The sequence below is a fragment of the Shewanella sp. 10N.261.52.F9 genome, from assembly GCF_041471165.1.
Classification (GTDB): Bacteria; Pseudomonadota; Gammaproteobacteria; order Enterobacterales; family Shewanellaceae; genus Shewanella; species Shewanella marinintestina.
Map to the genome: position 1 here is coordinate 152,690 of NZ_JBFRNX010000014.1, position 57,376 is coordinate 210,065.

Below are 57,376 nucleotides of genomic sequence, written 5' to 3' on the forward strand. Positions count from 1 at the left end.
AACTGAATAACTGAATAACTTAATTGTTAAATCATTATTTTTCCATGCGACTTTTAGTGTATTCGATGAAATGTGTTGAATATATCATTACCGTTTATACATAACGTTATTTCTATTGAGCGGACGCAGTTTATTTTGTCGTTTCCACAATAAACACTTGCTGCGTCATATCTTGTTGCAAGCTGGTATTAAGCTAACTGCATAAAAGTTATTGAGAAACTGTAGATGCAAGCAAATAACCAGCGCCAAATTGTTATGTTAGAGCTAATCCCTACTGCGCCAAGGCGTGTAACTGCCAATATGTTAACTGACATGCTGCATAACCGTGGCTACGAAGTCGGCCTGCGTACCGTGCAGCGGGAGGTTAAGGCGATGTGTGATATGGGCGTTATTTGGTTTAGCTATAGATGAGCGCTGTAAACCTTTTGGTTGGTCAATTACAGCCTATTGGCGTGGCCTTAATTTGACCTTAATGGATCAGTATATGGCAGCTGGGGCTGCATATGTTAAAACGCAATGCACAGCAGTTGTTACCGCCAGAAAGTATCGAGCAACTAACGCCTTATTTTGATTGTGCAGATCAAGTTTTAGCAAATGACCCTAATAATCCTTGGCTTTATTGGGCCTGTCGTGTGGCGCATTTGTGATTATCGGTTTGACCATAGTCCCGGAGCTTGATTGTGAGCTAGAGCTAATGGTTATTGAAACTGGGATCCAAGCGCAAGCAAACATGGCTGCTAATAACTTAAACACTCTTGAAGTGGCTAGTGAAGCTGGAGTTATTGATGAAACAAAAGAAAGTATGGCTAAGCCAAGGTTTATTAGTTCAGAGTTGGTTAATGTGCATGACTTTTTAAAACAAAAGGCTGTCTCAAATCCTGCGCCAAATACTTTGCCGGGTAATGCAGACGAACATTCGACATCGGTGTTAGAGATCCCAACTTATACACTAAGACTGCAAGTGAATGAGCATTAGTGCAACAAAATAAAAAGCCCCTATCGTTAAGAAAGAGGCTTTATTTTGTTCTTACTCTAAGTTACTAGCAATGGGAGCTAGAACTTGGCGTTCGTTGATGCAATTGATTCCGGTTTCACGTCTGGAATAGCAAGCTCTAGTGAACGAACATAGCTTGTTCCTTGAGTTGTGATCCCGCCTTCGTAATCACGACTGCCATCAGGTGTAATGACTGACACTTCGCTTGGGTTCCATGCTTCAAAGAAGCTAGTTAGATCATAACCAGATACTTGAGATGCGCAGGCCATTAGCAAATTACCTTCACGTAGATCTAAAGAGTTTTGTGCTGAACAAGCTTGGTTTTCGATGTTACGCGCTTCACGATGCATCATCTTAATCATGTTCCAGCCTTCATCAGCGCCGAAATACGATGGTACTTCTCCAGTATTAAAGTGCTCTGCAACCTTAAAGTGGCTTTCGCCCCAGATTTTTAATTGCGCAAACATCACTAAGCGTGAACCAGCATCACCGTGACTCCACACATGGCCGTGCTCGCGGTTAATCATCATAGGCGCTTTTTGAATATCAGTCTTAATTCTATCCATTTCGCCCATACCGTTATCACGTTGTTCCTGCATATAAAGTGCAAGGATATTGTTAGCAACTTCAGTAGCACCTTTTACGTTAAAAGGAGCAGCAGCTAGATTGTGACCCACTTCATGCCATAACAACCAGTCATTCACTGGATTAGTAGGAATAGTGTCGTGGTTACGGTTGTAGGTGGTGCTCATTACTGGATAACCAGAATGGGCTGCACCAATTGAAATCTGCGCGTCATTAACAAAACGGTGGCTGTGCTCAGGCAATAAATCTCCAGTAAAGCGCATATTACCGATTGTGTTGTCGCGTGCGTGGAAGTCACTGGCTTTTTCTGCAAAGTCATTCATGCCTTGGCTAAATGTCACCATATCAGTGTTACTTACGTTGTTAACCGGGGTTGTATAAACAAAGTGTCCAGTTATGATTTCTGCAAGTGGTACACCTGTATTCACCTGGTTTACCCACTGACCAGCTTTCCACATTGATGCCTCTAAAACGCCATTAAAGCTAAACTCAACAGTATTTAAGCTATTAGTTTTAGCTGGTTTGATATAAATCAGACCACCATATGGTGCAAGAATTTCAGTGCTTGTTCCGGCTTTATGAGTCCACGATTTTTGCACGCGAGAAGGACGCTTTAACGCGAGTTCATGCTGGTGCTTACCTGTAACATCATCAACAAGAGCAATGGTTATCGTGGCATCATGATCACCCGTTACCGTTACTGGCGTGCGCTTGATAGCCCATAAACCCGTTGATTGCATGTTGTTAGCTGTGCCAACTACTGCATTATTAAAGGTTTCAATTTTAACGCTAGCGTTACTGCCAGTTGCAGCTGTATTACCAGGGTAGATACTGGTATCGACGCTAATGTCATTATCCCAGTATGAGCGACCAAGCATAATACGAGTAAGCGGCTTTTCTTGGTAGTTCAACGGATAACTTGGGTTTAGTTCTCCGGTTTCTGTCAGCATGTTATAACTTTGCATTTTTGCAAAAGTGTCTGCTGCACAAGCATTGTCAGGTTGATGTGCATCAGAGGTATAACAGTTCAAAAACTCGGTGGCTTTTTTAAAGCCTAACTCGTCTTGTACATCAGCGTTATAGCTATATTGCTCGTCATTCCAGAACCAGATTGATAAGTTGTCGTAGGTTTGGTTTAGCTCATTAAGTGATAAACGGCTACCTTCTTTGCCTTTACTGCGGTAATAGATTTCGTGTTGATAAAGCTTTTCAACATTCGCGCCTAAATTAGCGGCCTTAACCATAGTTGCAACAACATCTGGGCTCATTTCATAACGCGTAAATCTAGGACGGTAATATCTTTGTCCAGTGGTAAAACCATGGCCTTTACGCGTTTCAATACAGCCAATTTCATAATCGTAGTTAGGATCAGTACACTCTTTAACCTTCGGGAAAGCAGACTTAATTTTGGCTATGGCTTCTAAGCGTTCAGTTTCTGTTTTGGCGCTAAAAAAGGCAAAATTATTTTGCTCAATACCTTCAGAATTAGTCGTTTTGTATTGGGCTACACCAAACTCAGGCTTATCGATAGGGGATGGAAAAGTCACTGTGCCATCTTGGTTCACTATGAACTTAGACATATCATCGAACTTTTCATAGGTCACTAGCATATCGGTAAAGCTAGAGCGTGCATTAGGATAAGGTGCCTGGCAATAATAACTTTCACCGCAGTATGCTTGGCGGGTACGAGCAAGGTTTGCACCACCCAATGATATACCAGCTGTATCGGCTAAACGTGCAATAGGCTCAGGGTTTAGCTGCTCAATACCATCCATGAATAAAACATTACCACCGGCGTTAATGTACTTTATTAATGCTGTGATATCTGTTTCTGTCAGTAATGGCTTAGTTATATCGGCAAGCACCTTAACACTCATGCCGTCGCCAAAAAGGCCTGTTTCATAAGCTTGTAGAATTAAGATTGGGGTTGTTTTTGGATCGATGGCATCGTAACTACCAGACGCAATAGCTTCCATATTGAGTTGGTATGACTCATCAATATAAAAGTCATATTGTTTGTTTGAGTTAACGTTAGACTGCCAAACTTTACCAATATTTGAACCAACATTTATGCTGGTTTTACCGTTAGCATATTCAGGTGTAAACCAAGTAAACATATTGCTAAAGAATCGCGGCATACTGCCGTTGTCTTTGCCTGCATCTTCCTTACCAGCCCAGTAGCTTTCAGGTGTGCTTAAAATGTTAGGGTACATGCTGTTACCCATAAACACTACGTTACCTTGACCAATTTCACCTGTTGTCACCACGGGTAAATTATATGTGGCGGTGTCTTTACCTACTTTCTCAGGTCGCTTAAGTGTAACGTCAGACTCTGCATCAATAATTGTTGCGTCGGTTACATGCGGGAAGCCGTCATCACGTCGGTAAGCTTGCTCTGAGCCAAATGGTAACCAATAGTTCACGTCATTACGCGGCATCAATAGCGGGAATGCGGTGTTTGATGTATTCATTGAACGCATAAAACGTGCATAACCCACTTCACCGTAGAATGCTGAGTTGTCATGGAATACATGGAATTGGTCAACGTCAGTATAAAGTTGAGTCAGAGTGTTGGTTACATATTGCCCCTTTTGCAGTAGTGGCGATGCTTGTAGACGCGCTGCATTAGGGTTCTGGTTTAATTCGCTATCGACAATTTGTGCTAAACCTGTAGCAAACTGGGCGTTAAATTCGTTAGGTACGAAATAGCCACTGTTTTCAATCTCTGCACCATTTGGCAAATTAAGATTAATGATCTCGTTAATAACGTTAGGGTATTGAGCAAAAACACTGTGTACGTTGTCACTAAAAGTCACAGAGTCACTTGTAGTGTTAGCATAACGAGCGGTTAGTGCATCAACGTTTTGTTTAACGATTTCATTTTCAGAAACATCAGATAGCTTGTATTCAACTTGATTACCTTTGACCGAACCAAAGGTAAAAGTGTCTAGGCCAAATGTAATAGTCTCTCCCCATACATAAGATATTGTGCCGGTAGAGTCAGTGATCCCCCGCGAGGATTTGGTGTAGTAGTTGATACCCGCAATAGGTTTGCCGTTTACGTCGCTCAATACGCTTTCGGTTAAGACTTGAGCATCTGCACTCGGTTTATAGGTATAAGCGTCTTCTGCTGATGCTGAGACAAAGTCGGCATTAATATCTGGCTTAGCACCTGGTGTAACTTCAGGAGTTAATGCGCTATCGACATGGGAACTCGGCGCTTTATCGACTTCGTCTGTTTCTTCTGCCGCTGGTGGATTTAAAAATGCATCAATGTCTTGGTTATTTCCGCTAGAGAACAGCGGTGCAACATCAAAACTATCTAATTCGTCTAAACAGAGCTCTGTTGTGATAGCTGGGCAGGTGCTGATTTTTGACAGGACTTTTGCACCATCAGATATGCTGATGGCGTGTGACCATTCATCTTTCATGTCTAACGCCATTGCGTTATGGGTATCGCGAGTCCAGCCTTCAGGTAATGGAATATCCTGGTCTAACAATTCTAATGAACCGTAAGAGCAGCTAACGTTATCACCATCTTTAAAAGTAAAATGGCCAGTATTACCTAAGATTTGGTCATTACAGGTAATGTGACCAGATAAGGTTTTACCATTAAGTAATAAGCTGCCTTGATAGGTCTTTATTGCAGGTAAAATGTCTGTCGGTGGAATGGTTTCAATCGTTCCACTAAAGCATTGCTTGTTGGTATAAGTGTCTTGTTCCGTAACTAAGTTGGTGAGCGCAGCTTGGCAAGCTTCGATACTTGGGTAAGCGTTCGCTTTTAGTGCATTACTGTCACTAATTTGCTCTTTTGATTCAGTGCTACAGAAAAAGTGTTCACTGGTGGATAGTGTCTGCTTAAAAGTATCTTCGCAAAGTTTGTCATTAATGATGTCAAAAGAAGGGAGAGAAGGGCTTATTGCCCCATCTGAGCCGTCTCCACAAGCAGTCAATAGATTGCCTATAACTACAGCAAGTATTAGTTTTTTCATTCTATATTCTCATTACCAAAAGCAAAGGTGCTTTCTTTAAAACCTATCCGCAATTAGGTCTTAGAGAACATGGCTTTTAATTTGGAACGGTAAATTTGGATCTAAAAATTTAATAAGTGTTAACAGTCAGTTTGTAGCGTTAATAAATAGCAATGTGGATTATGAATAAAGGCGACAGGAAGGTTTCAAAATGAAGTCTTTAGCTGAAAAATATACAAATAAGTGGTTCTATTATCTCAATAAAAATACTAAAAATATAATTTTTTATTAAGTATGTTTCTTGACCATTAAGTGAGTTGTTAGTCGTACTTTGGTTGAGCACTTAAACTTACTGTATTTGTTTAAGCGTGATGATAAGTCTGCTCAATTAGCTTGGTATTTAACGCATATTTGGGTGAGTGGTAGCATCGAGACTTGAAATTTGCGCTGAGGATATAAAAGAAGTCGAGGCTGCATATCAATATTATTAAGCAGCCTCTTGATAATAGATTATTTACCGGCGTAAACCTTAGTGACCTCTTCACTGATTATGGCTATACCCGCACGCATTTTTGCTTCATCTTGAACATAGTTCATGCGCAAACATTGGCTTGCATGCTCCCAATCATTTTCGAGTCCAAAGAAGAAATACTCACCTGGCACAATTAATACCCCGCGCTCTTTTAAACGTTGATAAAGCTCCATGGTGGTAATCGGTAATTCATCAAACCATAGCCAAAGGAACATGGCGCCTTCAGGCTTGTGGATCTTAAAGCGGTTATCACTAATCGATTGCTGTAGCAGCTCAATGGCAAAAGCAGATTTTTGCTGGTAAAACGGCTTAATGACGGTTTCGCTTAATTTAAGTAAGTCACCGGACTCAATCATATGTTTGGCAATGGCAGGGCCAAATCCGCCAGGGGCTAAACTGATAATCGCATTGAGGTTAGATAGTGCTGCGGTGATTTCTTCGCTGGCAATCACAATGCCGCAGCGCACGCCCGGCAAACCAAGTTTCGACAGGCTCATACATAAAATCGTATTGCTGTTCCAAAACGGCGTGACTTCTTCAAAAATGATATTAGGAAACGGCGTACCATAAGCGTTATCAATGATAAGCGGTATGTTGTTGGCGCGAGCGAGTTCATCCAGCTTGGCTACCTCGGCGTCGGTCAGCACATTCCCTGTTGGGTTTGTCGGCCGAGACACACAAATTGCCGCCACGGAGTCATCAATAGCTAATTTGTCAAAGTCCACATGATATTTAAACATGCGGTTATCGAGCATCTCAATTTCAGGACGATAAGAGACAAAAATATCATCATCAAGACCAGCGTCGTTATAACCGATATATTCAGGTGCTAATGGCAGCAATATTTTCTTGTGACTACCATCAGTTTGTTTACCAGCTAACAAGTTAAACAGATAAAAAAAGGCGCTTTGGCTGCCGTTGGTTAAACTGATATTTTTTTCGCTGATATCCCAGCCATAGGTTTGTTTGAGCAAGTTAGCCAAGGCGCTTAAAAAACTGTCTTTGCCTTGAGGCCCATCATAGTTGCCGAGTGCTGCGACTAACTCGCCTTTAGCAAGCATATCCGCAGCGGCTTGGTGAAAATAATCCTGCATTGCTGGAATGGCTGCAGGGTTACCACCACCAAGCATGATAGCGCCAGGAGTGTTCAAGCCATCATTAAGATCATCCATTAATTGGGTAATGCCGGAGTAACGATTAAATTTTTCACCAAACTTTGAAAACTGCATCTATCTCGTACCACTATTGCCTAAGTATGCTTGTAGTAACAAGAGTCAGAATAAAGTGCACTCATTTTTTTAATTTTTAGTGACTAATTTGGCATTCATCATGTTTTGCTGAATAAATCGTAAATTTTTTGTTCAATTACGTAGTTTTAATCAACAGGGTGCCGTTGAACATAGGTTTGATTGCTGATGGATAATACAGTCGATTTCGCTGCACCGAATGACCTATTGTGTAATAGGCTGAGTTTTCTTACTATTTACCTTACTAAAATGAACAGTTCAAACGGAAAGTTAGGCGCTAAGCCTTAACTAACGCACTGCCATATCTCCTCATTGTAAAACGAGACAACATGAAATTTATCCATACCTCTGACTGGCATATTGGCAGGCAGCTGCATAATCAAAGCTTGCTTGATGATCAGCGCTTTGTTTTAGATCAAATCGTTGAACTTGCAACCCAGCATGATGTTGATGCCGTGGTGGTTGCCGGTGATATATATGACCGCTCAATTCCGCCCGCTAATGCGGTAGCGCTATTGGATGAGGTAGTTAATCGCTTGGTCAATGAGTTAAACATTGCGCTGATTATGATTGCGGGTAATCACGATGGTCATGAGCGCTTAGGTTTTGCTGCAAGGCAGATGAATGACAGTGGTCTGCATATTATTGGGCCATTGAATAAAGATGTTAGAAGCATTGAGCTAAAAGGCAAACAGGGCGATGCTGTATTTTACGGTTTGCCTTATGCCGACCCCGCGACTGTGCGCCATGTCTTTGACTGTGAAGTGAGTACCCATGAAGAGGCGATGGCGAAGTTGCTAGAGCAAGTGCATGAGCACGATAGTCACGGCTTGCCCAAAATTGTGGTGAGCCATTGTTTCCTCGATGGTGGTAGTGAGTCTGAATCTGAAAGGCCATTGAGTATTGGCGGCACAGATAAGATCTCCCCGACGTTATTTACGCCCTTTAATTACACCGCACTCGGACATTTACATGGGCCGCAATATAAGGGCGCAGAGCATGTGCGTTACAGCGGCTCAATGCTCAAGTACTCCTTTAGTGAGCAACACCAAAATAAGTCGGTCACCTTAGTGGACATCGCTGAAGATGGCACCGCCAGTTTTGAACTATTACCGTTAACCGCCATGCGCGATGTGCGCATTATCGAGGGGTTAATGGCAGACTTATTAGAGCAGGGTAAAACCGATGCTCACAATCAAGACTATTTGATGGTTAGACTGACCGATAAAAACGCTATTTTAGATGCTATGGGTAAGCTAAGGGATGTATATCCCAATGTCTTGCATTTGGAGCGCACTGGACTGATGAGCGACAACACTAAAGTAGAGCTGAGCCGCGATCATATTAAAAAGGGTGAGCTTGATATGTTCAGCGACTTTTTCGCTCAAGTCTCAGGTGAGCCGATGACAGATGAGCAGCAACAAGCAATGACCGCTGCGATAGAAGAGTTACATAAAGTGGAGCGCACAGCATGAGACCATTAACGCTTGAGATGTGTGCTTTTGGCCCATTTGCCTCAACCCAAGTTACCGACTTTACGGCGCTGGGCTCTAATCCACTATTTTTAATCAATGGTCCAACTGGCGCGGGTAAAACCAGCCTGTTAGATGCCATCTGTTTTGCGCTGTATGGTAAAACCACAGGCGATGAGCGTGAGGGCAGCCAGATGCGCTGCGACTTAGCGCCTGATAGCTTATTAACAGAAGTTACCTTTAGCTTTGCCCTCGGCGATAAACAGTATCGTATTCGCCGCGTCCCTGAGCAGCAACGGGCGAAAAAAAGTGGTGACGGCTACACGGTGCAAAAGCCAGAAGCCCAGTTATATTACATTGATAGCGATGGCACAGAGCATTTGCTGGTGGCGAGTAAAGTCTCAGAAGCGACAGCTGAAATTGAAACATTAACCGGTTTAGATGCCGATCAGTTCCGTCAAGTGATGGTGTTGCCACAAGGCAAATTCCGCGAACTATTAATGGCAGATTCTAAAGACAGAGAAAAGATCTTTAGCCAGCTGTTTCAGACGCAAATTTACCGCAAAATTGAAGATAAACTCAAGTTTCAAGCCTCGGCGATTAAAGCTGAAGTGCGCGACCACCGTAATAAGCGTGACGGCATGCTCGCCAACATAGGTCTTGGATCTGATGAACAACTTGCTCAAGAGCTGACCGAGCTAGAACCTAAGCTTAACGATGCCGCGGCACTAAAGCAGCAAAGTCAGCAGGCGCTAATTGAGGCGAATAAACAGTTTGAGTCAGCTAAGTTACTCAACAGCGACTTTGCAGCCCTAGATACGCTTAAGCAAACCGCCGTATTACTTGATGATAAAAAACCAATCATCACGCAGCAGCAAGCAAAGCTTGCAAGTGGTCAACAGGCGCTGCAACTCAAACCTGTGTTAGATGTGTCGCTTGCCCGCAGCGCAGAAGTTGCACAAGCACAAAGCGCCTGCGTTAATGCACAAGCGGCCAAAGCACAAAGCACGCAGGCGTTAGCCCAGAGCCAAGCAAAAGTCGATGCCTTGCCTGAACAAGAGCAAAAGCTGCAAAGTGCTCAAAATGAATTGCAGCAATTAAATCAATTATTGCCGCAATTACAAGGGTTAGATGCACTGCAACATCAGGTTAATCAAGCCAGTGTGCAGTTAGAGCAAGCTAAACAAAAAGGCATTAACGAAAAAGCTCTGCTACAGGCACTGCAAGCACAAAAGCAGCAAGCTGAACTGCAATTACCGCAATTAGAGTTACTCGCTGCAGAGCAAGTCAACGCGCAGCAAGCATTGAGCACCCAAACCGACTTGATTGAACGTTATCAGCTTTGGCAACAAGCAAGCCTTGATGCAAGTCGCACTGAGCAAGCGTTAGCAGAGGCAAAAGAGAAGGGCGGCCAGCTACGTAATCAGTTTACCGAGGCACAAACTCAGCATAGGCAGTTACAGCTAATTTGGCACCGCGGCCAAGCGGCGAGTCTAGCTTTGCAATTAAGCCCAGGTTCGCCTTGTCCAGTATGTGGTAGTGGAGAGCACCCTCATCCCGCGCAAAGCGCCGAAACGCTGCCAACAGAAGAGCTGCTACAACAGGCGCAGCAGACTGAAGAGTTGGCTAATGAGGCGCTTAACCAAGCAAGGGCGGAATACTCAAGCCTGAATACTAAATATCAAGAGCAGTTAAAGCGTAGCGCTGAACTATTGCAAAAAATTGGCGATGCCAGTCAACAATCGCTTGAAAACCTGCAGTCACAATTGCAGCTGCTGCAACAACAGCTTAAGCAAGCGAATGATGCCGCTAAGCAATTAACCCAAATTAGAGGCCAGCTGCAAGAGTGGCAAACCAAAGAAAGGGCGCTACAAACGCAGCTTGAAACAGAGCGTGAGCATTTTTCTGAGCAACAAAGCAAACTTGCTGAGCTGCAAGGTCAACTTAAACATGCACTCGCGGCGATCCCAGATCAATATCGTAGCGTGGATGCGTTAAATGGCGCGATTACACACGTTAATGCGCAAATAGCTGCTTTGCAAAGTACGATTAATTCGACGCGTCAACATCATAGCCAAGCGGCAGAGTTAGATGCTGCTAATACGTCGGCTTTGACGGCAACTGAAGCGAGTTTGACTCAAGCAACGGCCCACAGCGATGCAGCCTTAACAGAATTAACTCAACAGTTGCTAAGCGCGGGCTTTAGTGACCAACAAGCACTGACTCAAGCTTTGTTATCTCAAGACGAGCTTAAAGCGATAACTGATGAAATTAGTCATTATCAGCAAGCGTGCACCGCAAATGACACCCGATTAACTGCGCTAAATGAAAAATTGGCCGAGCAAGTCAAACCTGAGTTAGCTGGGCTAGAGAGCAAACTTAACAATATCCAAAGCCAGCAACAGGCAGCAGATAATCAATGGCAAACATTACAAGGGCGTGTGACGCAGTTAACTCAAACCCAAAAGCTACTAAAAGAGGCTGATGCTAAAGCTAAAAAGCTTGAAGATGAATACGCCGTTATCGGCACATTATCTGATGTTGCCAATGGGCAAACGGGTAACAAAATCAGCCTACAGCGCTTTGTGCTCAGTGTGCTGCTTGATGATGTGTTACTTGAAGCGAGTCACCGTTTACAGTTAATGAGTAAAGGCCGCTACCGGTTGCAGCGTAAAGAAGAACGCGCGAAGGGCAATAAGGCTTCAGGCTTAGAGTTAGAAGTTGAAGATGCTTACACCTCTAAGGTGCGCCCGGTAGCAACGCTTAGTGGCGGTGAAAGCTTTATGGCGGCGCTGTCGATGGCGCTGGGTTTATCGGATGTGGTGCAGGCTTATGCGGGCGGCATTAAGCTTGATACGCTATTTATCGATGAAGGCTTTGGTAGTCTTGATCAAGACTCGCTAGATCTAGCGGTAAGAACCTTGATGGACTTGCAATCTTCTGGGCGCATGATTGGTGTTATCTCCCATGTGTCAGAGATGAAAGAGCAAATTGGCACCCGTATCGATATTAATAAAACTGCTAATGGCAGTGAAGTAAGCATAACGCTGCCTTAAGTTAGCTTAGTATTGAAAATGGCCAAGGCGAATGTATTGGCTAATTAAGCGAGTCGATACAAGAGGCTTAGCCATTAAAACGGCTTTTTATTTACAAGTATCTGCTTATTTTGTGCCGTAGATCAGTTTGTATATTGCATTATTTTTGATATAACTTGGCATCAAACCTCGTTTTAATGGGGTTTTTAAGTCAAATAGATAATCATAATAATGAAAGTCGAGGCATAGGTTGCGCGCAAGTAAATATTCTTTTTCAAATATGTCGAAAAACCGTTTGGTAGGGTTAACGTCCTTTCATCGAAAAGTGCTTATAGGCTCAGTGTTAATCATTGGTGCTGCAACGCTAATGCCTAACAATCACGAGTTATTATCCCAACGGATCCCGGTTCAGCTCGATATTGACGCCATTCTTTCTCAAAATATCGACATTCCCAGCACTGATATACTCGAACCCGCTGCTGATTTTCAAAAACGAATCGTTAAAGGCGATACGCTCAGCGGCTTATTCGAGCAAGGCGGTGTTGATCAGCAAACCATGTATAAGGTGTTAGAAGCTGACTTAAACGTACTCGCGCTTGATACGCTAAAACCGGGCAATAACATTCAGTTTTGGTTAAACGATGCCGGTGAGCTGCAAAAGCTTAGCCTTTACTTTGATGCGTCTAGGCAAGTGATTTTTAGTCGTTTTGACGATGGCTCGTTTAATGTCGATGAAATCAATATTGAAGGCATATGGCGTGACCGCGCAATATCGGGACAGATCCACGGTTCTTTTTACTTATCAGCGCAAAAAATGGGGCTTAATGCTGCTGAAATCCAACGTGTCGAGTCGTTATTAAAAGAGAAGCTTAACTTTGCCCGTGATCTACGTGCAGGCGACAAATTCTCTGTACTGATGAACGATCAGTATATTGATGGTGAAGCAACAGGTAACAGCCATGTGCTTGGGGTGACTATCGATCGCGGCTCAAGCAGTATTAATGCTTATCAACATTCTGATGGTAACTTTTATGATGAACAAGGTCAGAGTTTAGCAAGGGCGTTTCAGCGTATTCCTTTAGAAAAGAACTACCGTATTAGTTCGCGTTTTAATCCTCATCGTCACCATCCAGTAACAGGCCGAAACTCACCGCATAACGGTACTGATTTTGCTATTCCTATCGGCACAAAAATTGTGGCTCCAGGCGATGGTGTTGTGTCTTTGGTGACCAACCACCGATTTGCCGGCAAGTACATCGTTATTGACCATGGTAATAAGTATCGTACCCGTTACTTGCATTTATCTAAGTTTCTCGTTCACAAAGGACAGCGAGTCTCTCGTGGTCAAGTGATTGGTTTGTCTGGTAATACTGGTCGCGTGACTGGACCTCATTTACATTATGAGTTTCATATTAATGGTCGCCCAGTTGATTCTATGAAGGCTAAGATCCCAATGGCAAGTAAGCTATCTTCAAAAGAGATGAGTGAATTTAGCCAGATAGTTAAAGTCAGAAAAATGATGATGGGGATAGCGTAAACTCACTGACTTAGCGCCGTTTTCTTAGGCGTATTTTGCAGATTTAGGCTGTTTTTAAAATAGATTTAATAAAGCAAACAGCCATCATTTATTGATGGCTTTTGTTTAGGGTTTATCAGGGATTAACTTTTAAGCATCTCCCAAGATTGATCAAGGGCCGCTATCTTGTTGATACCAACCCAGACTCCACCTTGGGGCTTGTCTGCTAGGTAATGACACTCTTTTGGCCGCTGACCATTATTATAAAAACTCTGACATAGCCCTTGGTTAAGACCGCTGTCATCAAAGTTGACTTGCTGCACAATTGCACCATTAAGGGGAATGTTTACGCGATCAATATATTCGCTCTCAGCATATAAACTTTGTTTGTCGTATAAGTGAGCAGGCCCTGTATAGGCTATTTCAAGCTAACCTTTAATCATCCATTTTAGTTTGAGGGCTTCTTTAGAAGTCATTAACCACCAAACTCACGGCTAATAATTTTTTCAGGAATGAAGTTTTCAGGTAATGCTGCAGTCGCATTTTGAGAGAACTCGCCAGCCATACCAAATGCTTTGTCAATGTTAGGTACCTTGACTCCTTTATCGACTGCCAATTCTAAGATCTTCTTACCAATATCATTACAAGTATTAACCCAGTCTTTTGGAAGCTCTCCAACAGGCACTGTAGGCTGGCAAACTAACTTAAAAGTTCGTGTTTCGTCGTTGGCTAGAATTGACACTTCAACAACCTCACTTTTAAACGGGTTAGCTAATGTACTTGCACTAAATATGAGTGTTGCGGCGATAATAAATGTTCTCATGTCATTTCCTTATGATTGATAACAGCTGAAGCTGATCGTTTTTTGTGTGGGTTAACTATCGGGTTTACTACTTCCAGAATAAAGCCAATGGGTAAACATAGATATGAAAAAGTAAAAAGGGATAAATAGAGTTAAGTAAAAGCCTAAATCTAACAAAAATGCTAAATCTTGCAAAATGGCAAGTTCGGTTTCTAAGCGGCTTTTTACAAAATAAGTCAGTATACCGGACAGTATGCTGGCGACGTAATGAGCGAATTGCTTACTTTTCTTTGCTTCTACATCCTTGTTCACGGAAGCCTCTTTGCGTCTGGAGTATTTTGAGTAGCAAGTTGAGCTGACATAACATGACAGACACTCTTTTTGCGAAGGCCATACTAAGAGTTAACTTTAACAGAGTGAGTAGGTATGTAAATAAAAGGATAAAGAATTACCTAGCCTCGATAATTAGGAGAATTAATTGAGACACCCAGAATTGTGAATGCAGGTTTCCTTTACTAGGCTTTAGTTCAGGCTAAATAGAGGAGTTTGTTATGCCAATACCAAGATTGAAAAGGTGTTTGCCATTGATATTTGTGCGTTTGCGGTAATGATTAATCATTTGCATCTTGTATTGCGGATTGATGCAGAATTAGTGAAATCTTGGTCTGATATCGAGGTTGTTGCGCAATGGCAAAAGCTGTTTAAAGGTGACAGCTTGAATCAATACTTTGTTAAAGGCGAGCCACTTGAGTCCTATCAGCAAGCCATCATCAATAAACGAAGAAAAGAGTACCGATTGAGATTGATGGATATATCATGGTTTATGCGGGCGTTGAACGAACCCATAGCCCGAAAGGCTAATATGGAGGATAAGTGTAAAGGTCGGTTTTGGGAAGGTCGGTTTAAGTCTCCAGCATCGCTAGATGAGGCTGCAGTCTTGGCTTGCATGGCCTATGTTGATTATTCTTTACTCGTAGAGAGGTCTATTTGAGCAAAGATGGCTAATTCACCAGAATCCTCAGACTTCACGAGTATTCAATTACGTATAAAAGCAGCGGTTAAGGGGAAGCAACCAGAAGCGTTACTGCCTTTTGTGGAAAATGAACATCAAGACATGCCCAAAGGGCTGATGTTTAATGCTATAGATTATCTTCAACTGATTGATGATACGGGTCGTATTCAACGACATGATAAAAGAGGGGCTATCAGTCTTTTTTCAGAGCAATTGTTAAATCGTTTGAATATTCCCGCTCAAAACTGGCTTAAAATGACTGCAGAGTTCACGACAATATTCAAAGGTCCAGTGGGCAATACACAAGAGTTAACCACTTATTGTGAACACCTTGAACGTAAACGACGACAGGGCGTCGCCAATTGTCACCGATGGCTTGATTGTCGTTAGTCTAATTTAAAACTCTCGCTCACTTTTTTCATTACCTAACAGATGTTTGGTATTTCTGCTGTATGAAATTCCCTTTAGTAACCGACAGCTTCCTCGTCAATCATGTTCAGCTCTTGCTAGCGTGCTTATGCGACATCCATGGGGTGTTTATATGTGATGGAAACGATCAAGTTCAATGATGAGCTTTAGCCTGTATTGAAGTAAATAAAAATGGATGTCACAGTTATTTATAGTTATTTGTTGTTTTTATCCGTTACTCTTTATTGGTTACATCCAAAAAGTTGTATTCAAATTGACCATCTGGATCTTCAACTCGGACGGCTTGGTTAAACTGCGCCGCTTCAAAGTATGGATTTTGCACTAATATGCTCATTAGCTGCTGCGTAACAGTATCGCTCTGAAATGCAGTAGCCAATGCCTGATGTGACTGTCTGATCAGCCGTGAGAATAAATGTTCACCCTCATCGTCTTCTTCAGCATCATCGTTTGCAGTGGCCTCATTCCATTTGGCATAAACAGCTCGCAGCTTTACCGTTGCTTCATCGTTATCAAAATACACGTCTTCAACAATAAACTCATCATGTGAGAGTCTCGGGTGTGGCTCAAACTTGCTGCCGTCTTTATTCCAAATATTCCAGTATAAATCGCCATGCCAAAAGGCTGCAGAGATAGTCATGTGTGAGAAGGCTTCTTGTTTAACATAGAATGTTAAGCCTTCGATATTTTCTTCAATTAATCGGCTTGCCAGCTTTTCATAAAGTCCACTTAACTCTTGAATATCTTGCATATTACAACTCTGATTGAATAGTTTTTATAGGGAAGTGACCATAAGCTTAAACTGCTTTGCTTATCATAAGCAAGTTATTCGGTTGTGGTTTAGTTAGCTTACATTATCGTTATTTGTCAGATTATTGAGTTTGCTCAGTCTTTGAGTATTCACCATCAAAGGAGAGATTTAACCGGCCACATCTATTCTGTTGCTAACAGAAAGGTTATTTTACTAACAGAAAGCCTAGTAGGCACTAATACAATTTGTAGCCTACAACCGTCGATATCGTACTGTATTTGATTACTTTTAAGAGTGACTATTCCCTCAATATTACCCATATTGATTTAACCTGAAGCGGGTCACCGACCCAAGTTGAAAATATTGTAGACGAGGATGAACAATGGCAGCTTATCTATGGCTATTGCAGTGCTAGTATTGTTCTCTAACTCGGTTTTGGAGAGAAATTGGTTAGAGTTAAAGCTCTGAAAATGACTGCTGCTATTAAGGTAACTATGGCAATCAGATATATGGTAACGCCCAAATAATGGGCAAATAACAGTTGGTTAAAATGTTTGGTGAACGAAAAACAGCCAACTGTAAATTTTCCGTTTAATTGCCTTGTTAGCAATATGTTTAATCCTATGAGAACGTTTTTATATGTTTCATGTTTTTTATTGAATCATTAAACTCTTGTAGTGATGAGTCAAGTTTATACATACCAAGTGTTTTAAGGTTATATCCTGCTTCAAATTGTTTAGGGCTAGGAAACTCAAACTCCATCTTAAAAGCATCATCATTTTCTGATATATAAAAAAACTTTAAGTCATCAAAGGAGTAAACAGCATCATCAATAATTAAACTGTTTGAAGTTAAATCAAATACAAATAATTTTGGGTGTTTAATTACCTTATAAATACGATCAACTAGCCAAATTAATAGGAACGGTATACCTCCTATAAGAAAAATAGCTTTTCCCCAGAGATTATCAGGAATACTTTCTCTAAAAAACAAAAATGGAATACATAAAAGAAGACATAAAAGTGGTTCACTCAAGGGACTAATATAATAATGCTTTTTAAATTGATATCTACCCAACTATGCCTCCTGCAATATTGCTAACGCTTAAAACAAAGGTTATTTATAACACCTCGCGAAGCGAAGATAAATAATCCTTTGATTTTCCTAGTTATCTGGCAGTCAGAGCCTTAGCTCGCTTTGACTGCGAATCAAAAAAATACGGAAGAAACGGTACGGATGGGATATTCGCTACCTTAAGATAATCGCTCAACAATAACAGTAAACCAGTGTATCAACAATGAGTTATAACATAGAAAGAACAGATTCTCTGTTTCTTTGCCTGAGTGAAAAAAAGAACCTCCGACATTGCATAAAGTGCAATGCTCACGCAGGAAGAAACGTTACTAGGCTTCGGCTTATATGGTAATTCGGGGGCATTTCTAATTTAGAAATCAAACATCTTAGCCAAAAGGTTCCACCAATTATCCCGTGTAGATACGGCCGTGACCGTCCATGACATGGACGTCATGGCCGAGCTTACAGGGATGTATTCATAGCGTGTCACGGCTGTGTCTGCACATACGCCCGCTGCAGGCGATTGATAACTACATAGCTACAAATTCAAATACGCTATTATGTAGCAACAATACAAAATGTAATTGGCCTTCATTTGAAGGCTAACTCACTTTGGGGCATTTCCTAGTTAGAAACCAAACTCTACAACCAAGTGATTACTCCAATTATCAATTGCAGATACGGCTGAAGCCGTCCATGACAAGGTGAGAGATAACGCAGTGATCAAGCTTTCGAACGAGAGGCTGGATGCCGAACTGGCTCTTTAGCTGGGACGCTATTCGTCATGGCCGAGTTTACAAGGAACCTGTCTTTCACAAAGAGTTATAGCGTGTAACTGAAGTGTCAGTATATGCAGTCGCTGCAGGCGATTGATAGCTATAAAGCTACAAGTTCAAACATTCTACTTGGTAACATCAATTCTAAAATAAATGTAACCAGCCTCCATTTGCAGGCGAAAGTTAAGCTTGTTTACGTTGCTGGACTTTCATCGCACATAAGCAGGCTTTACCGCGTAGGGCGGGGCAACTTTGACAAGCCTTGGTTTTATAAGGCTGGTACAGGTTGATTTGAGCTGAATGCTTAACGGTATAGATACTGCTGTTAGCGTGGCTTGCGCTAGTGGTGTTACTCATATTAGTCATACTAACACCTGCACTAAAGCCATCGTTTGCAGGAATGAGTTTAGTGTACGCCGAGAATTGATTAATCTTTGCTTCAATACGTTTAAGCTTAAGCTGGCGTTTGATTATTTTGAGGCGATATTTACACAGTTTTGCAGCGCGCTTTTTAAGTGAAATATCATTGTTGCTAAGCTCGGTGTAATAGTTGACTTTCTGCTGGTACTTAGCCAGCTTACGGCGTGATTTTTGCTGCTTTTTGACTAACTCATCACTCATCATCAACTACCTAAAATTAAAAGGAAACCAACCTAAAAACAGCAGTGCTAACTTAGCTTATGCTTAAAGCGGTGCTTAAAACTGAGTCGCATTGTTAGCGATTAAAATTTATTAGCTGCACAGTCAGGATTTAGTCACGGTTTAGCCGCGACTGAGTCGCTAGCGGTGCACTAATGGGTGGAGTGTAATGTAAATTAAACCAAATGAAAATCATTATCGTTAAGGTTGGTGTAGATTAGTTATTGCTATTATTCAAACCGTTAAGTGGTCTGTCGTACATCCGTGTTATCAAAGGTTTTAATCTGGTTGATAAGGTAGGGCACTTGAAGAGTAATGCAATAGCGCTTTTATGAAAGCGCCATAGTGTTGCACATTAAAAGGCTTAACTATACGGGTTTTTACCCGCATCAATTAAGGTCAGCAGCAGTCTTAACTCAAACTCAAGCTGGTGATAATCGCCGTCCATATGGCAGCAGAGCTGGTAAAAGGCTTTATTATGATCTTTCTCTTTTAAGTGAGCTAGCTCGTGTACGACCACCATTCTTAATAGTCCTTCAGGGACTTTTTTCAGCCGTGAAGAGATTCGAATTTCATTTTTGGCTTTCAGTTTGGCGCCTTGCTTACGGGCAACATAGGAGTGTAGACCGAGTGCTTGGTGGCTCAGTGAAATTTTATCGTCGAAAATCACTTTTGAGAGTGGTTGGGATTTGCGTAAATACTGGTTTTTAATGTCAATGGTGTAGTCATACAGGGCTTTGTCTGTACGAATCGCATGGATCTCAGGGTGGCGCTTAAGTAAGAACTGCCCGAGCTTATCTTGATCTATCAAGCTTTGAACTTGGTCTTGTATATCGCTTGAGTAACCGGCTAGGTATTTGAGTGGCTGCATGTTTGACTTAAACTTTATGAAGTTGGTTTTAAGGTGTAGATTTTTACATTGGACTAAGAATACTGCTATTAAAATAGATTTTTAAGATATAAAAAGGGCGCAATTTAGTGCGCCCATTCGTCTCTACTTTGTTAGCTGATATGCTTACTCTTCGTCAGTCTTGTAGATAGTCATGTTGTGGAAGGCATAAGCGGCTTCAAATGCGCTCTTTTGGAAACGCTTAAGATCTAGACCTTCAAAATCAACTTGTGGTGGATTACGCTTTAGCTGCTCTTTAATGGCAACTGGCGACACAATTGATACTGCAACAGGTAGGATTTGGATCAATGCTTCTAATTTGAAGCTAGTCACGCTACCAGCGCCTTTGCCTTTTTGCTCACGTTGGATGATAACAATTTCATCAACGCGGTAGTCTTCAATCAACTTACCAAAAGCAAAGTGAAATTCACGCATGGTTTCAGTGCTTTCAGAGTTTGAAATCGCGAACGACTTTTGACGGCAATCCGGCACGTTATACGTTTCGCCTTCATAACTTAATAAACTGATGATGGCTTCGCCACCTTTTAACTCTACGCCACAAACTCTCATGATAAACCTTAAAAAAACAATATTAGCTGTATTGTAACGCTATTTCTTGAAGCGGTCAGCGTTTTAATGCGCTTTCTAATGTATTCAAATCAAATTTTTGTTTTAAGTGATTGTAAGCGGGTTTACCACTGCACATTTAGCTGATGTTTTGTAGAAAATAAGTCGTTGTGATTGACGTAATCACTCTTTGAAGAGCTCATTGAATTAGCTCTTAGAATTAGCCCATTAAAGTAAAAAAGCCGCAATGAGATGGCTCACTGCGGCTTTTAAAATTAAGCGTGTATCAGATAAAAGCTTGTCGCTTAATCTTCTGGTGTGTCTTGTAGCTTAGATTTTGGTTTTCTAAGCATTGGCGCATCGCCAACATCAACACCAGTTGCAAAACGTCTATCACGGTTTGCAGCAGCTTTTGCAGCGGTTCTCTTCTTAGCTGTTGCGGCTTTCTTTTTAGCAACGGCTGCAGGTTTGGCTTTACTCTTAGCTGGCGTTTTGGCTTTAAGGCCGCAGAACTTAGCTTTAAGGCCTTCAAGCTCGCTAAAGCTAAAGGTTTTATTCAAGAAAGTTTGCACTTGAGTAAAGTTGACCCAATCTTTAGGACCAACCAGTGAGATTGCATCGCCTTTAGCACCTGCACGGCCTGTACGGCCAATACGGTGTACATATTCTTCAGCAAACTTTGGCATATCAAAGTTAATGACCAAAGAGACGTTGAGCAAATCTAAACCACGTGAAGCAACATCAGTTGTCACTAGAATTTGCTGCAGACCGCGGCTAAATTCATCCATAATTTGGTTACGCGCATTTTGCTTAAGCTCACCGCTTAGTGATGCGGTTTTAAAACCATCATCTGCTAATTTCTTTGCTAAACGGTCAGTATCTTGGCGAGTTGCAGTGAAGATAATGATTTGCTTTTGCTGCTCTTCTTTTAGAATACGCGTTAATAGCGCCTCTTTATGATCTAAGTGATCACACAAGAAAATACGCTGAGTAATGTCTTTATGCTCTAAGTTACCTGCACCAATTGCTACATGTTCAGGGTGCTTTAATAGCTCGTTAGCGATGTCGTTAACATCACCGTGATCTAAGGTTGCTGAGAACATTAAGGTTTGACGGCGTTTATGGTCAGCGGCAGCGTTAATCTGTTTTAGTTGCTCAGCAAAACCTAAATCAAGCATACGGTCAGCTTCATCTAGAATCAGTAGCTCTAGACCATTAAGGTGCAGGTGATGCTGCTTTAGGTGGTCGGCTAAACGGCCTGGGGTTGCCACTACAAAATGTGGATCACGCGCTAACGCTTTTGCTTGATCGTTAAAGTTTTCACCACCTAAAATCTTAGTAGCTTTAAACTGAGTGTTAGCAACTAATAAACGTAGTTGGCTGTACACTTGAGTCGCAAGTTCACGGGTTGGCAATAAAATTACCACGCGTGGGTCGCGCTTACTCAATGCTTTACACGAAATCAGTCTTTGCATAGCCGGCAATAAAAAGGCTAATGTTTTACCTGAGCCAGTTTTAGAAGACGCCATTAAGTCTTTGCCCGCTAAGGCAACAGGAATGGCTTGCTCTTGGATCTCTGTTGGGGTGTCAATGCCCATGTGCTTTAGACTTTGTAACAGACGTTGATCCAGTGCGAAATCGGTAAATTGCAAAGGTGTACTCCATAAATGATACGACCGCGTATTATAACCTACAGATTTGTGATTGCGCTACGAATACCCATCAACTTTGTTCTTCACTTGGTGATATATCTGCTAAAATGCGCGTCTTTGCAGGTAAGTTTGCTTTAAAAGGTTTAAGCCTGATTGCCTTGTAGCTGAAATTAAGCAATTTTCTTTTGTAAGTTACAGATGATTAAACCCTATACCTGCTGGTTAAATTGAGTTGTGGAGTCATTAAAGAGTGTCGACAAATAAACAAGCTGTACGAATTGGGTTAGCGTTAGGCAGCGGCGCGGCTAAAGGTTGGGCACATATTGGTGTGCTTAACGGCCTAGCAAAGATGGGCGTTTATCCAGATAAAATCGCTGGTTGTTCGATTGGGGCATTAGTCGGCGCTGCTTATGCTAATGATCATCTTGAAGAGCTTGAAGATTGGGTTCGCAGTTTTAGTAGTTGGGACGTATTAGGTTTAATGGATTTAAGCTGGGGACGCGGTGGTTTAATTGGCGGTGAGCGTGTATTTGATGTACTGCAAAAACGGATTGGTGATTTGCAAATTACTGACCTAAAAAGGCCGTTTGCCGCAGTAGCAACGGATCTGTATTCAGGCCAGGAGATTTGGTTTACTGAAGGTGACCTGCGCCACGCCGTTAGAGCATCTTGCTCTATGCCCGGCATTTTGCCACCGGTAAAAGTGGGCAGTCGATGGTTGGTTGACGGTGCAGTGGTTAACCCTGTACCAGTTTCTGTAAGCCGCGCAATGGACGTTGATTTGGTGATTGCAGTCGACTTGCATGGTTTAAAGCGCGGGCGCATGCAAGTATTGCCTGTGAATATGAAAAGCGATAAACCAACGGTTGAAGAAGTAAAAGAAGCCGAAAAGCATCAAGACAAAGGTTTTACTGATCTGTTAGCTAGAGGTCGAGATTACATTAGTGGTTTAACTGAAAAGTTCTCTCTTGGTGGTAAGGCTAATAGCCAACAAAATCCTAATCCGGGTATGTTAGCGGTAATGTCACAATCGATGGATATACTTGAGCAGCGCCATAAACGCGCGCGTTTAATGGGCGATCCGCCTGATATCTGTATCGTTCCGGATTTAGGCGATATTGGTACTATGGAGTTTCATCGTGCTGAAGAGGCAATTGCAGCAGGTGAAGCAGCAGTTGAAAAAGTGGCGCATTTGATTGAAGCGGCGCTTGCACAGCATTCTACTGACATTGCGAAATCGTAGAATCGAACAGTATTCTATTGAAAGGTGATTTTGTAAAATTAAAAAGGCGCAAATAGCGCCTTTTTGTTCTTTAAATTTCCACCGCTAATATTTGATTAGCCTAGTTTAACCACCATCTTGCCACGGTTCTTGCCTTCAAATAGGCCGATAAAGGCATCTGGTGCTTGGCTTAAGCCTTCATAGATGGTTTGCTCAGCATGGACTTTACCGGCTGCTAACCATTGACCCATTTGCGCTGCAAACTCGCCATAATGCTCCCAGTGCTCAAATACAATAAAACCTTCAATTTTCAGTTTCTTGATAATGATCTGTGCAAGATTACTTGGCCCCGGTGTTGGCGCCGTGTCATTATACTGGGCAATCATGCCGCATACTGCAATTCGGCCATGATCTTTCATATTGTTTAATGCTGCACTAAGGTGGTCGCCACCGACATTTTCAAAGTAAACATCAATACCTTCAGGTGCTGCTTGGGCGAGTACAGCATTTAAATCGCTACAGGTTTTGTAATTTATAACTTCATCTACGCCTAACTTCCGCAGATAATCCGCTTTGTCATTGCTCCCTACAGAGGCGACTACACGTGCGCCCATAAGTTTACCAATTTGTACGGCAACACTGCCTACGGCTCCTGAAGCGGCTGATACAAAAAGAGTTTCGCCAGCTTTTAACTCGGCAATACGGTTAAGCCCTGTCCATGCGGTCATTCCCGGCATACCTAATACGCCTAAAAAGTGTGATTCACACAGTGGGGTCTCTGGTAGACGTGTTATTTCGCTACCGTCAGTGACATAATGACTGCGCCAACCAAGCATGCTGGTAACTTTGCTACCGATAGGAAATTCAGGGTTGAGTGACTCAATCACTTCTCCAATAGCACCGCCATCTAAAGCTTTACCAATTTCAAAGGGAGCAATATAACTTTTTCTATCGATCATGCGGCCACGCATATAAGGATCAACAGACATCCATAAGTTTTTCACCAAAAACTCACCCGGCTTAATAGCTTCTAGCGTAAGCTCTGCTTGGTTAAAGTTATCTGCTACTGGCATGCCTTCTGGACGAGACTTTAGTTGAATGACTTGGCTTTTCATATCTTCCCTTAATTTGTTTGTGCGCAAAGTAATTGTATGCATCATAGATAAACACATTTGAAATTGCAAATAGTTTGCGCGCAAACTACTTGCTCGCAAATATAACTAATGCTGGCTAGTGTTAGTGATTTATGTGGGTTAATATTAGCGTTATCTCGCCTAACTAAAGTTTACTTGTAGTGACCGAAAACGACGTAACACGATCTTCTAATGCTAGCCTTTCTGACAATGTTTGCTTTGCACTTTACACTGCGACCAATGCACTAATGCGAGCCTATCGTCCATTACTTGAAAGATATGAACTTACTTACCCACAATATTTAGTGATGCAAGCGCTTTGGCTAAGTGACAGAGTGAACCTAACCCAAGTGTCGCAATCAACTCGCCTTGATATGGGAACCTTAACGCCGATTGTTAAACGATTAGAAAGTAAGGGTTTTTTGCAGCGCCTCGCTGATGAGACCGATGAGCGGAAGAAAGTGATTGCTTTAACTCTTGCAGGGGTTGATTTGAAAGTAGAAGCACAAGCCCTAAAACAAACCTTGCTAGATAAAGTCGATATGACAGCACAAGAGGTTGAGCAGCTTAGAGGTCTATGTCTAAGTTTGACACAAGAATTGACGCAAAAGTAATCACTTGTTTTGCAAATCGATAAGTCGGCACGTTAAATGCTTTATTGGCAGTATCTCTTTATTACGCCGACATTTTGACGATGAATCCACTGAGCAGTATTAATCACGCAATCAACAATAATGCAGTATCTGACGCTTACGGTGTTAATAGTGGTCAGTCAAATGTCGGTAATACTGCTAGGGTGGGGAGTTCAGGCGCTAAATCAGCGGAGTCGGCAGCAAGCGAGCTGACGACAAAGGATAATACCTTAGTTTTGTCCGGCCGCGCTGAACGCGCCCAAAAAATAGAAGCTATGGCTAATGACTTCTTCAAAGGTGGTAACTTCACTTCGGCGCAACTGCCATCTTTAATTCAACGCTTATATCAAGATGGTATTTTGTCAGAAGGGCAATTGAATCGTTTATCTAGCAGTGGGTTTGATATTCCGCCCGCCGACAATCAGTCATTATCAGACTTTATTGATGAGCAGCGTAGCGCACTCACTAATAACGAAGAAGATAAAAAATTGGCAGAGATGCTAGATGATGCGAAGTGGGTGATGGGCACAATGGAAATTTCACAATCTCCACTCGTTGCGCAAAAGGCCAATCGTGTTTCTAGCCAGATTACCGAGCTGCTGCAGTCAGACAGACCATTAACTGATGAGCAAAGAAACCACTACCAAGGGATCAAGTCGTTAATGCAGTTAACCTCGATGACTGGCGATCATCAACAAGACAATGGTCAGCTTAATAGTTACCTTGCATTGGCAAGTCGTCACTAAACTGAGCCGTTTTTTGTCTTGAATTACACTTTATCATCAGTCAAAACGACTCCACAGAGATAAGCTCTTAGTGCTAATCGCTTTACCTTTATTAAACTAGCCAATAGGTTGCAGTCAGCAAGCTGCAATGGCGGATATTTCTGTTGATTTTTATCCACAATTTATACCTCAATTATCCTGCTTCTAGCCCGCTTCTTTGCCTTCGTCAAGGCCATTATTTTAGATAAGCGGGTTTATTTGCATAACTGTTTTCTTATTGTCTTCCTCTTTTAAAATAATGATCTGGATCAAAGTACTTAACGCAAATTTATAGCTTAATGCGCCACATATTGTGATTTATAGAAAAAGTGGCACTATATGTAGTGTTACTTAGTTGAGCGACCTAAAGAGGATTTATACAATGCCAGTGGTTATTAAACGGGATGGTTACCGTACGCCTTTTGACGAAACAAGGATTAAAGATGCCGTGATAGCAGCTGCTAACTCGGCAGGCATTGAGTGCACTGACTATGCACAACAGGTCGCTGAAATTGTTACTGCTAGTGTGGCTGATTTAGACGAAGTTAAGATCCATGATCTGCAAGATACTGTTGAAAATTTGCTGATGGAAGGCCCTTATAAATCACTTGCACGTATGTACATTGAGTATCGTCATGATAGAGATGTTCATCGCGAAGTGAGCAGCCGTTTAAACACTGAGATCCGTGGTCTTGTTGAGCAAAGTAATGCGGCATTGTTAAATGAAAATGCCAACAAAGACTCAAAAGTTATTCCGACTCAACGCGATCTACTTGCAGGTATCGTGGCGAAGCATTACGCCAAATGCCATATCTTGCCAAAGGATGTGGTTGCGGCTCACGAGTCAGGTGAAATTCATTACCATGACTTAGATTATGCACCATTCTTCCCTATGTTTAACTGTATGCTAATTGATTTAAGCGGCATGTTAACCCATGGCTTTAAAATGGGTAATGCTGAAATCGAAACGCCTAAGTCTATTTCGACAGCGACAGCAGTAACTGCGCAAATTATTGCGCAAGTTGCTAGCCACATCTACGGCGGTACAACCATTAACCGCATCGATGAGGTATTAGCACCATTTGTGACTAAGAGTTACGATAAGCACTATCAAGTGGCGCTTAAGTGGGAAATTAGCGACGCTGAAGCATTTGCTAAAGCACAAACTGAAAAAGAGTGTCACGACGCATTTCAGTCATTAGAGTATGAAGTAAACACATTGCATACCGCTAATGGCCAAACGCCATTTGTTACTTTTGGCTTTGGTTTAGGTATCTCTTGGGAATCTCGTTTAATTCAGCAATCAATGATGAAAGTGCGTATTGCTGGTCTCGGTAAAAACCGTAAAACAGCAGTATTTCCTAAGTTAGTATTTGCAATTCGCGACGGTGTTAACCATAAAGCCGGCGATTGTAACTACGATATCAAGCAACTTGCTCTGCAGTGTGCTTCAACTCGTATGTACCCAGATATCCTTAACTATGAACAAGTTGAAAAAGTAACTGGTTCATTTAAGACGCCTATGGGTTGCCGTAGCTTCTTAGGTACTTATGAGCAAGATGGCGAATTAGTCCACGAAGGCCGTAACAACCTAGGTGTAGTTAGCTTAAACTTGCCACGTATCGCTCTTGAAGCTAAAGGTGACGAGGCTGAGTTTTACCGGATTTTAGATACGCGTTTAGAGATGGCTCGTAAAGCTCTTGATACTCGTATTGCTCGTCTTGAGGGCGTTAAGGCACGTGTTGCTCCTATCCTTTATATGGAAGGCGCTTGTGGCGTGCGCTTAAAGGCTGATGACGATGTATCAGAAATCTTTAAAAATGGTCGTGCATCAATTTCTTTAGGTTACATTGGCCTACACGAAACAATTAATGCGCTTTATGGTACTGAAGAGCATATTTACGATAGCGAAGTGCTACGTGAGAAAGCGATTGCAGTGATCAAGCATATGAAGCAGGCAACCGATAGCTGGAAAGCTGAGTCTGGTTATGCATTTAGCCTATACAGTACTCCAAGTGAAAACCTATGTAGTCGTTTTTGCGCATTAGACACTAAAGTATTTGGTGTGGTTGATGGCGTGACAGCAAAAGGTTATTACACTAACAGCTTCCATTTGGACGTTGAAAAGCAGGTTAATCCGTACGACAAGATTGACTTTGAATTGCCGTATCCAGAATTAGCTAACGGTGGATTCATCTGTTACGGCGAATTCCCTAACATGCAAAATAACGTTGAAGCATTAGAAAACGTTTGGGATTATAGCTACCACAAAGTGCCATATTACGGTACTAATACACCGATTGACGAGTGTTATGACTGCGGATATACCGGCGAGTTTAGCTGTACAAGTAAAGGTTTTACTTGTCCTAAGTGTGGCAACCATGAGCCAAGCCGCGTATCGGTAACTCGCCGTGTGTGTGGTTACTTAGGTAGTCCAGATGCAAGACCGTTTAACTACGGTAAACAAGAAGAAGTTAAGCGCCGCGTTAAACACCTATAGTACTTGTACTCAATGTAGGTAAAACGGCTAATGCTTCAATGTGTGTTAGCTAAAATTAAGGTGCTGTGTTCAGCACCTTTTTTGTTTTCTAGCTGGAATTAATTGATTATGAATTATCATCAATATTATCAAACCGATGTGATCAACGGTCCGGGCACGCGAGCGACACTATTTGTGTCAGGATGTGAGCATCAGTGCCGTGGTTGTTATAACCAGTCGACGTGGAACCCTTGTTCAGGGCATTTGTTCGACGAGCAGATGCAACAACGTATTATTGATGATTTGAATGATAATCGAATTAAACGACGTGGTTTATCACTCTCTGGTGGTGACCCACTATTTCCTGCCAATGTTGCAGCGATATTAGCGCTGGTAAAGCAAGTTATAGAGCAATGTCCAGCTAAGGATATCTGGCTTTGGACGGGCTATCGTCTAGAAGAATTAAGCGCAGAACAACAAGCTGTTGTGGATTTAGTTAATGTGGTTGTCGATGGTAAGTTTGAGCAAGAGCTTGCCGATCCTAGCTTGGTTTTTAGAGGTAGTAGTAACCAGACAATCCATTATTTGCGATAAATACGCTAATGGTGCGAAGCAACTTGTATGTTGTTTCACTATAAACCTAGGTAAAACTGGTTTATTTGCTGTTATAATGTGGCAATAATAGAAAACGGCGTCAGATCACTGAGGCTGTTTTTGTTTCTAAACGTGTTATTTAGATTTGAATTTAAGGTTTGTAAATGAATTTAAAGCAGGAGCTGCAAACGCTCAACGATAAGTTAGACAAATTTCGTCGTAAGCTAGCAGCAGCTGAAAAGCGCAGCGATCCAACAGTTGTGATCCAGTTTAAGCAAGAAATTGCAGCTATCACTAAGCGGATCAGTAGCGTGAAAGGTCAGCAAACACGTGAACTAAGCAAACAAGGCGGTACTGTTGCAGGCCTTAAGTTTAGCCGTGTATTGACCAAAGCAGAACAAGCCGACATGGGTAAGTTGAAAAAATCGGTTAAAGGACTTGTGGTTGTTCACCCTATGACGGCGTTAGGCCGTGAAATGGGTATTAAACAAGTCACAGGTTTCGCACCAAAAGAGTTTTAAGTACTTTTAGTTATTCATTTAGTGAGCCGCTTCAAGGTTATCACTAGATAGTAAGCTTATGCTGGCTCGAAGACAGTTAAGGTGAATTTGAAAATCAATGACACCTTAAACTGACTAAATCATAGAGCTAGCAAGAGTTTCGTCTCAAGCCATTTATTTTCTTTATCAGGACGTTTGCAGTCTCAAGGAATGAGAGTTGTCGTTAAGGTTTTTTCATGTCGATTAAATACATCGCGTCTTCAAAACTACCAACACCTTGGGGTGTTTTCGAAATGCATGGTTTTGAAGATAGTGAGACGGGTAAAGAGCATGTAGCACTTACCTTTGGTACATTTTCTCCAGACGTCCCTGTTTTAGGGCGTATTCATTCAGAATGTCTAACCGGTGATGCATTATTTAGTTTGCGTTGTGACTGTGGTTTTCAGTTGCAAACCGCAATGCAAAATGTTGCGGAAGAAGGCCAAGGTTTTATTCTTTATCTACGCCAAGAAGGGCGTGGTATTGGCTTGCTTAATAAAATCCGTGCTTATGAGTTGCAAGATCAAGGTGCAAATACGGTTGAAGCTAACGAGCGTTTAGGCTTTGAAGCTGACATGCGTAAATACGATATGATTATTCCTATGATGGAAAAAATCGGAATCGCAAAAGTACGCTTAATGACTAATAATCCACGTAAAGTAAAAGCCATGCAAAGCTTTGGTCTTGAAGTGGTAGAGCGAGTTCCACTGCAAGTGGGTAAGAATCGTTATAATGAAGATTATCTGAAGACCAAATCGACTCAATTAGGTCATATGATGTCAGAACATCACTTTATTGAGACTGATCCTAAAGCGAGTGAAGATTAACTTGCTCGGATAAAGCGTCAATTCTCATGGCTTTTACCCCTCTATATCGCTATATTCGGGCTATCAATTAACATTTTATTTTATATAAAGTTTGTTTATGGCCCGTTTGCGTTACCTTGTTTTATTACTGCCGCTGTATACCTTATCCGTTAAGGCTGAGACCGAAGTTGATTATAGCCATTACGCATTTGCTAATTATCTTGGTAGTGGAATTTATCGAACCTCTGGTCAAAATGCGACCGTCGCTAATATCCCGTTAAGCTTTGACTTACAACGGAGCGATACTGAATCGTTAGTGCTTAATACTCCTGTTTCTATGGGTTTTTTCAATTTTACTTGGAGTGACTTACCAGACGGTGACTTTCCGTCTAGTGTTGGAACTCTCGCTATTACTCCTGGTATTGAGTACCGAGTTAAAACGTCAGACACTCATGAGTTTCAAACCTATGCCGATCTAGGCTTTGGTACTAACTTTACCAATAGCAATGACGTCATGATCTATTCTGCTGGGATGTCGAGCTTACTTGATTTTGAACTTGGCGACACATCGCCCATTTGGGTTAATCGCGTTTTCTTTGCTGGCTATACCACATTAAATGACAATAGTAGCGAGACCTATTCTGCGCTGCAGTCAGGTGTTGATATCGGTACGAACTATTATTTTCAAGTGAAAGGGGTCGAGGTCGAACCGCGATTTTTTGTGGCGGGTTATTGGTACTTTGACCGCTTAAAGTTTACTACACCTTTTGAGGACGATGTATTAGTCGCCAATAGCTATGAGGTTGGAATGACTTTCGCTTTTTCTAAACCAGTAGGTTGGGACTTGATTAATATTGAACGTTTTGGCTTGAGTTATCGTGCAGGAGATGGAGTGGAGGTTTGGCGCTTAATCTTTGAGTTCCCGATATAGTGCTAATCTAACTTAAGCTAATGACGGGAATTAGCAATAGGTTGGTTTATCAATCAAACCAACCTATTCACGTCTATCTTCGTCGGTGATTACCTGTCGCCCCAGATCTTTATATTAGCAGCTGGCAGTTGTTTTCTTTGCTTCACAGGCTTAGCTATGGCGGGTTCATCACTGTACGCTTTAGGTGCAGGTAAAGGTAGCTTGTTCATTTTCAAGTAAAGGTATTCCACTTTATCTCTTGCCCATGGGGTTTTACGTAAAAACTTGAGGCTAGATTTAATACTTGGATCATGATTAAAGCAGCGGATATCAATACGGCTGCCTAGCTCTTCCCAACCATAGTGATCAACAAGATCAGTTAATAAATCTTCGAGCTTTATGCCGTGGAGTGGATTGTTTGCTTGGGTCATAGTGTGGTTGCAATCATCTTGTTGGTACTTACCTGAATGAGCTAATTATATCAGCTTATTTGTGGCAGATCTTTATAGATTGAATACGGCTTGCAATTGGCATGACTCAACCTATGTCATTGACGTCATCACCCCTAAATAAAAAGAGAGCTTATTAAGCTCTCTTTAATCATTTTGCTACTGCAAGTTTATTGGAAGCTGAGTTCCCATGAGTTAATGCTGCCAGTATCACGGCGCGCACTATCAACAGCTTTTAGTTTCCAGTCACCAGCAGAACCAACACCTGACATATCTACAGTATATGTTTTGATAATGTCATTACTGCTGCCACCTGAATTGTCATGTAAAACTGCAATTTGGCCTGTTGGGCTATGAAGCTCAACCTGTAGATCGCCAATATAAGTGTGGCTGATGTTAACCTTGACTGTAACGTTCCCAGAATCACCTGTACGCGTTGCTGCAATGACACTTTCAACGCCAACGCTACTGTTATCTGGAATATTGTAGCTGTTAGTGTTGGTGTATGTTGCTGGGCCACCGGTATTACCACCACCAGTTGACTCATTAAAGCTAGCAACTAAATTCACTGAGTTAAATGCACTGTAACCTTGTACCATCACATAATAGGTACCAGATTGCGCATTAGTGATAGGGCATGATTCATTGTTACCATTTTTCCATGGACGACAATCATAGCTATTACTTGTCGGAGATGCGCCATACTGAACGTATAGATCTGCATCGCCTGTTCCGCCGCTCATATTAAAGCTCAGATCAGTTGCACCAGCTGGTACATCTATTGAGTAATACAGCTCATCACCTTTAGCGCCTGCAAGGTTTGCCTTAGTGACACCATTGACTAATACGTTGTCACCAGGCCCTGTTCCTGGGTCTGTTGGACCATCACAAGATTGGTCTAAATAGGCTTTAGCTGCATTTGCGTCTACTAAACCAAAACCCGTTTTATTATCACGGCCTGCAGTTTCTAAATCTTCTGCAGTTGCTTTTAGTGCATTACGAACCTGTTCTGCACTACATTGAGTGTGATGACTCCAAACTAATGTTGCTACGCCCGATACATGAGGGGTTGCCATTGATGTACCGTTGTAATACTCATAGTCTTCATTATCAGTATTAGAAACCGTAACACTGCTACCTAGTTGGTTTTTAAGTGCTAAACCCGTAGCACGGTCAACTGAAACTGACACTAATGGGGCTTCGTTATTGCTATCTACAAGGAATGGGTTTTGTAAACCGGGTAGGGTGCTATTACTGTAAACAATAGCTGCGGTTGCTCCGGCTGTCGCACAAGCTTTTACTGCATTGATTTCAGGGTAGCTAGTACCTTGGTTACCAACGCGTTCGACTAAACAAACTTTGTTACTCATGTTGCCACAATTAAATGTACTGCCATTAATTGTACATTCTGCCAAAACGCCTGTTGCACTGCCGATAAATGGCGAGCTTACGTGGCTAGAACCAGATTGTACGTAGCGATTATGAGGCACAACACCATTATCAAAGTAAGACTGACCACCAATATTAATGTCTGCTAGGCGGCCTTCACCTCGGGTTACAGTAGATAAAATCGCTTCACCGGGACCAGAGATCTCAACTTGATCGGTATATTGCGAAAATGCGGCATGATCTTTATTACTGTCGACTGCAGCAACTGACATCACAGAGTCATAAGAGGCTGGGTAGCTATGGGTGGCGTTACCGTCGTTACCTGCAGCTGCAATAAGTAAAACACCATTACTTTCATGAGCGGCTAAGGCATTTCGCTCGCTGTTGCTTGAGCTAGAACCGCCAAGGCTCATAGTCACAACATTGGCTCCATTATTCACACAAGTGTCTACGGCTGAAATCAGTGATGATGAATAACCCCAACCCGACGCGTTAAATACTTTAATAACGTGGATGTTGGCATTTTGGTTTGGCATGACACCAACAACCCCTTCGTTGTTAGCTATTGCAGCAATAGTGCCGGCTACGTGAGTACCGTGAGCATTGCCTGTTCCTGGATCGAACCAGTTTGCTGTCCCTGAATTATTAGTACCTGTGACATTATTGGCATTGAGGTCATTGTGGCCTCTATCGTATCCAGAGTCGATAATACAAATGGTACGGTTACCTGCTTGGCTATCACTCAGGCTCGTTGCACCTACATAGGTTTGCCCCCAAGGCGTAGTTTCAGATAATAGACGGCGAGGCACATCTTCTTCAACATAATCAACATCTGAGCGGAATCTTAAGGCTTGAATGTTGTTGTTATCGAGTTTAACTGAGTAGCTATTAGTGCGACCAATTCGTTTCATCTCTTTAGCTGAAACGCTATTTAGAGCACGAAAGTGAGAAAAAACTTCATTTGTTCTAGGCTCGTATTGAGCATCTTGCATGCTATCAGTGGATTGTACGAAGCCAGCAGCTGCATTGGCGTTTTTAAACTTAACGATATAGCGCTTTGGCAAAGGATTATCATTGCTTATTTGCGCGCTATTCACGCCAAGGTTAGGGTCAAATGAAGGAGCTGCACTTACACTTGCAGAAACCGCAAGTGCAAGCACAGAAAGCGATAACGCTGCTTGAGTTACATTTCTTGTAGTCATTACTGTCTTCCATGTTATTCAGGATATTTATTTGTTTTTTATAATTTTTGCAGAACATAATTCAAATATATGCTTCAGCGACAATAAATGTATCTGTACGTGAAAACTTTGTAAACAAGTTGTTAATCGGTTGGTGATAAAAGTGCCTAGTTGGAATTAATTGTTTACACTGAATAGGTATTCACCACTTTTGAGCTTTAATGGTTTTTAATTCGAATTTGTATTGTTTTTATTCTCAGGGTGAGGTGCTGCGAATTTTTGTATAAAATAAGCAGAATCAACTAGATTAGTGTTAGCTAAATTTAAGCTTTTGAAATTATGGGTTAAATTATCACCACACATTTTGGTTATAACTTATACCAATAGGTGACTAACGCATTAGTTTTAACTGCTAAATTAAGTCCAAATATCAATATTTAAGTTTGTTTTATGCTCGAACTTAGGGGGATAAATTTAACGTTACAACAAGGTAGGTTTATTACAGTTGGAATTAATATATCTCAATGAGATACATGAAAAGGTTGGGCCAAGTTTTTAGATAAATACCTTGATAAAAGTGCCGAAGATAGCGCCAATCTTATATAAACAGGCAATTAAAAGGGAATCGCACGCTTTTAATTGCCTTAAATCTATTTCGGTATTTGCTACGAGCAGCCGAAGTTGAATTATTTGGGCTTTGCATTCATTAACGTTTGATAAGCCCCACCATTGTAGACATTGCTGTAGCCGTCAGTGACTAGCATTTTATTGGCGATCCCACTGCGATTACCACTGCGACAGTACACGATGATAGAGCGGTCTTTTGCAATTTCCTTGGTGGTCAACTCACTTGTGATCTGCTGATAGGGAATATTGATTGCGTTAGGTAAATGGCCTTGAGCAAATTCTCCAGGGGTACGCACATCAATTACTAGAGCCCCAGCTTCAATTTTTTGCCAGGTAACTTTAGCATCTTGATCGGCAGCCATTGAAAATGTGCTAACCAGCATAAGCAGCACACTTAATCCTAACAACCATGTTATTTTTACTGGCAGTTTCAGCAGCGTATTTAAAGCGTTACTCATCAATGTACCTATATATTATGGTTTAATTTTTAGTGGCAGTCGCTAATTGGGCTTCAGTTTCAAAGCCTATTTTCTTCAAAATTATGGCTGCCGGACAAAATCCAGTATAGGCGCTTTGTAATAAATTTGCTCCAACAAAAACTGTGAGCCAGATAAAATTATCGTTAATCCATATAGTTAGCATAACTGACAACAAAACCATAAATCCTGCAAATGCCATAATTGCTCTTTCAATAGACATACAATCTCCTTATACCGATAGTTTAATTTATAGGGCGTTTGACTGGCTCTTTATTGATATTTTGCCCAGCAAAGGGGCTTTAATATTCCCTGCTATGACTATAACGTTTTTTCATTACAGCGTAATAAAGTACTGGGATGACGATCAGGGTTAGTAAGGTTGAAATCAAAATGCCAAAGATAAGACTAATGGCTAAGCCGTTAAAGATAGGGTCATCAATAATAAATAGCGCACCTATAATAGCTGCAAGAGCTGTAAGCATTATCGGTTTTGCTCTGACTATGCTTGAGCGGATCACCGCTTGTTCGAGTGAGACTCCATTGGTCGTTTCTTGATGAATAAAATCAACTAACAGGATGGAGTTTCTGACAATAATTCCCGCGAGCGCGATCATGCCTATCATAGAGGTGGCGGTAAATTGCGCTCCTAGCAAGGCATGGCCGGGCATAACGCCAATAATGGTAAGTGGAATAGGCGCCATAATGATAAGTGGCACGGTATAAGACTTAAATTGCGCGACAACTAGTAAATAAATAGCAATCATACCTACAGCATATGCAATGCCCATATCTCTAAAGGTTTCATAGGTAATTTTCCATTCGCCGTCCCATAATATAGCGAGGTTATCTAAACCATTAGGTTGCTTTATAAAGTGCTGTTTGAAATCGAGTTCGGGCTTACTATTAATTTGATTCACCATGTCGAACATACCGTAAAGCGGACTGTCGAGCGGACCCGCCATATCAGCGACTACCATGATCATTGGGATCATATTTTTATGAATAATCGGGCTATCTATTGTGCCTTTTTTTATTCTAACCAGTTCAGATAATGGAATGGTGTTACCCCTTTGTCCGGTTAGATGCAGATTAAGCAGTTGCTGTAAATCGACTTTATCGCCGTCTTCCAACTGAATATTAATAGGTACAGGCTGTTTTTGGTTAGGTTTATAAAGGTAAGTCATATCTTTACCACCTAAAGCTGTAGCGACCAAGTCGACGATTTGCTGATAGGGCACACCTAATAGACTGGCTTTACTACGATCTATAATGACCTGCCATTTAGCAGCAGAATAAGGCAGGTCGATGTCAATATCGACAACATCTTGAGTTTTTTTGAAGACACTGAGTAATTGATTTGCTGCTTGCTCTCGAATAGCCTGACTGGGACCATAAACTTCTGCCACAATAGGCGACCAAACTGGTGGTCCTGGCGGTACTTCAACAATTTTTATATTGGCACCATATTTATCACCAATTGCTTGCAATGGTTGTCGAACCGAAAGAGCAATGCTGTGGCTATCGCGCGCTCTATGCTGTTTGTCGACTAAGTTGACTTGGATGTCACCTAACTCTTGAGTTTGGCGTAAAAAATAATGACGTACTAAGCCATTAAAGTTCATCGGTGCACTGGTCCCTGCATAAAGCTGGTAACTGTTAACCTCTTCAACTTGTTTCAGATAGTGGCCTAGCTCCTTGAGTACTTTCTGAGTTTGTTCTACGGGTGTGCCTTCGGGCATGTCGACCATGACTTGAAATTCAGACTTATTGTCAAATGGCAGCATTTTTAGCACAACTAGTTTGGTTGCAGGTAACGCGATTGCAGCAGCGATAAGGAATATGATCGCTATTGAAAGGCCAAAACGTGCTTTTCGGGCATTGCTGCCAATAACAAATGGCCCAATTAGGCGATTAAAGACTGCAGACATTGTGCCGTTAGTTATTGTATCAGCCGTATTCTTAGCTGTTGAATTCTTGTGTTTAAGCAGTTTTTTGCTTAACCAAGGGGTGATCATAAATGCGACAGCGAGAGATATAAGCATCCCCATACTGGCATTTATAGGGATCGGGCTCATGTAAGGACCCATTAACCCTGATACAAATGCCATCGGTAGCAACGCTGCAATAACTGTGAAAGTGGCCAGAATTGTTGGACCGCCAACTTCATCAACTGCGACTGGAATTAACTCTGAGAATGAGCGTTTGCCCATAGCCATATGTCGGTGAATATTTTCAACGACGACAATGGCGTCATCAACTAAGATTCCAATGGAAAAAATTAGAGCAAATAGTGAGATCCGATTTAGCGTAAAGCCCCAGGCCCATGAGGCAAATAGGGTTAATGCAAGGGTAATTATTATGGCTGCGCCAACAACCATCGCTTCTCTAATTCCCATGGTGAAAAGCACCAAAATAACCACCGCTAAGGTTGCGAATCCGAGTTTTAAGATCAGCGTATTGGCTTTATCGCCTGCTGTTTCTCCATAATTTCGTGAGATGCTCACTTCAACATTTGCAGAGATCAATACATTTTCAAGCTTAGCCACCCGCGCTAAAATTGCCTCCGCGACGTCAACGGCATTTATACCAGGCTGTTTACCTATGGCGATGGTTACAGCAGGATATACATTTTGTTTATCACCATGCCACGCACTTTTTACTGGCAGTTGTGACTTGAGGGTGATCTTGGCGACATCGGCAAGATAAATTGGCGATGCTTGCCCTTCGCTATCTAGTCTCACTCGAATAACAAGTTGTTTTACGTCTTCTACACTTTGTAAAAACTGTCCGGTTTGTACTTTTATTTCCTGATTAGCTTGGATAAGCGACACTGGCATTGAAATATAGTTGTTACTATTAAGGCTTTGGTTTATATCTTCTAAAGAAACGCCATAGTAATTCATTTTTAGTGGATCGATTCTGACGTTAAGCGTGAGTTGTTGATCGCCGACAGAGTCTATTTCCCTTGTGCCAGGAATACGTTTTAACTCCGTTTCCAATCCATTAGCGATATGAGTTAGCTGCTCTGCTGAGACTTGTGGATTTTTGGACCAAAGGGTAAGACTAGCAATGGGAACGTCATCGATACCCCGTGGTTTAATCTGTGGAGCTTGAACACCAGCATTAAGTGGTAATTTATCAAGGTTTGAATGCAACTGGTTGTAAATGTTTATAATGGCATCGTTGCGTTTAATCCCTACGTCAAATGCCACGATAAATAGGGCGCCATCGGGCTGAGAAAAAGAATAAAGAGTGTCTATCCCTTTTAGTTCTGAGAGTAGTTGCTCGGTTGGCAAAGTGACTAAACTTTCAACTTCCCGAGGAGTTGCTCCCGGAAAAGCAATGAACACATCCGCAAAAGTGACATCAATTTGAGGTTCTTCTTCTTTTGGAGTTACCATTATTGCAAATAAGCCCAGCAGCAAGCCAAGTAACGCTAGAAGTGGTGTTATAGCGCTGGATTGAAAAGCAGCAGCGATTCGACCTGAGAAGCCTAAATTCGATTGGTTTTGCATTAGATTACATCCCTAAACTATGCGTGCGAAAGTGCCAGCAATATATGAGGCATTAAGGTTGATTTTGACTAAGAGTCATCATTGCTTGGTAGCCGTCTTTTGCTATTCGTTCACCGTCTGCTAATCCTGATAGAACCTCGATATTTTTTCCGTTTTTTAATCCTGTTCTTATTTGGTTAAGTACCCAAGTATTCCCCTGTTGTAAGTAAACTCCGCTTAGCTCATTAATGCTTACTAGAGCACTTTGGGGAATAAAAATACTGCGACGGTGGCCACTAACAAAATGAGCTTTAATAAAGCTTCCAGGAACGACCCCGTCGATGTTTTCAGGTAAGGTTATTCTGATTTTTACACTGTGGCTTTGCGGGTCGGCAAAACTGAAAACAGTTAAGGCTTCACTTTCAATCACCTCACCGTTTGCAAGGGTCAAGCTTAACTTTGGTTGTCGTTCTATGGATGCCATATACCGCTGAGGGATTTGTGCAATCGCACGCATAGGCTTTACTGCGTATCCTGAATATAGTGCTTGGCCGTTTGTTACGGCTTCCCCCTCTTCTACATGGCGCTGCGTAACTATCCCTGAAAAAGGTGCGCTTACAACCGTATAGTTTAATGATTCTAAAGCTTGAGCTATGCGGGCATTTGCGGCAGTTAACTCTTGCGCCGCAGAGCTGGCATTAGCTTCGGCTTGATCCATTTCCCCCTTAGATATTGCCCCTTTAGGGAATAATGTTTGATAACGCTGTAATTGCCGTTGCGCCTCGGTATTAATTGCCTCGGCCTTAGCGTAGTCAGCTTTGCTTGCTGCAAGCTGTGCACCTTGTTCTATGCTAGTGATCTCGAGCAATGATGCCCCTTGCTGAACAACATCATTAACGTCGTAGTTTAATTTGATGATCCGCCCTGATGTTTGTGCTGAAACTGTGGCGGCTTTGGTTGGTTCAATGAATGCGTCAATTGAAACGGTATTTGGATATAACTGTACTTGCACCGAAATAGTGTCGAAAGGCTTACTGGCATTGGCTGTAATACTAAAAAAGACCAGTGCTGTTAAAGCAAGATAACGCAATAATGTATTTGTCATATTAATAGCCATATTGATACATATCCAAGAGCACAAATTTAGTCTATGCAATAATTCTAATGGATGTGGTTTTTTCATGCAATAATTATTTATTAGAAAAATACGATGAATGATTGGATCGCTTGCACTCTAAGATAGCCGCTAGAAGAGAACGCTATCGGGTTTGGGCCAATTAAGAAAATAAGCGGTCAGGGCGAACAGTAATAGCAGCGGTTGAGTTAATTAAAAAGGTGATAGTGATAAGTGAGTTTTATGAGCAAAGCATAGCGTTAGTTTAACGCTATGCTTTGAAGGGAGCCAAGTTAGTTAATCGTTGAGGTAATAAGTTAAAGTAGAGACGATACGGACTTTCTTTATATAAGGCGTATTACTATCACGGTCGTTAATACTAAATTGCCCTTGGGCTGCTTTTTTGATTTTGCCAAGCTTTGAGTCTGAGTCTTTGGCAAACTTTTCAGCTACTTGACGGGCGTTTTGAGTTGCAGACTGGATCATGTCAGGTTTGACACTATTTAGCTCTGTAAATAGAAACTGCGCTTTACTATTGTAATCCTGATCTGAAATCGCAATGCCATCTTTAGCAAGGCTAAGCATATTGGTGCGGGTGCTCAGTAATAAATCAACTTTATTGGTATACAAGGAGATAGATATTTTAGCTGCGTAACGGTATTTAACGTTTGGATCGACATAACCTTGAGCTTGCCTATCATCGATTGCTGGAAGCGCGATGGTTATTTCATCATCACTAAAACCTTGTTGTTTTAAAAAATCTACGACCTTATTGGTTTTAACTTGTACTGTTTGGTATAGATTATTAAGGTCATTATCAACTTCGGTAAAGCGAATTGGCCATATCGCCACGTTGGCTCTAACTTCTTTTTCAGCTAAACCTTTTACGGTTACAGTTCGCTCCATCGCTTTCATTTTTATCAGTTTGTCGCCAACGGTATTGCCTAGCATAACTAAACCTAAGCAAAGCAAGCTACCAAGGATTAAGGCGGGAAGGGCATTATTCTTAGACATTATATTCTCGGGATGAAAATGATGCCTTTAACTTAGCAAGGAATAAGTGAATAAAACAATGAATTTACTTTTATGTTTAGCTTTATTTCTGCTAATAAAAAAGCCGCACTAGGTGCGGCGTTTTATCTATTAATACAATTAAGCGCTTAGCTTAGAACTTATAGTTGTATTGGATAGAGTAGTAAGTTGCGTTTGACGTAGTTGTTGCGTGCACTGTACCTAAATCATCACCAAGACTAGGCATTTGCTGGCCAACCAAACCTAAAATTGCACTTTGCTCAGTTAGCTGAGTTTCTTCACCGCGAACGAATGCGATACCGAAATCTAGGCTAGTGTGCTTTGATAGATTGTAAGTCGCACCCATTGTGTACCACTGACGATCTGAATCAGGGATAGAGATAGAGCTCACTTCCCCAACAACACCTTGGTCGAACATGTAGCCTGCACGTAGTGTCCAGTTGTTATTTAGTGTGTAAGTACCACCTACACTGAATAACCATGAGTCATCCCAAGCATATTTCTTTAATGGCACCTGGCCTGGATCAAGTGTGATCTCATGGAAGTCACCCCAAGTCGTCATTTGCGCTGTGTAGTGCAGGGCAAATGTATCAGTTAACTGGTGGAAGCCAGCCACTTGAAAGATGTCTGGAATTGGAATGTTGATTTCTTCGTAATCAACAAAAGAAGACATTACAGTGCCGTCGGCAGTAAACTCAGGGCTGAAACGGTAGCTCACACCAAAACGGTGATCAGCATTGATTTCATATACAGCACCAACGATACCACCAAATGCGATACCGTCAGCATCGACATCAACTAGATCAAGGTGTTGTGGACCTTGAGCTGATGGCATAGCACCACCACGGGTCAATACACCTGAGCCATAAATAACATCAAGACCAGCACCAACACTTAGGTTGTCATTGATACGGTAAGACGCACTCAGGTTGAAGTTGATCGTAGTGACTTCTGTCTTACCAAGTAAATCGATAGGAGCAGGCAAAACGCCCATTGCCATGTTATTTGATAAATCAGTAGTATCAGTACCTGTACCAAAGTTACTGAACATAGCTACACCGTAGGCAAACTTATCGTTTACTGGGCTAACATAGTAAAAGTTAGGGATAACTTTAGCTTCAGCAGCGTCATCAACACTACCGTAGTGAATTTCACCTAAGTTTGAGTTTACAAACACATCTTGTACTTCAACTTGCACGTCAGCATAAGTTAAGCCCATAGACAGTTGTTTCTCATCAAACAATGCCATAGCTGCTGGGTTACGTGAAAGTACTGATGCGTTATCAGCAATCACGGCGTCACCGGCGAAAGCACGGCCGATACCTGTTGCTGATTGGCTGTTTAGCTGGAAACCAGCAGCCATTGTTTGTGTGCTTGCTAGAGCGACTGATACTGCAATAAGAGTCTTGTTGAAATTCTTCATTATTATCATCTCTATTATATTTTTCTGGTCTTGCTTAATTAAGGGCTAATTTCATGATTAGCGGCAAGATCCACTTATTAGACCAGTGCATAGTAGGTAGATGTTGGCAAGCTAACAACTCCGACCAGCAACGTCTTTTTGTTAATTATTAGTTAATTACGAAGTTATTTTATGTCGGTAAATCCAGCTAGCAATTGAAATAGTCAAAAGAAGGTATAGGCAGCACGCACTTGCGGCATGCTAGGGGTTTGATTATTCGTTAACGGCTTGTAACTGGCAGAAATATAAAGAGGTTATGTTGAAAAATAAAAAAGCGTACAAGTGTACGCTTTTTATCTATATTGTAATTATTAGGGCTTATAATTTTGCTTCAAAGCTATCAAACTGCTGCTTAATACTCTCCGCCGGGCCTTGGATTTTACTCACAATAACACCGGAAATCGTCGCCAAAATAAAGCCTGGTAATATCTCATAGATATCAAAAATATTGCCTGTTTGCTCTTTCCAGATGATGACAGTTAATGCACCAACTACAATTGTTGCTACTGCACCATTGCGGCTATAGTCGCGCCAAAATAATGAAAGCAATACCACTGGGCCAAATGCTGCGCCAAAACCAGCCCAAGCATAACTGACTAAGCCAAGTACGCTACTTTCAGGATTTAGTGCAACAACCCCTGCAATGATAGCAATGGCCAATACACCAATACGTCCTACTAGCATTAGCTCTTTACTTTGCGCTTGCGGGCGCAACCACTTCTTATAGAAATCTTCAGTGATGACACTTGAACAAACCAAAAGTTGGGAATCAATTGTACTCATAATGGCTGATAAAATTGCAGCGATGAGTAAGCCACCAATCCATGGATTAAACGCAGCATGAGCCAAATGAATGAATACCGTTTCAGGGTTAGTTAGCGGCTCAGCGGCAAAGTAAAGGCTACCGGCAATACCCGTTGCAAGAGCACCAATAAGGGCAAGTAGCATCCAGCTCATCGCGATACGGCGTGATACTTTGATATCATTTGGCGAGCCAATCGCCATAAAGCGAGACAGAATATGTGGTTGACCAAAGTAACCTAGTCCCCAAGCAAGTAGCGATATGATGCCCAGCACTGTGGTGTCTTTGTTGAAAAAAGCCAACATATTTGGATCGATGTTTTCCAAGCCAGCTTGTGTTTCTGGTTGGCTCATAATTGCTACAGGTACAATTAGCAATGCAACCAGCATTAAGCAGCCTTGAAAAAAGTCAGTCCAGCTAACAGCAAAGAAACCGCCCACAAAGGTATAGGCCACAATAATAGTAGATCCAATGATTAGCGCTAAGGTGTAGTCTAAGCCAAATACTTTTTCAAACAGTATTGCGCCGCCAACCATGCCCGATGATGCATAAAAGGTGAAGAATATTAAAATCGTTACCGCAGAAACTAACTTTAATATGCCTTTATTATCTTCAAAACGTTTTTCAAAAAAGTCGGGGAGGGTAAGTGCGTTATCGGTAAACTCGGTATATATTCTTAAACGCTTAGCAACGAACAGCCAGTTTAACCAAGCACCAAAAACGAGGCCAAATCCAATCCAAGCTTCACCTAATCCACCTAGATAGACTGCACCAGGTAAACCTAGAAGTAACCAGCCAGACATATCAGATGCACCAACACTTAATGCTGTTACACCAGGACCCATACCGCGGCCACCAAGAATGTAGTCGTCGACTGAGTCGGTGGCTTTATAAGCCCATAAGCCAATACCCATCATTAAAGATAGATAGCCTATAAAAGTAATTAAAATGGGTAATTCAATTGTCATGTGTGATTCACGCTTCTTGTATTTTCTATGTGTGGGAGCGCTATGTTAACAGAACTATGAGCTTGAGCCCAATAAAGGGGGGAAATGTGATGGATTACAACCAATAATGCCGGATTAGTATTATTGGTTGTAAACGAATTAGATGAATGTTTGCTTTATTTCATTTTTAACGAAGTTGAGATCTTGGCTTTGCTCACCTACGAGTAACATATAGGCATTATCTGTTTCAAAGCCCATGCCTTTGTACTTACTATCTGCAAATGCTTCTTCAAGAACGAGTCTGTCTTCAAGAGGAACAATAAACAAAGTCACTTTACCTTGTTCACCTTGCATTACTAAATGGAGGCTTTGTACGCCTTGAAAATCACAATAGGTACTGTAAAACACTTTGCCAGGTTGTTGAGTAAACTTCATATTTTGACCACCAGTGAGTGAGGCCAGTTGAAAGTTTACATCCTGATATTGTACATTCTGATCGGCATGTAGTGCTTTGTCTTCATGGTAAACATGGGCCAGCGCATGCTGACTTAAATCGACGGGCGCCATTCTTAGTAAAGTAAATGTCATTCCCGCTAAAAACGCGACAGATGCAACCAAAGCAAAAGCAAATCCAGTTTTACGACGCTGGGAATGGTGTTGCTGTAGTTGTTGCCTTAGTAGTAATTTAGCAGCAAGATCGTCCGGTACATCAACTTTTAATGCCCGTTCGATTTTATTATCTAAGCCTTTTAGATCATTAAGGAAAGCTTCTCTTTCCGCCGACTCCATTGTTGCATTAAGAAAGTCAGGATCTTGGTTATTAGGTTCACTGTAGGCCTGGCGGCGAAACTTAAGCTCATCCATTGGATTGACCCCTGTGCGTAGGTTGTTCGAGTACATCTTTAAGTTGGTTTCTCGCTCTAAATAAACGTGTCATAACGGTATTACGGTTCAAGTCGAGGATTTTAGCGATTTCATCACCGCTAAACCCACCGATAACTTGCAGTAATAATGGTTCACGGTATTCAAGTTCTAGCTTTGAAATTTGTCTTTGTAGCAAATGCTGCTCAGCATGTTCTTCAGTGCTTCCTGAAAACGTGTCTTCAATGAACTCTTGTTCGACATCAGAATAATTGAGTTGTTTACGTTCGAAGCGTCGTGCATTTTCTCGGCGTAAAATAGTGATCAACCAAGACTTAGCGGCTTTTTCATCTTTTAACGAATCAAGCGAACGCCATGCACGAAGAAATGTTTCCTGAGTGATATCTTCTGCAATATGTTTATCGCCGCAAAGCCAATAGGCAAAGCGATATATATCTGCATGAAGTGCCCTGACAAGGCTATCGTATCGTCGTTGTTTGCTAACCATGTCTGAAGAGACCGTGGACTTTGATTTTTTATTTCGCCAACTATCAAACATTTTTTATTTTTCTGACCTAAACGATGAACACAGCTTACCTTTGATGTGGGCACAATACCAATTGTTAAATTTAACTGACTATTTTGTGATGTATTTTTAGATAAAAAGCAATGAGTCTTAGTTTAGGTGAGTAGTATATTTATGAGCTTGATTTCGCATATAAAAGTTGATGAAAGTGATACCTAGAGCTGAACGATGGTTAAGCTAATTCTTTTAGTGAACTCGCTTATCCATCGACTCTTGATGAGTAAATTAATTGGGATTGAGTTTGGTCAATGCTGAACTGTTGCTTTTTGCTGACAGTAATTTGGTCGCTTTTACAATACCAAAAAGCTTGGCATAGTCGATATTGCTTGGCAACTTATCTGCGCTATAGGCTGTTCGTTGCAACTGGCTAATTGTTGAGGCTAGAGACTCATCGGTTGCAGCAATGTGAGTTAACGACATCGGCTGAGCATATAGCTCGCTGTAATATCGCGTTAAACTATTTAATACTGCAGTTGCCTGTTGGGCATCACAAGCCGCTTTTAGTGCCTTAAGGCTTGATGGCGTAGTAGCTGTTGATACTTGTTCTGTATTGCTTTGCACTTGTAGCTGTTTACGTGCTTTTAACCACAGTATCAGCGTTCCTAGCCATAATAAGCCCAGAACTAAAGATAACCACTGCCAAAATGGATTCTGCTCAGCGGTTGTTTGCGCTGCGACATAAGTGTCTTGCACTGGTGAAAGAGCTACGCCTCCTTTTACAACAATAGTGCGAGCAGGTAGTGTCGCGTATTGTTGTTTATTTAGATGTGGATTCCACCAAGGCACTTTAATTTCAGGAAGTGTGAAAGTGCCGGCATGGGTTGCGACAATTGCCGTCGTTTGCATTAGTTGCGAAACCATCTGGTTATCGCGTAAAAATGTATTTCGCTGCGCTTTTTCTGGATAGGTTTTAAGCGATGCTGGCGCTGTGATTGTAAGCTCGGGCAAACTCGTTTCATCGGTGTTTGATGCAAGTAGTGTCACGGTGCGGGTAATAGGGTCGCCAACCTTGTATTCAACTGCTGTGGTAGGCCAGTCTTCTTTGAGAACGACCAGGTCGGATACTAGCCACTCTCCGTGGTAATCTGCCGGAATAGGGTTAATGAGTACTGTCATTTTTGGTGCTTGAGTTTGGGTTGGTCTGCTTTCATTAAAAGAGAACATTGCGCCATTGCGTCGAGACTCGATTAACACGTCACCAGCAAAACTAGCGCCAGTAATGGTCAATTCTCCAGGTTGATCAGCAATTATGGCGTAGTTACGCTCTATCACCCGATAACGACGACCATTAACAATTTCTGTACTGTCTTTGTCTTCGCCAAGTTGTTTTATTTGCGCACCATCTAAATCAGGTGCGTTAAGCACACCTCTTTGTAGCTCTAAGGCCAAATACAGCTTAACTTTATAGGTCAGCATTTGCCCGACGTAAGCTTCTTCATTTGATAGATTGGCGCGCATAAAGATGTTTTGCATTTGCTGCGGCTGAGAGCCTGTTTTTAACACTGAAATAGTTATTGGTCCGGAACTCACGCCATCTATAGTAAATGGTGGAATGTCGACATTGCCAGCTGCACGGGGGGAAAGCAGAACTTGCCAGCGAGTTTCATTGCTGGCATCAAAGTTCATAATCTTCTTACTACGGCTAATACTTGTACGACCTACAATAAAGTCTTTCAACAGTGCAGAAGTATCGAGTTTGCCGCTTTTAATATCATCGTCAGCGGTCACGGTAAGCAAGAATGTTTCGCCTTCCATGATTGGGTTACGATCAACAGAAGCTTGCAATACCGTCAAAGCGCTAGCAGGAAAAGCGGCTGTTAGTGCGATAATCGCGAGAGTAAAAATATAACGTATTACCACTGTTCGTTTTCCTTAGAATTAATACCTTGTTGGCGACGTTTCTGATATTCAAGTTGCATTTTATTACGCAGTAGCACCTGTGGATCATCTGCGATTGCGCGCAAAGCACGTTCCATTTCTGGTGGCAAAGGCTCATCGGTTGGTTGCACGCTAGCTGCTACTTGCTCAGCCGGCTGTTGTGCTTGAGTATCATTGTTTTGCGGCGCTGCTGACTGAGCTTGTTGTTCTATAGGTTCATTAGTTTGGTTATCGACTTCAGCCTGCTTAGGCTGACTTGCTTTTGGAGTCGCCTGCATTTCTGCTTCATTACTCGTTTCTTCTGAATCAGCAGGAGCTGCGTTTTGTGGCTCTGGCTCTGATGATTGATTATTTTTATCATCGTTGCTGCCTTTGTTGTCATCAGTTGGTTGCGATTTCTGAGTTTGTTCAGATTCTTTAGGAGTCTGCTCATCACCTTGCGGCTTACCATTTTGTGATTGCTCACCTTTTTCTTGGCTATCTTTAGGCTGCTGTTCACCAGGCTGACTATCTTGCGATTGACCTTCTTGAGACTGACTGTTTTGTGGTTGATTGCTGTCAGATTGCTGCTTGTCAGGTTGAGAGTCCTTAGACTGTTGATCTTTATTTTCCTGCTCTGAATTTTGTTCTGATTGTTGATTGTCTTGCTGCTTTTGTTGTTCTAACTCTTTGGCAAGGGCTAGATTGCTTTTGGCAGCGTCGAAATCTATTTGTTGTTCTAGTGCTGACTGATAACGTGTTTGGGCTTCAGCATATTGACCAAGCTGCATTAATGCGTTGCCTTGGTTATATAGACCACTAGCGGAGTTATCTTTCTCAAATGCAGTTAGTGCTTGCTGATACTGACCTGATTTGTAAAGTGCACTTGCTTGCCATTGTGGATTGTTAAATTGTTCGGCTGCTGCGGCAAACTCTTTGGTGTTATAAGCATTCATTGCTTGCTGATCTTGAGTTTGCCACATATTGTCCCAAGTATTGGCATAGGCTTGTTCACTGGGTTGTAGAAGCGCGAATAGTGCAATACTAGCAATAAGTCCGTTTCTGAAACTAAGCAAAGCTGGTAATAACAACATTAGGGCAAAGTAGGGGCCAAGATCTTGCCAAGTTTCACCTTCAAGATCACTCGCTTTAGTGTCTTTACTATTGGCAAGCCATTGAGTAATTTGGTTTAAATCAGACCCGTCAGCTCGGCTAGGTACTAGTATACCATCGGCATCGTTGGCTAATTCTTTTAGCAAGGCATAATTGGTTTTAGCGACCACTACTTGGTTAGCGTTATCGCGCAGCAGTTGTCCATCAGGTAATTGTATTGGCGAGCCTTGTTGGCTACCAAAGGCGATAATAGTTAGCCGATAAGCACTATCACTAAGTAACGATTCTGCACGTTTAAACTGACTACTAGAAACACCATCAGTAAATAAAATGATATCACCGCGAATATGTCCACCTTGGCTCAATAATGATTGTGCTTGGCTGATAGCTGCTTCAAGGTTTGATCCGCGAACAGGCATAATACTTGGGGTTAATGTTGGCAGTAGATTTAACAGCGTGGCTTTGTCTCGTGTAAGCGGACTAATAGTAAATGCATCGCCAGCATAGGCAACTAAGCCTGTTTCACCTTCTGCGAGTTCAGCGATAAGATCGGTAGCGCGGAATTTAGCTTGGGTTAGTCGGTTTGGCGCTAAATCAGTTGCGTACATTGATAATGACATATCCATGACTATTACTCGGCCCTGAGCTGACTCATAAACGGGCAGTGCTTTTTTCTCTAAAGCTGGTCCAGATAAGGCAAACACTGCGATTAACCAAGCAGTAGCTAAATAGCCAATGTTGTTTTTCTTGTTACTTGCAGTACCGCCAATTAACACTTTAGCTAGGTGCGGGGCAATATAGTGGCTCCAGCTTGAATTAGCGGCTTTGCTTTTAAATAGCGTCAATAAAAGCAGTGCTAATGGTAATAGTGCCCAAAACCATTCAGGACGTAGAAAATGCATGCTTAACGTCCTCCTTTATTAAAATAGGGCTTAGCCCTAAAGAAAGAGACTTGAGTTAACGAGATTAGTATTGAAACTATTAGGGCTATCGCTAATGGCCAGTAAAAAAGTTCTGACTGCGGGCGGTAGCTAAGTTGATCTCTAGCTACAGGTTCCAGAGTATCAATGACTTGATAGATCTGTTCAAGTTCTTCGGTATTGCGTGCTCTAAAATACTGCCCGCCTGTTTGTTCTGCAATTTTCTGCAATTGAGACTCGTCCAAATCCATAGAAGGGTTAACGCGCTCTTTACCGAAGAGTGTTCTGCGCTCCATTACATCTGCACCAACACCTATGGTGTAAATCGTAACGCCTCTTTGTTTGGCTATTTGGGTAGCTTGGTCGGGCGATATCGCTCCTGCATTATTTGAACCGTCGGTTAGCAAGATTAACACTCGGTTACTTTTCTCAACTTTATCAAAACGCTTTACGGCTAAAGCAATCGCTTCACCTATAGCCGTCTGTTTACCCACCAAACCAATTTGCGCCTCGGTTAAGTATTGAGCAACACTGCGTCTATCTTGTGTTAGAGGGGATTGTAGGTAAGCATGATCAGCAAACAAGATAAGCCCAAGACGATCGCCTTTTCTGCGCTCGATAAAGTCGGTGATCACATGCTGAATAAGCGTAAAACGGTCAACGACTTTGCCGTCAATGATCATATCTTCAATTTGCATACTGCCTGATAGGTCAACAGATAGCATCAGATCGCGCCCTTTAGTCGGTAACTCTATCGGCTCACCAACCCAAAGTGGACGAGCGCAAGCCAGTACTACGAAAAACCAAATTAACCAATAACGTTTATTAGAGTGTTGGCTATTGTCTGTTGCTGCTATTTGCGTCGGTAAACTGGCTCCAGGAAGCAGTAAATGCCCACCTAGGTTTTTAGGCTGTTGTTTGTTTCTAAAAATAAGTGGCAGCGGTAACAATAATAAAAGTAGCGGCCAAGCCAAGGTTAACATGGTAAGACCTCACTACTTGTTTGGTGCTTGCTTGGCTTCAAAGGGAGCGCAGACTTTAACCAGTTACGAGCTGCTATTTTGAGTCTTTGTTTTTCTTCGTTGCTAAAAGAGTTTGGCTGAAATCGTTTAGCTAATAACTGACATAGCTCATCTTGAGGTGTTTTGACTTGTGCATTTAACCATAGCGTCCAGTCATTACCGCTCAGCTTAGCGACCTGCTGCCGGTTTGTTGTGCTCATTGCCGCGCGCTTTAATAGGCTACTGACCTCAATCACAAACTGTGGATGTTGTAGATCCATAGCGTCAAGTTGCTTAAGTGCTGCTTTTTGCACAGCATATTTATTTCTACGCTGCTTAAGCAAATAAATAAGGGTTATTGTCAGTGCAACACCGGCAAATATCGCTAACCAATAACCATAGGCTAGCGGCCAAGTCCCAATCTCAGTAGGTGGTTGAATATCTTTTAAACTTGCAAGCGCTGGGTTTCCAGGAGTCGTCATCTATCTTAGCCCTCCTAACTGTTGGCTTAGGCGTTGTCCCGCATCAATAACTCGGGTTTCAACATTGAGCTTTTGCATCATCTCTATAAACTGCTGTTGTTGTTGCAGTTGATTTGTAAGCCATTGCTCATAGCTATTGCGATCTATCACTCGCTCTTTACCACCTTCTCGAACCGGTAATTGAAAGTGTTTTGGTAGTGTTAACTCACCTTGGCGTAGTGGGTCTGTAATTAAAAAGGCACCCATATCACAATGGCGCTTTAAATCTGATAACGCGGCTAAGCAGGCAGGAGTAAAGTGGCTTCCGTCGGAAATAATCCAAATCAATGAGCCAGGTTTAGCAAGTCGGCGTAACCGTTGGCAAGCCTTTGCCATATGATCTGGCTCTGGTTTTTGTTGCACAATATTTTGCAGTTGGTGTTGGTGCAGCTTTTGTATTGCTGACACCATTTGCAAAATACCTTGTTGGCGACTTCGCGGTTTTAGCTCAATGTGCTCCTGTTCTGTCGCGATTAAGGCGCCTAAACGGTCACCGTGCATAACAGCGCTCCAGCCAAGGGTTGTGGCAAGGTGGGCTGCCTGCACGGATTGCAACATTAGGCTAGAGCCAAAATACAAACTATGACTCAGATCGAGTAACACTAAAACGGGTCGTTCGCGCTCTTCAACAAATAGTTTAGTGTGCGCTTTACCTGTTCTTGCTGTTACACGCCAATCTATGGTGCGTACGTCATCGCCACTTTGGTAATGTCGTACTTCAGCAAACTCCATGCCTCTGCCTTTTATTAGGCTAGCGCGGTGTCCTGCAAGGCTGGCTTTAGCTTTGCTGCGTTTTTCTGGCAAAGCTTTGGCTAAGCTCTGACAAGCAAGTAGCTCTTTTTGCGTAATATTAATGCCATCGCTAAACAGTGGCAGTTTTGTATAGGGCATTAAGGTACGGCAACCTGTGAAAGAATATGGTTTATCACATCGTCAGCACTGACGCCGTCAGCCTGAGCTTGATAACTAAGCAGTAGGCGATGACGGAGCACGTTAGGTGCTACTGCTTGAATATCCTCCGGTGATACAAAGTCACGCTCATGTAAATAAGCGCGTGCGCGTGCGCAGCGCTCAAGCGATAAAGTTGCACGAGGGCTTACACCATATTCAAGCCAGCTAGCGAGCTCTTGGCTATAAGCTTCGGGTTTACGTGTCGCCATAATAATGTCGACAATGTATTTTTCTAGCGGCTCAGCGAGGTAAATCTGTAAGGCGTGTTCACGAGCGGCAAATATATCTCCTTGGATAATGGGATCAACTTGCGGTAGTTCTTGCTTTAAAGCCTCATTACGAGACATTCGCATAATTTGGAACTCTGTTTCTGCACTTGGGTAATCTAAATTCAAATGCATTAAGAAACGGTCGAGCTGCGCTTCTGGTAGTGGATAGGTTCCTTCGTTTTCTAGCGGATTTTGTGTTGCCATAACTAAAAATAGTTCAGGTAACTGGTAACTGTGCTTACCCACAGTTACTTGGCCTTCGGCCATCGCTTCTAATAAAGCAGATTGCACTTTTGCTGGAGCACGATTAATTTCATCCGCCAAAATGAGGTTGTGGAATATCGGTCCGGCCTCAAATTCAAAAGTGGCGGTTTGCGCCCGATAAATATCGGTACCAGTTAAATCAGCTGGTAATAAATCAGGGGTAAATTGAATACGGTGAAAATCACCTTCAACACCATCACATAGGGCTTTTACCGCTCGAGTCTTAGCAAGACCTGGTGGACCTTCAACTAATAGGTGGCCATCGGCTATTAATGCAATTAGTAGATTCTCGGTGAGAATAGGCTGTCCTAAAATGACAGTGTTTAAATATTCGCGTAACGCGTGAAATCGACTCAAAGGCATGATGCTACTCGGTTTATTTTAAGTAAGTTAGGTATAGACCAGCAACATAGTAAAAAATTCCATTGGTGTTTGGCTAGTCTCAATTTTATTTATGCAGATAAATCATCTTCTTTTGCCTACTTTTTTATCTAATGATTCTGATTTAGGTGGCTTATCAATAAGATGGCTCAAAGCAAAATTTGTATTTATAGATATTAATCATTGTTAATAAAAGGCTTTTGGATGTTTTTAATACAAAAAAACAAACAAGTGTTTAAAACCTGCCCCTAAGAAGTTAGAATCAGATCACACTTTAGATGGTCAGACCTGTTTGATTGATTGCAAATGGGTTTCTCAAGGATATAAGAAAGCGCGCGGCTAAAAGCTAGCGAGCAGAATAAGAGGGCGAGAAATGAGTGATAGACAACAGGTGAAAAATGCAAGAGGCGAACGTATCGCGATTGTATCGGGATTACGAACACCGTTTGCAAAGCAAGCAACGGCTTTTCATGGTGTATCGGCATTAGACATGGGTAAGATGGTCGTTAATGAATTGCTTTCTCGTTCAGAGCTAAATCCCAAAGAAATTGAACAACTGGTTTATGGACAAGTTGTTCAAATGCCTGCAGCGCCAAATATTGCTCGAGAAATCGTTTTAGGCACTGGGATGGATATTAGCACCGATGCTTATAGTGTTACGCGCGCTTGTGCCACCAGTTTTCAATCTACGGTTAACGTAGCTGAATCTATCATGACGGGTAATATGGATATTGGTATTGCAGGTGGGGCAGATTCTTCGTCGGTACTGCCAATTGGTGTTTCTAAAAAGCTCGCTCATGCTTTAGTTGACCTTAATAAGGCCCGTAGTTTTGGCCAGAAGCTAGCAATTTTCCGCCGCCTTGGTTTAAAAGATTTATTACCAGTTCCGCCAGCGGTTGCTGAATACTCAACAGGTTTGTCTATGGGGCAAACGGCTGAGCAGATGGCTAAGACTTACAATATTAGCCGCGCAGATCAAGATGCATTGGCCCATCGTTCTCATACATTAGCGACCGAAACTTGGAATGCTGGCAAGCTAGCTGAAGAGGTTATGGCTGCACATGTGCCTCCTTACAAGTCATTTATCGATCGCGATAATAATATCCGTGAAAACTCATCTTTAGAGTCCTACGCTAAGCTTCGCCCTGCATTTGATCGTAAGCATGGTTCAGTCACCGCTGCTAACAGTACGCCACTAACCGATGGTGCATCTGCAGTGTTATTGATGAGCGAAGGTCGCGCTAAAGCATTAGGTTATACGCCTATTGGCTATATCAAGAGCTACGCTTTTACCGCTATTGATGTGTGGCAAGACATGTTAATGGGGCCCTCTTATGCAACGCCACTTGCACTTAAGCGTGCAGGGATGGAGCTAGAAGATCTAACCTTGATTGAAATGCATGAAGCATTTGCAGCGCAAACACTCGCTAATATGCAAATGTTTGCTTCGAAAAAGTTTGCCGAAGAAAAGCTGGGTCGTAACCGTGCTATCGGTGAAATCGATATGAGTAAATTTAACGTACTTGGTGGCTCATTGGCTTATGGTCATCCATTTGCTGCAACGGGCACGCGTTTGGTGACACAAGTTTGTCATGAGCTTAAACGCCGTGGTGGTGGTACAGGTCTCGCAACAGCATGTGCTGCGGGTGGTTTAGGTGCAGCAATGATTGTTGAAGTGGAGTAATCACATGGAAAAGACATTTAATTTATCACGTCGTGAAGACGGTATCGCGGTATTGACCATGGACGTGCCTGGTGAAACCATGAATACCTTGCGCAGTGAGTTTGGCCCAGAGATCAGTGAAGTTCTTGCTGAGATAAAAGCCGATAATAGTATCAAAGGGCTAGTGTTAATTTCGGGCAAAAAAGACTCATTTGTTGCAGGTGCAGATATTTCAATGCTAGATGCCTGTGAAACTGCTGCCGATGCCAAACTATTGTCACAACAAGGGCATGTTGTATTCAATGAGTTAGAGAGCTTAACAATTCCCGTTGTTGCCGCTATCAATGGAGCGTGTCTTGGTGGTGGTTTAGAGCTGGCTTTAGCATGTCATAAGCGAGTATGTTCGCTGCATGCAAAAACCATGATGGGTGTACCTGAAGTTCAACTAGGGTTACTGCCTGGTGGTGGTGGTACTCAACGGTTGCCGCGTTTAGTCGGCGTAACGACAGCACTTGATATGATGCTAACGGGTAAGCAACTTCGCCCTAAGCAAGCACTAAAGATGGGCTTAGTCGATGATGCTGTGCCAGAGTCTATTCTACTGCGTACAGCTGTTGAAATGGCACTTGCGGGTAAACGACCAGCCAAGAAAAAGAAGCAGTCTTTAATTAATCAAGTGCTCGAAGGAACGAGTGCTGGTCGAAATATTATTTTCGATCAAGCGGCCAAGCAAGTCTCTAAAAAGACTCAAGGTAATTATCCTGCTCCAGCAAAGATCATTGACTGTGTTAGGCAGGGAATGACGAAAGGCATAACTAAAGGATTAGAAGTAGAAGCGAGTCATTTTGCTGATCTTGTGATGTCGAAAGAATCTGAAGCGTTGCGTAGTATTTTCTTTGCAACCACTGAAATGAAGAAAGAGACTGGCGCAGGTGACGTTGAGCCTAAACCTGTAAATAAGGTAATGGTACTCGGCGGTGGTTTAATGGGGGGAGGGATTGCCTCTGTTACCACCACAAAAGCTAAAATTCCGGCTCGTGTGAAAGATATCAGCGAAACAGGCCTGAGTAATGCGTTAGCGTATGCTTACAAACTGCTTGATAAAGGTGTAAAGCGCCGTCATATGACGCCGGCAGTACGTGATAACCTGATGGCATTGATGACTACAACGACAGAATACAAAGGCATTAAAGATGCAGATATCGTTGTTGAGGCGGTTTTTGAAGACTTAGCTCTTAAGCATCAAATGGTTAAAGATGTTGAGCGTGAATGTGGCAAGCATACTATTTTTGCTTCTAATACCTCTTCATTGCCTATTGGAAAAATTGCTGAAGCGGCAACTAGACCTGAAAACGTAATTGGTCTGCACTACTTTTCACCAGTAGAAAAAATGCCGTTAGTTGAAGTTATTGCACATGAAAAAACATCGCCTGAAACAATTGCAACCACTGTGGCATTTGCTAAGAAGCAAGGTAAAACACCGATTGTAGTACAAGATGGTGCAGGTTTTTATGTTAATCGGATCCTCGCGTTATATATGAATGAAGCTGCTCAATTACTGCTAGAAGGGCAAAGTGTAGAGCACCTTGATAAAGCCTTGGTTAAATTTGGTTTCCCTGTAGGGCCAATGACTTTGCTTGATGAAGTGGGCATTGATGTTGGTGCTAAGATTTCACCAATCCTTGAAAAAGAATTAGGTGAGCGTTTTAAAGCGCCTGCGGCATTTGATAAATTACTAGCAGACGACAGAAAGGGACGTAAGAACGGTAAAGGGTTCTACTTATACGGCGGCAAGAAGAAAGCTAAGCAAGTTGATGAAACTGTTTATACAGTATTGGGTTTAAAGCCTGGTGTTGACACTGAAGCATCGGAAGTCGCTCAACGTTGTGTAGTACAAATGCTAAACGAAGCGGTGCGTTGCTTAGAAGAAAATATTATCGCTAACCCTCGTGATGGTGATATAGGGGCGATATTTGGTATTGGCTTCCCACCATTCTTAGGTGGACCTTTCCATTATATTGATACACTTGGTGCTGCTAATTTGGTTAAGATCCTAGAAAACTATCAATCTCGTTATGGCAATCGATTTGAACCTGCCACAAAGCTAAAACAAATGGCTGAGGATGGTTCACGATTTTTTAGCTAAGTAGTGTTTGTAAATTAAGTATTTATTAGGCGTGGTTAAAAAAGCGGCAGTAAAATGCCGTTTTTTTTATACGCGACAGGTAGTTGTTTGCCTAAAAAACGCTCTCTTTGTTTTGATTTTGTCTATATAATGCTGGCTCAGCTTGATTAATGGCTAGGATAGCTAACTTATTTGAAGTGAGGTGTAGATAAGTGGAATTGGTTATTGGGCTTATATTATTGTATTCAGGCTATGCTTTAGGAATTGCTGCTTTTAAGGCGGGTCTTCCTGTTAAGCGCTGGGCATTTGCTGGAGCATTGCTTGGACCTGTCGCTTATCCTTTACTTAATTCGCATAAACAACTGGCTTATCGAAAAGCGATGGGTAAACAGGGACGAACAATTAGTTTGTAACTACCGACCGTCGTGAGTCACCTAAAGCAGAGCTAAAGCTGGTAAGGGACAGGTAGGCGGGTCTGAGGATTTTATAGATTAACTTATTGTAATAAAAAAGGAGCATAAGCTCCTTTTTTGGTTTTTGGCGATATAACCTTTAGTTCCACCATGCTCTTGCTGGGGTCACTTGTAATTGGCTCAAGCCCTCAGGTAATTGAACCTTCTTGCGTGCAGGTTTTGTTAATCCAAGAAATCTCATTAATGAATCAAGCATCGTCACACCTCTCAATATCGCAAATAGCTTTGTTAGTTCCACCAACCTTTAGCTGGGATTACTTCTAATTTATTTAGGCCTTCAGGGAGCTGAACCTTCTTACGGCTTTGTTTTTCGGTGCCAAAAACTTTTAAAATTAAATTGAACATAATGTTACCCCCCAATTAGCTAGCTGCTTCTGTTGTGTACTTAATGTTTGG

46 protein-coding genes and 1 pseudogene are annotated in these 57,376 nt (G+C 42.1%); 18 read left to right on the top strand and 29 right to left on the bottom strand.

Going from position 1 to position 57,376, the window contains the following annotated elements:
* Positions 1–225: 225 nt before the first annotated feature.
* The 3 genes from AB4298_RS11730 (at position 226) to AB4298_RS11740 (ending at position 976) form a co-directional block, all read left to right on the top strand.
* The gene (locus tag AB4298_RS11730) at positions 226–411 is read left to right on the top strand and encodes a hypothetical protein (protein WP_371986848.1); all 186 of its coding nucleotides are present in this window, start codon (positions 226–228) and stop codon (positions 409–411) included.
* A 92-nt stretch (positions 412–503) separates the two neighbouring features.
* Positions 504–647, top strand: coding sequence for a hypothetical protein (locus AB4298_RS11735; protein WP_371986849.1), 144 nt, complete (start codon positions 504–506; stop codon positions 645–647).
* A complete protein-coding gene (locus tag AB4298_RS11740) occupies positions 644–976 on the top strand; it encodes a hypothetical protein (RefSeq protein ID WP_371986851.1) in 333 nt (110 codons plus the stop codon). The genes AB4298_RS11735 and AB4298_RS11740 overlap by 4 nt, the downstream gene beginning before the upstream one ends.
* Positions 977–1,053: 77 nt before the next feature.
* Here the strand turns inward: AB4298_RS11740 and AB4298_RS11745 are convergent, their stop codons facing one another.
* Positions 1,054–5,571: an SslE/AcfD family lipoprotein zinc metalloprotease gene (locus AB4298_RS11745; protein WP_371986852.1), complete on the bottom strand. Its 4,518-nt coding sequence runs from the start codon at positions 5,569–5,571 to the stop codon at positions 1,054–1,056.
* A 489-nt stretch (positions 5,572–6,060) separates the two neighbouring features.
* Positions 6,061–7,311: a valine--pyruvate transaminase gene (locus AB4298_RS11750; protein WP_371986853.1), complete on the bottom strand. Its 1,251-nt coding sequence runs from the start codon at positions 7,309–7,311 to the stop codon at positions 6,061–6,063.
* Between the two features lie 347 nt (positions 7,312–7,658).
* On the opposite strand from AB4298_RS11750, the gene AB4298_RS11755 reads away from it, so the two are divergent.
* From AB4298_RS11755 to AB4298_RS11765, 3 genes are all read left to right on the top strand, one after another.
* Complete coding sequence (locus tag AB4298_RS11755) at positions 7,659–8,804, top strand: exonuclease SbcCD subunit D (protein ID WP_371986855.1); 1,146 nt, start codon at positions 7,659–7,661, stop codon at positions 8,802–8,804.
* Positions 8,801–11,857, top strand: a complete 3,057-nt coding sequence (locus AB4298_RS11760) for an AAA family ATPase (RefSeq protein ID WP_371986856.1) — start codon at positions 8,801–8,803, stop codon at positions 11,855–11,857. The genes AB4298_RS11755 and AB4298_RS11760 overlap by 4 nt, the downstream gene beginning before the upstream one ends.
* 229 nt (positions 11,858–12,086) lie before the next feature.
* Entirely contained in the window at positions 12,087–13,373 is a 1,287-nt protein-coding gene (locus AB4298_RS11765) for a peptidoglycan DD-metalloendopeptidase family protein (RefSeq protein WP_371986858.1), read from the top strand.
* 122 nt (positions 13,374–13,495) lie between these two features.
* Here AB4298_RS11765 and AB4298_RS11770 read toward each other — a convergent pair whose 3' ends face one another.
* From AB4298_RS11770 to AB4298_RS11780, 3 genes are all read right to left on the bottom strand, one after another.
* Positions 13,496–13,675: a hypothetical protein gene (locus AB4298_RS11770; RefSeq protein ID WP_371986860.1), complete on the bottom strand. Its 180-nt coding sequence runs from the start codon at positions 13,673–13,675 to the stop codon at positions 13,496–13,498.
* Between the two features lie 152 nt (positions 13,676–13,827).
* Positions 13,828–14,175 (bottom strand): hypothetical protein, encoded by a 348-nt coding sequence (locus AB4298_RS11775; RefSeq protein WP_249000469.1) that lies wholly within the window; start codon positions 14,173–14,175, stop codon positions 13,828–13,830.
* A gap of 51 nt (positions 14,176–14,226) precedes the next feature.
* Positions 14,227–14,466: a hypothetical protein gene (locus AB4298_RS11780; protein ID WP_371986861.1), complete on the bottom strand. Its 240-nt coding sequence runs from the start codon at positions 14,464–14,466 to the stop codon at positions 14,227–14,229.
* 250 nt (positions 14,467–14,716) lie between these two features.
* Between AB4298_RS11780 and AB4298_RS11785 the strand changes: the two are divergent.
* Positions 14,717–15,556, top strand: a pseudogene (locus tag AB4298_RS11785) (transposase); the annotation flags it as partial.
* Positions 15,557–15,809: 253 nt separating this feature from the next.
* On the opposite strand, the gene AB4298_RS11790 reads toward AB4298_RS11785, so the two are convergent.
* The 6 genes from AB4298_RS11790 to AB4298_RS11815 all read right to left on the bottom strand — a co-directional run bounded on the left by AB4298_RS11790 (position 15,810) and on the right by AB4298_RS11815 (position 21,940).
* Positions 15,810–16,343: a hypothetical protein gene (locus AB4298_RS11790; protein WP_371986863.1), complete on the bottom strand. Its 534-nt coding sequence runs from the start codon at positions 16,341–16,343 to the stop codon at positions 15,810–15,812.
* A gap of 621 nt (positions 16,344–16,964) precedes the next feature.
* Complete coding sequence (locus AB4298_RS11795; RefSeq protein WP_249000466.1) at positions 16,965–17,420, bottom strand: hypothetical protein; 456 nt, start codon at positions 17,418–17,420, stop codon at positions 16,965–16,967.
* A gap of 956 nt (positions 17,421–18,376) precedes the next feature.
* Positions 18,377–18,817 (bottom strand): hypothetical protein, encoded by a 441-nt coding sequence (locus tag AB4298_RS11800; RefSeq protein WP_371986864.1) that lies wholly within the window; start codon positions 18,815–18,817, stop codon positions 18,377–18,379.
* A 379-nt stretch (positions 18,818–19,196) separates the two neighbouring features.
* Positions 19,197–19,703, bottom strand: coding sequence for a M48 metallopeptidase family protein (locus tag AB4298_RS11805; protein WP_249000854.1), 507 nt, complete (start codon positions 19,701–19,703; stop codon positions 19,197–19,199).
* A 144-nt stretch (positions 19,704–19,847) separates the two neighbouring features.
* Positions 19,848–20,291: a DUF3010 family protein gene (locus AB4298_RS11810; RefSeq protein ID WP_249000853.1), complete on the bottom strand. Its 444-nt coding sequence runs from the start codon at positions 20,289–20,291 to the stop codon at positions 19,848–19,850.
* A 302-nt stretch (positions 20,292–20,593) separates the two neighbouring features.
* Positions 20,594–21,940: a DEAD/DEAH box helicase gene (locus tag AB4298_RS11815; RefSeq protein WP_249000852.1), complete on the bottom strand. Its 1,347-nt coding sequence runs from the start codon at positions 21,938–21,940 to the stop codon at positions 20,594–20,596.
* A gap of 250 nt (positions 21,941–22,190) precedes the next feature.
* Between AB4298_RS11815 and rssA the strand changes: the two genes are divergently transcribed.
* Positions 22,191–23,183, top strand: a complete 993-nt coding sequence (gene rssA, locus AB4298_RS11820) for a patatin-like phospholipase RssA (RefSeq protein ID WP_371986866.1) — start codon at positions 22,191–22,193, stop codon at positions 23,181–23,183.
* Positions 23,184–23,278: 95 nt separating this feature from the next.
* Here rssA and AB4298_RS11825 read toward each other — a convergent pair whose 3' ends face one another.
* Positions 23,279–24,277: an NADP-dependent oxidoreductase gene (locus AB4298_RS11825; RefSeq protein ID WP_371986867.1), complete on the bottom strand. Its 999-nt coding sequence runs from the start codon at positions 24,275–24,277 to the stop codon at positions 23,279–23,281.
* 179 nt (positions 24,278–24,456) lie between these two features.
* On the opposite strand from AB4298_RS11825, the gene AB4298_RS11830 reads away from it, so the two are divergent.
* The 7 genes from AB4298_RS11830 to AB4298_RS11860 all read left to right on the top strand — a co-directional run bounded on the left by AB4298_RS11830 (position 24,457) and on the right by AB4298_RS11860 (position 31,040).
* Positions 24,457–24,909, top strand: coding sequence for a MarR family winged helix-turn-helix transcriptional regulator (locus tag AB4298_RS11830; protein WP_371986868.1), 453 nt, complete (start codon positions 24,457–24,459; stop codon positions 24,907–24,909).
* 44 nt (positions 24,910–24,953) lie between these two features.
* Positions 24,954–25,673, top strand: coding sequence for a hypothetical protein (locus AB4298_RS11835; protein WP_371986869.1), 720 nt, complete (start codon positions 24,954–24,956; stop codon positions 25,671–25,673).
* A gap of 400 nt (positions 25,674–26,073) precedes the next feature.
* The gene (nrdD, locus tag AB4298_RS11840) at positions 26,074–28,191 is read left to right on the top strand and encodes an anaerobic ribonucleoside-triphosphate reductase (RefSeq protein WP_371986870.1); all 2,118 of its coding nucleotides are present in this window, start codon (positions 26,074–26,076) and stop codon (positions 28,189–28,191) included.
* Positions 28,192–28,299: 108 nt separating this feature from the next.
* Positions 28,300–28,764 (top strand): anaerobic ribonucleoside-triphosphate reductase-activating protein, encoded by a 465-nt coding sequence (nrdG, locus tag AB4298_RS11845; protein WP_249000846.1) that lies wholly within the window; start codon positions 28,300–28,302, stop codon positions 28,762–28,764.
* A 164-nt stretch (positions 28,765–28,928) separates the two neighbouring features.
* Positions 28,929–29,285: a YibL family ribosome-associated protein gene (locus AB4298_RS11850; RefSeq protein ID WP_220780593.1), complete on the top strand. Its 357-nt coding sequence runs from the start codon at positions 28,929–28,931 to the stop codon at positions 29,283–29,285.
* 215 nt (positions 29,286–29,500) lie between these two features.
* On the top strand, positions 29,501–30,130 hold the full coding sequence (gene ribA, locus AB4298_RS11855) for a GTP cyclohydrolase II (RefSeq protein ID WP_371986872.1): 630 nt from the start codon (positions 29,501–29,503) through the stop codon (positions 30,128–30,130).
* 97 nt (positions 30,131–30,227) lie between these two features.
* Positions 30,228–31,040: a hypothetical protein gene (locus tag AB4298_RS11860; protein WP_371986873.1), complete on the top strand. Its 813-nt coding sequence runs from the start codon at positions 30,228–30,230 to the stop codon at positions 31,038–31,040.
* Positions 31,041–31,129: 89 nt separating this feature from the next.
* Here the strand turns inward: AB4298_RS11860 and AB4298_RS11865 are convergent, their stop codons facing one another.
* The 17 genes from AB4298_RS11865 to AB4298_RS11945 all read right to left on the bottom strand — a co-directional run bounded on the left by AB4298_RS11865 (position 31,130) and on the right by AB4298_RS11945 (position 52,701).
* Positions 31,130–31,450, bottom strand: a complete 321-nt coding sequence (locus tag AB4298_RS11865) for a VF530 family protein (RefSeq protein WP_249000843.1) — start codon at positions 31,448–31,450, stop codon at positions 31,130–31,132.
* A 188-nt stretch (positions 31,451–31,638) separates the two neighbouring features.
* Positions 31,639–34,059, bottom strand: coding sequence for a S8 family serine peptidase (locus AB4298_RS11870; RefSeq protein WP_249000842.1), 2,421 nt, complete (start codon positions 34,057–34,059; stop codon positions 31,639–31,641).
* A 665-nt stretch (positions 34,060–34,724) separates the two neighbouring features.
* Positions 34,725–35,123: a rhodanese-like domain-containing protein gene (locus tag AB4298_RS11875; protein WP_249000841.1), complete on the bottom strand. Its 399-nt coding sequence runs from the start codon at positions 35,121–35,123 to the stop codon at positions 34,725–34,727.
* A 22-nt stretch (positions 35,124–35,145) separates the two neighbouring features.
* Positions 35,146–35,364: a YgaP family membrane protein gene (locus AB4298_RS11880; protein WP_249000840.1), complete on the bottom strand. Its 219-nt coding sequence runs from the start codon at positions 35,362–35,364 to the stop codon at positions 35,146–35,148.
* A gap of 79 nt (positions 35,365–35,443) precedes the next feature.
* Positions 35,444–38,659, bottom strand: a complete 3,216-nt coding sequence (locus AB4298_RS11885) for an efflux RND transporter permease subunit (RefSeq protein ID WP_371986874.1) — start codon at positions 38,657–38,659, stop codon at positions 35,444–35,446.
* Positions 38,660–38,711: 52 nt separating this feature from the next.
* Positions 38,712–39,743 carry an efflux RND transporter periplasmic adaptor subunit gene (locus tag AB4298_RS11890; protein ID WP_371986875.1) on the bottom strand — a complete coding sequence of 344 codons (1,032 nt, stop codon included), beginning with the start codon at positions 39,741–39,743 and terminating at the stop codon, positions 38,712–38,714.
* A 306-nt stretch (positions 39,744–40,049) separates the two neighbouring features.
* On the bottom strand, positions 40,050–40,766 hold the full coding sequence (locus AB4298_RS11895) for an SIMPL domain-containing protein (protein WP_249000837.1): 717 nt from the start codon (positions 40,764–40,766) through the stop codon (positions 40,050–40,052).
* A gap of 151 nt (positions 40,767–40,917) precedes the next feature.
* Positions 40,918–42,207: an OmpP1/FadL family transporter gene (locus tag AB4298_RS11900; RefSeq protein ID WP_371986877.1), complete on the bottom strand. Its 1,290-nt coding sequence runs from the start codon at positions 42,205–42,207 to the stop codon at positions 40,918–40,920.
* A 357-nt stretch (positions 42,208–42,564) separates the two neighbouring features.
* Positions 42,565–44,016 (bottom strand): sodium/proline symporter PutP, encoded by a 1,452-nt coding sequence (gene putP, locus AB4298_RS11905; RefSeq protein WP_249000835.1) that lies wholly within the window; start codon positions 44,014–44,016, stop codon positions 42,565–42,567.
* 138 nt (positions 44,017–44,154) lie between these two features.
* Positions 44,155–44,859, bottom strand: coding sequence for a DUF3379 domain-containing protein (locus AB4298_RS11910; RefSeq protein WP_249000834.1), 705 nt, complete (start codon positions 44,857–44,859; stop codon positions 44,155–44,157).
* On the bottom strand, positions 44,852–45,415 hold the full coding sequence (locus AB4298_RS11915; protein ID WP_249000833.1) for a sigma-70 family RNA polymerase sigma factor: 564 nt from the start codon (positions 45,413–45,415) through the stop codon (positions 44,852–44,854). The genes AB4298_RS11910 and AB4298_RS11915 overlap by 8 nt, the downstream gene beginning before the upstream one ends.
* 252 nt (positions 45,416–45,667) lie before the next feature.
* Positions 45,668–47,302, bottom strand: coding sequence for a BatD family protein (locus tag AB4298_RS11920; RefSeq protein WP_371986878.1), 1,635 nt, complete (start codon positions 47,300–47,302; stop codon positions 45,668–45,670).
* Positions 47,296–49,314, bottom strand: coding sequence for a VWA domain-containing protein (locus AB4298_RS11925; protein WP_371986879.1), 2,019 nt, complete (start codon positions 49,312–49,314; stop codon positions 47,296–47,298). Before AB4298_RS11925 ends, AB4298_RS11920 begins: the two co-directional genes overlap by 7 nt.
* A gap of 2 nt (positions 49,315–49,316) precedes the next feature.
* Positions 49,317–50,315 (bottom strand): vWA domain-containing protein, encoded by a 999-nt coding sequence (locus AB4298_RS11930; RefSeq protein ID WP_249000830.1) that lies wholly within the window; start codon positions 50,313–50,315, stop codon positions 49,317–49,319.
* Positions 50,309–50,815, bottom strand: coding sequence for a DUF4381 domain-containing protein (locus AB4298_RS11935; RefSeq protein ID WP_371986880.1), 507 nt, complete (start codon positions 50,813–50,815; stop codon positions 50,309–50,311). The genes AB4298_RS11930 and AB4298_RS11935 overlap by 7 nt, the downstream gene beginning before the upstream one ends.
* Positions 50,816–51,745 (bottom strand): DUF58 domain-containing protein, encoded by a 930-nt coding sequence (locus AB4298_RS11940; RefSeq protein WP_249000828.1) that lies wholly within the window; start codon positions 51,743–51,745, stop codon positions 50,816–50,818. It abuts the gene before it with no gap.
* On the bottom strand, positions 51,745–52,701 hold the full coding sequence (locus AB4298_RS11945; RefSeq protein ID WP_249000827.1) for an AAA family ATPase: 957 nt from the start codon (positions 52,699–52,701) through the stop codon (positions 51,745–51,747). The genes AB4298_RS11940 and AB4298_RS11945 overlap by 1 nt, the downstream gene beginning before the upstream one ends.
* Positions 52,702–53,092: 391 nt before the next feature.
* Here AB4298_RS11945 and fadI point away from each other — a divergent pair, with 391 nt between their 5' ends.
* The 3 genes from fadI (at position 53,093) to AB4298_RS11960 (ending at position 56,920) form a co-directional block, all read left to right on the top strand.
* A complete protein-coding gene (fadI, locus tag AB4298_RS11950; protein WP_371986881.1) occupies positions 53,093–54,403 on the top strand; it encodes an acetyl-CoA C-acyltransferase FadI in 1,311 nt (436 codons plus the stop codon).
* A 4-nt stretch (positions 54,404–54,407) separates the two neighbouring features.
* Positions 54,408–56,528: a fatty acid oxidation complex subunit alpha FadJ gene (fadJ, locus tag AB4298_RS11955; RefSeq protein ID WP_371986882.1), complete on the top strand. Its 2,121-nt coding sequence runs from the start codon at positions 54,408–54,410 to the stop codon at positions 56,526–56,528.
* Positions 56,529–56,719: 191 nt separating this feature from the next.
* A complete protein-coding gene (locus AB4298_RS11960; protein ID WP_249000824.1) occupies positions 56,720–56,920 on the top strand; it encodes a hypothetical protein in 201 nt (66 codons plus the stop codon).
* The last annotated feature ends 456 nt before the right edge of the window (positions 56,921–57,376 follow it).

Excerpts from the sequence above, each read along its gene's own strand:
- AB4298_RS11730 (WP_371986848.1), top strand. The coding sequence starts at position 226 with ATGCAAGCAAATAACCAGCGCCAAATTGTTATGTTAGAGCTAATCCCT.
- AB4298_RS11735 (WP_371986849.1), top strand. The coding sequence starts at position 504 with ATGTTAAAACGCAATGCACAGCAGTTGTTACCGCCAGAAAGTATCGAG.
- AB4298_RS11745 (WP_371986852.1), bottom strand. The coding sequence starts at position 5,571 with ATGAAAAAACTAATACTTGCTGTAGTTATAGGCAATCTATTGACTGCT.
- AB4298_RS11750 (WP_371986853.1), bottom strand. The coding sequence starts at position 7,311 with ATGCAGTTTTCAAAGTTTGGTGAAAAATTTAATCGTTACTCCGGCATT.
- AB4298_RS11755 (WP_371986855.1), top strand. The coding sequence starts at position 7,659 with ATGAAATTTATCCATACCTCTGACTGGCATATTGGCAGGCAGCTGCAT.
- AB4298_RS11760 (WP_371986856.1), top strand. The coding sequence starts at position 8,801 with ATGAGACCATTAACGCTTGAGATGTGTGCTTTTGGCCCATTTGCCTCA.
- AB4298_RS11775 (WP_249000469.1), bottom strand. The coding sequence starts at position 14,175 with ATGAGAACATTTATTATCGCCGCAACACTCATATTTAGTGCAAGTACA.
- AB4298_RS11790 (WP_371986863.1), bottom strand. The coding sequence starts at position 16,343 with ATGCAAGATATTCAAGAGTTAAGTGGACTTTATGAAAAGCTGGCAAGC.
- AB4298_RS11800 (WP_371986864.1), bottom strand. The coding sequence starts at position 18,817 with ATGATGAGTGATGAGTTAGTCAAAAAGCAGCAAAAATCACGCCGTAAG.
- AB4298_RS11805 (WP_249000854.1), bottom strand. The coding sequence starts at position 19,703 with ATGCAGCCACTCAAATACCTAGCCGGTTACTCAAGCGATATACAAGAC.
- AB4298_RS11810 (WP_249000853.1), bottom strand. The coding sequence starts at position 20,291 with ATGAGAGTTTGTGGCGTAGAGTTAAAAGGTGGCGAAGCCATCATCAGT.
- AB4298_RS11825 (WP_371986867.1), bottom strand. The coding sequence starts at position 24,277 with ATGAAAAGCCAAGTCATTCAACTAAAGTCTCGTCCAGAAGGCATGCCA.
- nrdD (WP_371986870.1), top strand. The coding sequence starts at position 26,074 with ATGCCAGTGGTTATTAAACGGGATGGTTACCGTACGCCTTTTGACGAA.
- nrdG (WP_249000846.1), top strand. The coding sequence starts at position 28,300 with ATGAATTATCATCAATATTATCAAACCGATGTGATCAACGGTCCGGGC.
- AB4298_RS11850 (WP_220780593.1), top strand. The coding sequence starts at position 28,929 with ATGAATTTAAAGCAGGAGCTGCAAACGCTCAACGATAAGTTAGACAAA.
- ribA (WP_371986872.1), top strand. The coding sequence starts at position 29,501 with ATGTCGATTAAATACATCGCGTCTTCAAAACTACCAACACCTTGGGGT.
- AB4298_RS11860 (WP_371986873.1), top strand. The coding sequence starts at position 30,228 with ATGGCCCGTTTGCGTTACCTTGTTTTATTACTGCCGCTGTATACCTTA.
- AB4298_RS11865 (WP_249000843.1), bottom strand. The coding sequence starts at position 31,450 with ATGACCCAAGCAAACAATCCACTCCACGGCATAAAGCTCGAAGATTTA.
- AB4298_RS11870 (WP_249000842.1), bottom strand. The coding sequence starts at position 34,059 with ATGACTACAAGAAATGTAACTCAAGCAGCGTTATCGCTTTCTGTGCTT.
- AB4298_RS11875 (WP_249000841.1), bottom strand. The coding sequence starts at position 35,123 with ATGAGTAACGCTTTAAATACGCTGCTGAAACTGCCAGTAAAAATAACA.
- AB4298_RS11880 (WP_249000840.1), bottom strand. The coding sequence starts at position 35,364 with ATGTCTATTGAAAGAGCAATTATGGCATTTGCAGGATTTATGGTTTTG.
- AB4298_RS11885 (WP_371986874.1), bottom strand. The coding sequence starts at position 38,659 with ATGCAAAACCAATCGAATTTAGGCTTCTCAGGTCGAATCGCTGCTGCT.
- AB4298_RS11890 (WP_371986875.1), bottom strand. The coding sequence starts at position 39,743 with ATGACAAATACATTATTGCGTTATCTTGCTTTAACAGCACTGGTCTTT.
- AB4298_RS11895 (WP_249000837.1), bottom strand. The coding sequence starts at position 40,766 with ATGTCTAAGAATAATGCCCTTCCCGCCTTAATCCTTGGTAGCTTGCTT.
- AB4298_RS11900 (WP_371986877.1), bottom strand. The coding sequence starts at position 42,207 with ATGAAGAATTTCAACAAGACTCTTATTGCAGTATCAGTCGCTCTAGCA.
- putP (WP_249000835.1), bottom strand. The coding sequence starts at position 44,016 with ATGACAATTGAATTACCCATTTTAATTACTTTTATAGGCTATCTATCT.
- AB4298_RS11910 (WP_249000834.1), bottom strand. The coding sequence starts at position 44,859 with ATGGATGAGCTTAAGTTTCGCCGCCAGGCCTACAGTGAACCTAATAAC.
- AB4298_RS11915 (WP_249000833.1), bottom strand. The coding sequence starts at position 45,415 with ATGTTTGATAGTTGGCGAAATAAAAAATCAAAGTCCACGGTCTCTTCA.
- AB4298_RS11925 (WP_371986879.1), bottom strand. The coding sequence starts at position 49,314 with ATGCATTTTCTACGTCCTGAATGGTTTTGGGCACTATTACCATTAGCA.
- AB4298_RS11930 (WP_249000830.1), bottom strand. The coding sequence starts at position 50,315 with ATGTTAACCTTGGCTTGGCCGCTACTTTTATTATTGTTACCGCTGCCA.
- AB4298_RS11935 (WP_371986880.1), bottom strand. The coding sequence starts at position 50,815 with ATGACGACTCCTGGAAACCCAGCGCTTGCAAGTTTAAAAGATATTCAA.
- AB4298_RS11940 (WP_249000828.1), bottom strand. The coding sequence starts at position 51,745 with ATGCCCTATACAAAACTGCCACTGTTTAGCGATGGCATTAATATTACG.
- AB4298_RS11945 (WP_249000827.1), bottom strand. The coding sequence starts at position 52,701 with ATGCCTTTGAGTCGATTTCACGCGTTACGCGAATATTTAAACACTGTC.
- fadI (WP_371986881.1), top strand. The coding sequence starts at position 53,093 with ATGAGTGATAGACAACAGGTGAAAAATGCAAGAGGCGAACGTATCGCG.
- fadJ (WP_371986882.1), top strand. The coding sequence starts at position 54,408 with ATGGAAAAGACATTTAATTTATCACGTCGTGAAGACGGTATCGCGGTA.